Here is a 42,378-nt window from a genome sequence, read left to right on the forward strand (position 1 = left end):
CGGCGGGGGCGGGCGCGGGCGCCGGGGCCTGGCGGACTGCCGCGATCTTCAGCTCCTGGTAGCCGCGGAACCCGAGCCGCTGGCAGGCCCGGACCACGGAGGAGGAGGCGGTGCCGGCGAGCTCGGCGACGTCGCTCACGCTCAGGTGCACCAGATCGGCCCCCCGGTCGAGGACGACCTGGGCGACCCGGGCCTCGGTGCCGCGCAGCTCGCCGAGGTGGGCGCGGATGTGGGCGGCCAGGTGGGATTCCAGCGGAGAAAATTCGGAACGCTCTTCCATGGATCTAGGGTAGCGTGGAATCCGGTTCCACGGGTCGTCCTTGGAGGGGAGCTCCGCCATGCCCGCAATCGCGATGCCGGCCGGTCCGGTCATGTTGTCCGCTTCGGCCGGTCCGGCGGCGGCCGTGCCCGTCGTCGTGCTCGCCGCGGCGGTGCTGCACGCCGTGTGGAATGCGCTGGCGCACCGGATCCAGGACAAGCTGGTCGGCTTCACCCTGATCAACCTCGCGTACACGGCCTGCGCGGTCGTCCTCGTGGTGCTCAACCCGGTGCCGGCCGCCGGGGCCTGGCCGTACCTGATCGTCTCCGTGGTGACGGAGGTGACGTCCCAGGTCCTGCTGCTCCGGGCCTACCAGCTCGGGGACTTCGGGCAGATGTACCCGATCGCCCGCGGAGCGGCGCCGCTGCTGGTGGCGGTGCTGTCGGTCACGGTGCTCGGCCAGGGGCTCGGCGCCGGTGAGCTGCTGGGCGTGCTGGTGATCTCCTGCGGTCTGCTCGGGCTGGCCTTCGCGAAGGGGATACCCGGGCGGGCGCAGCTGCCCGCACTCGGGGCGGCCGCCGGCACCGGCGTGATGATCGCCGCGTACACCGTGCTGGACGGCAGCGGTGTGCGGCACGCCGGCACGGTGGGCGGCTACGTCGCCTGGCTCTTCCTGCTGCAGGGGCCGTGCCTGGTCCTGATCGTCTGGCTCCGGCGCGGGCGGGCCCTGTTCGCCGGGGTCGGCGGCTCGGTGGTGCCGCTCGGGATCGCCGGCGGGGTGCTCTCGCTGACCGCCTACGGGCTGGTCGTCTGGGCGCAGTCCCGGGGCAACCTGGCGACGATCGCCGCCCTGCGCGAGACCAGCATCGTCATCGCCGCGCTGATAGCGACGGTGGTCTTCCGCGAGCGCCTCGGCCGGCTGCGGATGACCGCCAGTGCCACGGTCCTGGCCGGGATCGCCGTCCTGGAGCTCGCCCGTCCGTGACGCAGGCGGCCCCGACGCCGGGCGCCCCGTCGGGGCGCCTCGTAGAGCGGCCCGTCCGGGGAGTTCGTCGGGAGGTTCAGGGGATGACGACCGACAGCGAGGAGTGCTCCAGCCGGAAGCCCAGCCCCTCGTACAGGCGGCGGGCCGGGTTGCCCTCGGTCACGGTCAGGACGACCCGGTCGAATCCGGCCTCGGCGAGTCCGCCCAGGGCACGGCGCAGCAGGTCGCGGCCGAGCCCGGGGTAGCCGCGGTCGGGGTGCCGGAAGACGTTCGCGACCCAGGGGACGTCCTCGAAGTGGTTCAGGACGACCCCGGCGACGACCCGGTCGTGCTCGTCCACCGCCAGGGTGGAGGCGGGCAGCACCGGCCCGAGGAGCCGGCCGGCGAGGAGGAGGTCCAGATGTCCGTCGCGGTCCGGCCGGTGGTCGGGGTGCCCGGGGGCGTAGGCGGCGCGGCAGGCCGGCAGCAGCTCCTCGGCGGGGCGGTCGCACGGCACCGCGCGGAGCCCGTGCCGCAGCGGGGTCCGCGCCCACGCGGCCCAGCCGCCGGGCGGAGCCTCGTCGGCAAGGCTCCGGTGCATGGTGTGGCCGTGCCGGAGCACGGACGCCCCGCGGCGCAGCAGCTGTTCACCGAAACCGACGGAGCCGGAGACCACCCAGCCGGACATGGCCGACAGCACGAACCCCACCGGATCGGCGGCGCTGACGACGCCCCCGTCCTCACCGGGGGCCGGTACCGACAGCCGGTCGGCCCAGGGGCGGCCCTCCCGCTCACGCCGTACGTACCGCACCACGGGAAGGCCGTCGCTGTCCTGGCCGAACTCCCAGTCCGCTTGCTCCCAGTCCGCTTCCGACTCCGCCACGCCGCCCGTCCGATCTCCGAGAGCAGGGTCCCGTCCGCCGGGGTCCCGTCCGCCATCCTCGGCGAGCGCCTGCCGCGGGATCAAGCGCTCTGCGCCCCGGGCCCCTGGCCGGCCGGGGCCGTAGTAGCCCGCCCCGGCGCCCCGCCCCCGGAACGGGAGCCGCCCGGGGGAGCGGCGGTGTCAGCCCACCACCGCGGCGCGGACGCAGAGCACGTCCGGCAGGTGGGAGATCAGCAGCGACCAGCTCTCGCCCTCGTCCGGGCTGCCGTAGACATCGCCGTTGCGGTTGCCGAAGTAGATGCCGGCCGGGTCGGCGTCGTCGGTGCGGAGGGCGTCGCGCAGCACGACGCCGTAGTGGTCCTCGCCGGGGAGGCCCTTGCTGAGCGGGGACCAGCTGTCGCCGCCGTTGTCGGTGCGGAAGACCCGGCAGCGGCGGTCCGGCGGGATCCGGTCGCCGGCGCCGCCGAGCGGGAAGAGGTAGGCGGTGTCCGCGCGGCGCGGGTGGGCGGCGACGGCGAAGCCGAAGTCGGCGGGCAGGCCGTCGGTGACGAACTGCCAGCCGAGGCCCGCGTCGTCGCTGCGGTAGACGCCGCCGTGGTTTTGCAGGTAGAGGCGGTCGGGGTTGACGGCGTCGCGGGCGATCTTGTGCACGCACTGGCCGAACTCGGGGTACTGGCTCTCCTCGGGGAGGAACTCCGCCCGCAGTCCGGTGTTGGACGGCTCCCAGCTGCGGCCGCCGTCCTTGCTGCGGTAGACGCCGCCGCTGGAGACGGCGACCAGCAGCCGTTCGGCGTCACGCGGGTCGGTGAGGATGGTGTGCAGGCCCTGGCCGCCGTAGCCGGCGCCCCACTCGGCGCGCTGCGGGTGGTCCCAGAGCGGCTCGACCAGGTCGAAGGTCTCGCCGCCGTCCTCGGAACGGAACAGCGCGGCGGGCTCGGTGCCCGCGTAGACGACGCCGGGCGCCTCGTCGCCGGCCGGCTGGAGCTGCCAGACCCGGGTGAGCGAGGCGCCCGTGTGCTCGGGGAAGCGGACGGCCGGCCTGGGCGGCTCGAACCAGCTCGCACCGAGGTCGTCCGAGCGCCAGACCGACGGGCCCCAGTGGCTGCTGTCGGCGCCGGCCAGCAGCCGGACCCGGCCGGCCCGGCGGTCGACCGAGACGGAGTAGATCGCGTTCATCGGGAAGTGCGGCCCGCTGAACTCCCAGTTCAGCCGGTCGCGACTGCGGCCGAGAAAGAGGCCCTTCTCGGTTCCGACGGCCAACAGCACCTCGGTCATGCCACACACCACCTGGTCGGTGAAACGGCCCCCGCCCGGACACCCCCTCCACGGGCCAGTGTCCCGCCGACCCCACGGAGCCACATCTCGCCGCGCCGGAGCGCACCGCTCCGCGCTGGTGAGCGCTGGTATGCGGAGACCGCCGGCCCGCCGGGGCGGCCGCCCCAGCCGTCAGCCCCGGCACCCCTCCAGCAGCCGCAGCCAGACCTCGCTCATCGTCGGATACGCCGGCACGGCGTGCCAGAGCCGGCCGATCGGCACCTCGCCGACCACCGCGACGGTGGCCGAGTGCAGCAGCTCGGCCACCCCGGGGCCGACGAAGCTGGCGCCGACCAGGACCTCCCGGTCCAGGTCGAACACCACCCGCGCCTTGCCCCGGTAGTCGTCGCCGTAGAGCGAGGCGCCGGCGACCGCCCCCAGGTCGTGGTCGACCGTCTTGACCCGCAGGCCGGCCCGCTCGGCGGCGTCCAGCGTGAGGCCGACGGCCGCCACCTCCGGCTCGGTGAAGACGACCTGCGGCGCGCCGGCGCTGTCGGCGGACGCGGCGTGCGCGCCCCAGCGCGCGGTGTCGAGCGGCCGCCCCTGGGCGCGCGCCACGATCGCCGCGCCGGCGATCCGCGCCTGGTACTTGCCCTGATGGGTGAGCAGCGCCCGGTGGTTGACGTCCCCGGCCGCGTACAGCCAGCCGCCGTCGACACCGAGCACCGTGCAGCTGTCGTCGACGTCCAGCCAGCTGCCGGGCTTCAGACCGACCTGCTCCAGCCCGACGTCCGCGGTGCGCGGCGCCCGGCCGGTGGCGTAGAGCACCTCGTCGACGGTCAGCCGCTCACCGTCCGCCAGCACCAGCGTGACCCCGGCGTCGTCCATCCGCTCCAGCGCCGTCACCGAGGCCCCGAACCGCAGGTCCACCCCCGCCGCCCGCAGACCCTCCGCGACCAGCTCGCCCGCGAACGGCTCCATCCGCGGCAGCAGCCCGTCACCGCGCACCAGGACCACCACCTCGGCGCCGAGCGCCCGCCAGGCGGTGGCCATCTCGACGCCGACCACCCCGCCGCCGATCACGGCGAGCCGGCCGGGCACGGCCGGCGAACTGGTCGCCTGGCGGCTGGTCCACGGCCGGGCCTCGGCCAGCCCGGGCACGTCCTGCGGCAGCACCGGGCGGCTGCCGGTGCAGACGGCGACGGCGTGCCGGGCGGTCAGCACCCGCTCGCTGCCGTCCTCCGCCTCGACGGTGACCGTCCGCTCGCCGGCCAGCCGGCCGTGGCCCCGGACCAGATCGATGCCGGTGTCGCGCAGCCACTGCACCTGGCCGGTGTCCTGCCAGTGCGAGGTGAACGAGTCGCGCCGGGCGAGCACGGCGGCCGCGTCCAGCGTCCCGCCGCCGACGGCCTCCCGGGAGCCGGCCACCGCCCGGGCGCCGGTCAGCGCGGCCACCGGGCGCAGCAGCGCCTTGCTCGGCATGCAGGCCCAGTACGAGCACTCGCCGCCGACCAGCTCGGCCTCCACGACCACGGTGCGCAGCCCGGCGGCCGCGGTCCGGTCGGCCACGTTCTCCCCGGTGGGGCCGGCGCCCACCACGATGACGTCGTACTCCTCGGGCGTGGTCGTCATGATGTGCGGTCCTCCGTCGTGTCGATGGCCACCCGGGCGCGCGGTGCGGGGGTGACGGGCGTGCCTGCGCGGCGGCCGGGCAGCCCCGGGCGCGCCGGTCACCGCCCAGCCGTGCCCATCCTGCGCCGCCGGACCCGCCCGGCGCAGCCGAACACGCGGGCGCCGCACCCCCGCTCGCGAGGTTAGGACGCCCGTCCCCCGGCCGTGTCCTCTCCGTGCACCGGCTGACGCCCCTCCGTGCACGGCCCGCCGGCCGCGCCTTGCCCCCGCCGCGCCCCCCGACGCCGCGGCCGCTTCGTCGGTGCTCAGGACTCCGGGAGCGCCGCCAGCTCTGCCAGGACCGCCGCCGTCTCGGTCGGGCGGGAGAACATCGGCCAGTGCCCGGTCGGCAGCTCCCGCAGCTCCCACTCCGGGCCGGCGAGCGCGGCGAAGAACGGGTGGCCGGCCGCGATCATCGCGCGGACCTGTTCCAGCGGGAACGAGCAGGAGATCAGCGCCTTGGCCAACTCCTCCCCGCCGCCGGTCAGGTGCAGCGGCTCGCGGACCGCCCGGGCCGGATGGTCGGTGGCCTGCTCGCGGAACCGGGCGAGCGCGGTCTCGTCCAGGCCGTCGAGGCTGGTGCCGGAGGCGCGGAGGTCCTCGAAGGAGGGCAGCGGCAGCCGTTGGCCGTCCACCACCGACTCCTCCAGCCGGGCGCGGTAGCCGGGCTCCCAGAGGTCGCTCAGCGCCACCCCGTCGGGGATCGGGCCGCTGTCGACGTAGACCACGCGCCGGATCCGCTCGGGCATCCGGTCGGCGGCGCCGGTGACCGGGACGGCGCCGCCGCTGTGGGCGACCAGGACCACGTCCCAGAGGTCCTCGCGGGTCACCAGGCCGGTGAGGTCCGCGATGTGGGTCTCCAGGCCGACCTCGGGCCCGGCCTCGCCGGACCGTTCGGCGAGCCCCGTGAGGGTCACCGCGTGGACGGTGTGCCCGGCCGCGCGCAGCGGCTCGGCGACCGCGTCCCACGCCCACGCGCCGAGCCAGAGGCCGGGGACGAGTACGAACGTGCTCATGGTGGATCGCTCCATCTCCGGGCCGGGCGGCCCGCACCCGGCCACCGTCGGTTGCGGTTCGGCTGTCGGCACCGACCCTAGGATCGAAACCGGACAGGAGTCGCCCGGTTTTTCCGGGGGAGCCGACGGACCACCCGGTCGGCCGCGTACTCGCCGGGCCGGAGCGGCGCCGGGCCACGCGCCCGGCCTGACGGCACCGAGCGGGCACGCCGCCGCCGTCGCCGTCCCCCGCCGGGCGCGGCCCGGACCCCGCGCGCCGTCCCCCGCCGGACACCCGCCGGACCCCCGCGCGGCGTCAGTGCACCGCGGGCGCCAACTCGTCCGCGTCGTCCGGCCGTTCGCCGGCGGCCTGCTGGGCCCGCATCAGCCGCTGCGGCCGGCGGGCCAGCAGGTAGCCGAGGCCGGCCAGGATGACCAGGCCGACGCCGAGGACGGCCGCCCACACCTGGTACCAGGGCGCGCCGGGCGGCGCGAGGATCGTGCGCGGCCAGCAGATGTTGACCACCTCGAAGCCGGTCCAGAGCACCGCGAGGGCGTTGACCACCGTGCCGGCGCGTCCGTACGCGACCGGGCCGGCCGGGCGCCAGGCGCCGCGCAGCCGGGCGAGCAGGGCGGCGAGGCTGAGCAGGAAGAACGGCAGGAAGGTCGCGGCGGTGCCGAAGGTGATCAGGCTGCCCATCGCGGTGGACTCCAGCCCGAGCGGGAGGGCGGCCGAGCTGACCAGGGTGGCCGCGACCAGTCCGCCGATCGGCGCTTTGTGCCGGTTGACCCGGCGGACCTTGGCGGCGAACGGGAAGACGCCGTCGCGGGCCAGCGAGTAGAGGCCGCGGGCGGCGCCGCCCTGCGAGGCCATCAGGCAGGCGGTGAACGAGACCAGGACGACGACCACGAACGGCTTGGCGGACCAGTCGCCGAATCCGGCGGTGACCGCGGTGGTGACCGGGTCGAGGTCCTCGCCGCGGACCACGGCGGCCGGGTCCGGGTGGGCCAGCTCGACGGCGACGGCGTTCAGGACGACGACCACGCCGACGCTGAGCAGGGCCCACCACATCGCGCGGGGCACCTGCCGCCCGGCGTCCTTGGTCTCCTCGGCGGTGGAGACGCAGGCGTCGAAGCCGATGAACGCCCAGCCGCCGACGGCGACCACCGCCAGCAGCGCGGACCAGGTGGAGACCCCGGCGGTGGCGGGCGCGTCCAGCAGGTCGGTCAGCAGGCCGAAGCCGTGCTGCCGGAAGAAGAGCAGCAGCGCGAAGCCCACCAGCACGGAGGCGACCGCCTCGGCGGCGATGCCCAGCGATACGAACCGGCGCAGCAGGTTGATGCCGTAGGCGTTGACCAGCGTGCAGGCCAGCATGAACACGGCCGAGACCAGTACCAGCAGGGCCGGTGTCGGGCTGAGCCCGAACAGCGCGAAGAACCAGGGCGAGGCCAGGTAGGCGACGGTGGTGTTGGCGAACATCACCGCGAACTGCCACATCCAGCCGGTCAGCCAGGCGAAGGTCGGCCCGGCGAGCCGCCGGCTCCACTGGTAGGCGCCGCCGGCCAGCGGCCACTGTGAGGCCAGCTCGGAGTACACCGCGACCACCAGCGCCTGGCCGAGCAGGCAGACCGGCAGCGCCCAGACCCAGGCGCCCCCGGCCACGCCGAGGCCGACCTGGCCGACCGCGTAGAGGCCGACGACGGGGGAGACGACGGCGAAGCCCATCGAGATGTTGCCGAGGACGCCGAGGCTGCGGCGCAGCTCCTGCCGGTATCCCAGGGCGGCGAGCCGGTCGGCGTCGGCGGCGTCGGCGGCGGGGCCGGTGGTGGTGCCGGTGGCACGGCCGGGGCCGGCGGCGGGGCTGGAGCTGGTGCCGGCAGCGGTGTCCGGCATCCGGCCGGCCTGAGGTCTTGGGGGGTTCTCGGTCATGGGGACTCCACCTTGCCCGTCGTCCGCGGCGAGCCCCCGGAGAGGCCCGTCGTGAAAAACTAACTTTGTTAGTCAGGGACGGTAGCCCGCCGCCCCGGGGCAGCGGAAGGGCCGAGACCGGCCTGTAATAACGTGAGGCGGACGCCGCGGCCGACGCGGCCGGCACCGAGGGGCGACGAGGGGCGGCGAACGTGGGACGACCGAGCAGGGCACTGCTGAGCAGGGAGATCATCGCCAGGGCGGCCCTCGACGTGGTCGACGAGCACGGCGCGGACGGCCTCACCATGCGCGCGGTGGCCGACCGGCTGGGCGTGAAGGCGGCCTCGCTCTACAACCACGTGACGGGCAAGGACGAGCTGATCGACGACCTCGCCGAACTGGTCAACGCGGAGATCGACCTGACCCCGCTGGAAGCACCGGCCGAGGACGCGCCCGTGCCCGGCGGGCATACCGCGCCCGGCGGCGCCGACTGGCGGGCCGGCCTGGCCGCCTACGCCCGCGGTTACCGCGCGGCCTTCCTGCGCCACCCCAACACCATCGCGCTGCTGGCCCGCCGCCAGGTCGGGGCCGAGCGGCAGCTGCTCGGCTACGACACCCTGCTCGCCGCCCTCGGCCGGGCCGGCCTCGCGCCCGCCGACGCCGCCGAGGCCGCCGCCGCGCTCGACTACCTGGTGCTCGGTTCGGCGCTGGAGACCTTCACCGCGGGTTTCACCCGGCCCGCGGCCGAGTACCGCCCGCGCTACCCGGCCCTGGCCGGCGCCCTGGAGGCCTCCGCCGAACGCGGCGGCGCAGCCGGCCCGGGCGCGCCGGGGCTGGACGAGCGCGGCTTCGACCTGGCCCTGCGCCTGCTCCTCGACGGCCTCGCGGCCCGGCTGCCGCGGACCTGAACGGCGCACCTGAACGGCGCAGCTGAACCCCGCGCCCGACCGGCCCAGGGCGGACACACCGACGGCCCCGGGGCGTCTCACCACCCCGGGCCCACCGCCGCAGCGCCGTCGGGCCGGTCGTCGGGCGGGCCGTCAGGAGGCCCACCCGGAGAACCGTCAGACCTCGCCGTCGCCGTTCTGCTCGGCCGCCACCTTGCGCTTCACCTCGGCCATGTCCAGCTTCCGGGCCTGGCCGATCAGGTCCTCGAAGACCGCCTCCGGCAGTGCACCCGCCTGCGAGAACACCAGCACGCCCTCACGGATGATCGCCAGTGTCGGAATGGACTGGATGCCGAAGGCGGCCGCCAGCTCCTGCTGCGCCTCGGTGTCCACCTTGGCGAAGACGAGGTCCGGGTGGCGCTCGGCCGCCTTCTCGTACACCGGGGCGAACTGCCGGCACGGGCCGCACCAACCCGCCCAGAAGTCGATGAAGACGAAGTCCTGGCCCTCCGGGCCGGGGACGATCTCGTCGAAGTTCTCCGTGGTCAGCTCGACCGTGCTGCTCATTTCGCGGTTCCTGCCCTTCCGGGGGTGGCGGTTCAGGCCATGTGCCCGCGACAACCGCGCCCGTCCGCGGGCTATTCCGAAGAATCTTGGCCGCCCGTTGAGCACGCGGCCGCTCCCGTCCGTACTGAAGGGTGTCCGCATCAGCGCGGTCCGCCGCAAGGGGCGGCCACGCGAGTCCACCGGGGGAGAGCACGCCATGCACAACACCAGCCGTACCGCCCGCACCAGCCGGATCGCCGTCATCGCCGCGTCGGGTGTCGCGGTGGCGGCCCTGGTCGCCGGTTGCGGGTCGTCCGGCGGCGGATACTCGGCGCCGTCCGGCTCGGGGGCGGCGGCCACCGCCCCCGCGGCGCCGAGCAGTCCGTCCGCTCCGTCCAGTCCGGGCACGGCGGCCGGCACCCCCACCCTGCAGACCGCCACCGACCCCAAGCTCGGCACCGTGGTCACCGACGGCGCCGGCTTCACCCTCTACCGCTTCGACAAGGACACGGCCATGCCGCCGACGTCCAACTGCAACGGCAGCTGCGCCTCGCTCTGGCCGCCCGTCCCGGCGGACGGCTCGGCCACCGTCAAGGGCATCGACAGCAAGCTGGTCGGCACCGTCACCCGTGCCGACGGCAGCAAGCAGATCACCCTGAACGGCTGGCCGGCCTACCGCTACGCGCCGGACAAGAAGCCCGGCGACACCACGGGTCAGGGCGTTGGCGGCACCTGGTTCGCGCTGACCCCCACCGGCGGCAAGGCGGGCGCTCCCGCGAGCTCCCCCTCCGGCGGGATGATGCCCAGCAGCCCGGGCAGCGGCTACGGCGGCTACTGAGCGGCCCAGGCCTTGACGATGGTCCGGACCGGACGTGGAACCCTCGACCCGGAGGTGCGGGTGCGCGAAGATGGCGTCGTGACCGAGGAGCACCCTGGCGGCGCGGCCGCACGCGGCGCCGGGGCGGCCGACGAGGACCTCATGCGCGCCCTGTACCAGGAGCACGCCGGGCCGCTCTTCGGCTTCGTCCTCCACCTGGTCGCGGGGGACCGCCAGCGGGCCGAGGACGTGGTGCAGGAGACGCTGGTGCGGGCCTGGCGCAACATCCACCGGCTCGATCCGGCGGCCGGCTCGCTGCGGCCCTGGCTGGTGACGGTGGCGCGTCGGATCGTCATCGACGGTCACCGCAGCAGCCGGGCCCGCCCGCACGAGGTGGACCCGGCACCGCTGGAGCTGCTGCCCGCCGAGGACGAACTCGACCGCGCGCTGCGGCTGATGACGATCTCCGAGGCGCTCGGCGACCTGTCCGAGGCCCACCGCAGGGTCATCGTGGAGACCTACCTGATGGGCCGCACGGTCAACGAGGCGGCCGCCGAACTGGGCATCCCGGCCGGTACCGTACGGTCGCGGGTGTTCTACGCGTTGCGCTCGCTCAAGCTCGCGCTGGAGGAACGGGGAGTGACATCGTGACACCGTCCGAACCCGGACCGGCCGGCCCCGGGCACAACGACCCCGTCGACCACGTGGACGTCGGCGCCTACGTCCTCGGCCTGCTCGAACCGGCCGAGCGCGCCGCCTTCGAGGCGCACCTCGCCGACTGCCCGCAGTGCGTCGAGCAGGTGGCCGAGCTCGGCTTCGTCGAGCCGCTGCTGGCCGAGTACGCGGCCTCCGCCGCGGAGGCCGGGCTGGACCCGGCCGACCCCGCACCCCGTCCGGACCCGCTGCTGCTGGACCGGCTGGTCGGCGAGGTCACGGCGGGCCGCCGACGAGGCAAGGTCCGCCGGCTGGTGCTGGTCGCCGCGGCGGCGGTCATGGTGGCGGCCGGGCCCGCGGTCACGGCCGTCGTGGTGAGCGGGGAGTCGTCGCCGGGCGTCGTCGCCGTCGCCACCCGGCAGTTCTCCGCGACCGACCCGGCCAGCGGTGCCCACGCCACCGTCGGCGTCGAGGGCAAGCCGTGGGGGAGCCGGATCAGCCTCGAACTCTCGCACGTGCAGGGGCCGTTGAGCTGCGACCTGGTCGCCGTCTCGCGGACCGGCGCACGGCAGACGGTCACCACCTGGAGCGTGCCCGTGGCCGGCTACGGCACCACCTCGTCCACCCTGGCCGCCCTGCACACCGACGGTGGGACGGGCTTCCAGCCCGGCGACATCGACCACTTCGAGGTCCGCACCCTGGACGGTGCCACCGTGCTGGTCAGCGTCCCGGCCCGCACGGTCTGAGCGGCCGCGCCGTCCGGGCCGCCCCGGTCATCCCGGACCCGTACCCGCCGCGGCCCACGGCCAGGACGGGTCCGGGGCGCCCGCGTCCGTCATGTGTTCCCGGCGCCACAGCGCGGGCCAGCTCACCCCGGCGACCGGGTCGAACCGGTGCCACCGCCCGCACGGGCACGGCCGCAGCACCCGTCCGCAGGCCCGGCACAGCTCGGCGAACCCGTGCCCGGTCGACCGCAGCGCCGCCGGCCGTTGTCCCCGCAGGCCGGGCAACCGGCGAGCACCGCACCGTCCAGCAGCGCGCCCTGCCGCCGGACGTACTCCGGCAGCCGCAGCGGCGGGTGGCAGGCCGGATCGTGCAGCCAGGCGCTGTTCGGCGCCTCCCACCAGCCCGCCTCCCACCAGGCCCGCGGCCCGCCGGGCGCCCGCCGCCCCGCGGCCTTCTCCGCCCGCCGCCGCGCCGCGTACCGCTCCAGCTGGGCCAGCTGGAGCACCCGCGCCTCGTGCAGCTCCTCGACCGCCCGCACCAGCGCCCCGGGGGCGGCGTCGAGCCGCCGCGGGATCCGGGCGCTCAGCGTCAGGTGGTGGTACGTCGCCCGCAGGCCGTACGGCGCGAACCGGGTGAGGCAGGTCCGGAGTGCGGCGTGCCGGCGGTGGACGGGCAGGCCGTCGTCGTGGACGAGCCGGCGGTGGGTGCGGAAGCCGGCCATCCGCGGATGATGCCGCATCCGGCGCACGCCCGTCGTCGGAGTTTCCTGTGCATCGGCCACGGGTGACGGTCGGGCAGGCGAAGGGGGCTCGGGCGGCGTTACGGCGCCGGCTGTTCCTCCGGGGCGAGGTCCAGGGCCCGCGCCAGGGCCGCGGCCAGGGGGTCGCCGTGGTCGGGCAGGTGCTCGGCGGCCCAGGTGCGGGCGAGCGCCAGGAACGCGGCGAGGTCGCGCTCGGCCCCGGCGACCAGGCGGCGCAGCTCGGCGACGGACAGCTCGATCACCTGGCGGTCCTTGCTGCTGACGTCGGTGGTGAGGCGTACCGCCCCGCCCTCGCGCCGGGCCTCCGGCATCGGGTCGTGGCCGAAACAGGCGTACCCGTCGCCGTCCAGGACCTCCAGCCAGTCCCGCCACTCCTCCAGGCCGTTGCAGCAGCCGGGGACCAGGGTGGCCCCGGTGGTGGTGTCGGTCACCCGGAAGCCGCCGGGGGCGGTGAGGTACTCCTTGGTGAACAGGCCGTGCAGGAGGGCGCCGAGCGGATCGGCGGGCCGCGCGGGGCGCTCCTCGTCCGGGCCGTCGTCCTCGCCGTCCTCGTCCTCGTCGTCGACGTCGTTGCCCGCGGCGAGGCTCAGCACCGCCGTACCGACGTCGGCCGGGCTCATCGATCCGCCGAGCGGCAGGAGGCCGTACGGCTCGTGCGCGCCGACCGGCCAGCGGGTGAACTCGTCGGGGGTCACGATCTCCAGAACGGGCTGCATTTCGATCACCCGGTGAGTCTGCCGGAGGAACGGTCCGCTCCGCGCGGGGATTTCGGCGCCCGGCCTACCCGGCCTGCCCGGCCCGCCAGGCCCGCGCAGCCCCCGTCACTCCGCGGCTGCGGCGATCCGGGTCAGGGCGCGGCCGCAGAGGTGGGCGAAGAACCGCTGGGCGAGCGGGAGCAGCGGGCCGGCCAGGTGGGCGTACCAGCTGCGCGGGCGGCTGAAGGCGTTGACGGTGAACCAGACCGCCTTGTCGGGGCCCATCTCGACCAGGAAGGTCTCCTCGCCGACGGCGAGGTGGCCGCGGCGGGTGCCGTAGGCGAAGCCGTAGCGGTCGGGGCCGTCGGTGGTCCAGATGACCCGGCAGGGGGCGGAGGCGCGCAGCGGGCCGATGCCGATCGCGCAGTGGACGGCGGCGCCGGGGGCGGCCCGGTCGGCGTGGGTGGTGATCCGGACGCCGGCGGCGCGGTGCATCCGCCAGCCGAGCACGGCGGATCCGGCGGCCTCCAGGGCGGCGCGGCCGTGGCCGATCAGGACGCGGTGGCGGAGGTGGTGGTAGCCGGCGGGGAGCGGACGGCCGGGGGTGGTGCTGGCGCCGGTCTCGGGGTAGTTGAGGTCGGCGGCCGGAGGGGTGGTCATCGTGCGGCTTCCTTCGGGAGGGTGAGCGGCTGAGGGACGGTGAGCGGCTGCGGGAGGGTGGGCGGCTTCGCGAGGCGGCGCCAGGCGAGCAGCGAGCAGAGGGCGAAGCCGAGCGCGTTGCCGACGCCGTGGGTGGCGGCCATCCAGGTCAGGGTCGGGTGGGGGAGCCCGGAGGCCTCGCCGAGCGCCCACCAGAGGGCGAGCAGCATGGTGGCGGCGAGGACGGCGGAGGCGGTGCCGAGCAGGGCGGCGGTCGTCCGGTCGGTGCGGGTGCGCAGGTCGCGCCAGGTGAGCAGGCCGGTCAGCCACATCCCGGTGGTGAGGACGACGGCGCCGGCGAGTTCGGCCCAGTCGTCGATGAAGTAGCCCGCGAGGACGAGCAGGGTGCCGAGCGGCACGCTGAGCGCGGCGAACCGGGCGGCGGCGCGCTCCGGCCGGGCCCGGCAGACCAGCCCGGCGACCAGGGCGGCGGTGAAGCCGGCGAAGTGGAAGTGCGGCACGGTGAGCGCCAGGATGTCGAGGTCGAAGCCGAACAGCTCGTGTCCGGAGCGCTCCGCGACCAGGGCGAGCCCGGCCACCGAGGGGGTGGCGAGCGCGGTCAGCACGGCGGTCTCGGCGGGTGCGAGCGAGCGGGTGCGGGCGAGCCGGACCGGTGCGTGCAGGGCGAGGGCGAGGGTGCCGAGCGCGTAGAGGGCGGCGCAGCCGGTGGCGAGGCCGCCGCGCGGCAGCCAGAGCGAGAGCGCGCCGGGGACGGCGGCCAGCGGCCAGAGCCGGCGGACGCGGGCGAGGCCGGGCTCGTCGATCAGGGCCAGGCCGAGCGGGATCACGGCACCCATGCCGAGCAGGACCAGGAGGTCCACCAGTTCCGTGGTGCCCTTGCCCATGGCGCCAGGCCCCTCTCTTGAACGCGTTCAAACCCTTGCGCCGACGACTGTACGCCGCGGTGTTGAACGCGTTCAAGTCGCCCCCGTCCGCTGCTGCGGCCGCCCCGTCTGGTGTTCGCGGTGGGTGCGGCGCACTCTGGAGGAGTAACCGATGGAGGTGATCCGCCATGCAGACTCTTGTCGGTTGGCACATCGAGATGGAGTTCCGCGAGGAGGGAGCGCGGACGGCAGCCGCCGCCATGCTACGGCTCGGCGACGGGACGGAACTGCGCGCGCACGGCTACACCAGCCGCCACCCGTCGGACCCGGAACAGCTGCGGGTCGGCGAGGAGATCGCGGCCGCCCGTGCGCTCAACGACCTCGCGTCGCAGCTGCTCACCAAGGCCCACGGCGAGATCCAGGAGGTCAGCCCGGTCCCGACCCACCCGCTGACGTGACGACGCCGGACCCGGCCGCCACCGGTCGCGCCGCGTCGCCGGCCTACACCGCCCAGCCGCGGAGTCCGCGCATCCCGCTGATCTGCCCGCGCTGCGGGCACGAGCAGCAGGTGGTGCCGGGCGGCCCCGAGCGGGCGGTGCGGGTCGTGCACGTCGGCACCGGCCGGGAGGCGTGCGAGCCGGAGGACCTCGCGAAGGCGCCGGACGACGGGAGCTGACGACGAGCGCTGACGACGGGCGCTGACGGACCGGGAGTGCGCGGCCCCGTTCGTCCGGCCCCGTTCGTCCGGCCCCGTCCGGCCCTGCCCGTCCGGCCGGCCCTGCCCGTCCGGCCGGCCCTGCCTGTCCGGCCCGGACCCCGAGGGCCCGCGCCTCGCCGAGGCACGTGCCGGGCCCGGCCGCGGGCAGGACCGCTCAGTTGGGGCAGTACGTCGGCGGCAGCGGCCACTCCGGCCCGACCAGGCGCTGCTCGAGTTCGTTCAGCGTGATCCGGATGCCGACCGTCCCGGCCAGACCGAGCCGGAACCGGCTGCGGGCCAGCGCGATCAGCGCCGTCATGCCGTACTTGTTGAGCAGCGAGGTGCGGTAGCGCGCGGTCGCGTCCTCGTCGCAGACCGCCGCGCGGGCCGGGAGCTGCCGGCCGGTGGGGCGCCCGTGGGCGTCGCAGGGGCCGACCAGCACCCGGGGGTGGCGGCGGATCCGCTCGGCCTCGCCGGAGTGCGTGGGCGTCCAGATCCCGAGCGCCGCCCCGTCGGCGACCACCCAGCTCTGCGACTCCACCCGGCTGCCGTCGTCGCCGAAGGTGGTGAGCAGGAGGTATCTGCTGTCGGCGAGCCGGTCGGTACGGTCGTGCACGATGGCCTCCCAGTCCGGGTCGGGCGGGGCCGGGCCGGGCGGTGGCGACCGCGCCGGCCGGGGCGGTTCCATTCTCGTCCACCGGGGGCCGCGGTTCGAGGGGCGTGGGCTGCCCGGGTGCCGGAACGGCGAGCGGCCCGCCCGGTGTTCGCACACCGGACGGGCCGCTCCGCACCCCGGGGTCGTCCCACGCGTGGCGTACCCCGCGAGGGTCAGTGCACCAGCACCGGCACCTCGTTGTTCTCCGCCGCGCCGTTGCCCGAGGCGACCGTGGTGCCGCCGGGGCGGCCGGCGTTGACCAGGACGAAGGCGATCGCCGCGGCCGTCAGCAGGATCCCGAAGGACCACCAGATCGCGGTCGAGAAGCCGTGCACCATGCCCTGGAACTGCACCGCCTTGGCGGCGGCCGGGCTGGTCGCGGCGCCCGCGTGGGCCGCCAGCCAGGTGGTGGTGGCACTGGCCGCGATGGTGTTCAGCAGCGCGGTGCCGATGGCGCCGCCGACCTGCTGCGAGGTGTTGACCATGGCGGACGCGACACCCGCGTCGCGCGGCTGGACGCCGTGCGTGGCCAGGCTCATCGCCGGCATGAACGCGGTGCCCATGCCGAGGCCCATCAGGATCAGGCCGGGCAGGATCAGCGCCGGGTAGGACGTGTCCAGGCCGATCTGAGTGAGCAGCAGCATGCCGATCGAGGCGACCAGGAAGCCGGGCGCCATCAGGAAGCGCGCCGGGACCCGGGTCATCAGCCGGGCGCCGATCTGGGTCGAGCCGGTGATCATGCCCGCCACCATCGGCAGGAAGGCGACGCCGGTGAGCACCGGGCTGTAGCCGAGCACGATCTGCAGGTAGTAGGTCAGGAACAGGAAGAGGCCGAACATGCCGATCACGGCCAGGCCCAGCGACAGGTAGACCCCGCCGCGGTTGCGGTCCAGGACGACCCGCAGCGGCAGCAGCGGCGCCTTGACCTTCCGCTCGACCAGGACGAACGCGCCCAGCAGGGCGGCGGCGGCGACGAACAGGCCGATCGTGATGCCGGAGGACCAGCCGTCGGACTCGGCGCGGGTGAAGCCGTAGACCAGCGAGACCAGACCGGTGGTGACCAGCAGCACGCCGGGGACGTCCAGACGGTTGCGGTTGCGGCCCTCGGCGGGCTCGCGGATCACCAGCACGGCACCGGCCGCGGCGACGATCGCGAACGGGATGTTGACGAAGAAGGTCCAGCGCCAGTTCATGTACTCGGTCAGCAGGCCGCCGAGGATCAGGCCGATCGCGCCGCCACCGCCGGCGATGGCGCCGTAGATGCCGAACGCCTTGGCGCGCTCCTTGGCCTCGGTGAACATCACGGCCAGCAGCGAGAGCGCGGCCGGCGCGAGCAGCGCGCCGAACACGCCCTGGAGGGCGCGGGCGCCGAGCAGCATGGCGGTGTTGGCGGCGGCGCCGCCGAGTGCGGAGGCCAGCGCGAAGCCGGTCAGGCCGACCACGAAGGTGCGCTTGCGCCCCCACAGGTCGGCCACCCGGCCGCCGAACAGCAGCAGACCGCCGAAGGCGAGCGCGTACGCGGTGATCACCCACTGGCGGTTGCCGTCGGTGATGCCGAGGTCCTTCTGGGCGGACGGCAGCGCGATGTTCACGATGGTGGCGTCGAGGACGACCATCAGCTGTGCGAGGCCGATGAATATCAGTGCCTTCCAGCGCCTCGGATCAGGCTGCGTGGCGGGCAGGGCGTCGGTTTTCGGCATGGGGGTACTCACTTCACGGTGCGTGGCGTGCGGATCTTCGGTGATCCGGGTGCGAAAGGGGTTCCGGTGGCCGCGGATCGGGGCGGCCGGCCGGGTCGGGTCGGTGGTCGTCGGTGCCGGCCGCCGGAGCGGCCGTCGGTCAGTGGTCGGTGTGGAAGTCCTCGAAGGTCGCGGCCCGGCCGGGCAGGGCCGAGCGGGCGGGCGCCCGCAGGCCGTCCAGGAACAGCTGCAGGTGCCGGTGCACGAACTCGTCCAGCAGCCGGCAGGAGGTGCCCGGCAGCGGACGGGTGAGCTGGCTCATCGCGATGAACAGGTCACCGTGGTCGACGTCCGTCCGCAGCTCGCCGGCCTGCCGGGCCTGCTCCATCAGGTCGCCGACGGCGGCCGTCAGGCGCTCCCGGATCTCCACCAGCTCCGGGTCGAACGGGTCGACCGCGCTGGTGAGGATCGGGCACAGGGCGCCGACCTTCTCCTCGACCGTCGCGTGGACGAAACGCTGGAGGGCGTCGAACGGGCCGTCGCTCTCCGCCGGTGCCGTCTCGGCGAGGGCCAGGATGCGGTTCTTGACGAGCAGCGCCACCTCGCGGATCAGTGCCGTGCGGTCCGGGAAGTTCCGGTACAGGGTCGCGTTGCCGACGCCGGCCCGCTTGGCGATCTCGTCCAGCGGCGCGTCCGCGCCGTGCTCGACGAAGACGTCCCGCGCCGCCAGCACGATCCGCTCCCGGTTGCGGCTCGCGTCCGCACGCAGCTTGGGCGTACGGGCGGGCTCCGCGGTGCGGGCCGGCGTGGTGACGGCGGTGGTGCTCACTTCGTGCTCCTTCATCATAGCGGGGAAGTTTTCCCCGCTTAGGCCTTCGAAGGTGCAAACGGGGATTCCGTCCCCGGAAATTTCGCTCTTCCGTGTGACCTGCGTCACATTTCCCGTGCGTCGGCTGCCATGTGTGCCGGAGCGGTCGCGCAGGGTGCGGGCCGCTGCTGTCGCCCGGGGGTTCGGACGGCCGCCGGGCGGCGCAGCGGGATCTCGAAGTGGACGGTGGCGACGCCCGGCCCGTGCTCGCCGGTGGGGCGGGCGTCGTAGACCTCCTCGGCCAGGCTGCGCCAGAACGCCTCGGCGCCCGGAACGGCCGTGTTGGTGTGCAGGTAGAGCCGCCGGTAGCCGCCCTCGGCGGCGGCGAACCCGCAGGCGCGGCGCACCAGCTCGCGGGCCAGTCCGCGCCGGCGGTGCTCGGCCCGGACGTACACCCGGACCAATTGGGCGGTGCTGCCCGAGGGGTAGCGCCCGGCCAGTTCGCGCGGGTGCGGCGGGTGCCGGGGGCCGGTGGAGTGCAGGGCGGTGGTGGCGACCACCTCGTCCTGGTGGGTGGCGACCAGCAGGGCGTGCCGGGGGTGGTCGAGGTAGTGGCCCTGGAGGTCGACCACGTCGGCGTGCCAGTCGGGGACGTAGCCGTAGCCGAACTCGCGGTAGAGGGTGTCCAGGATCAACCGGCGTGCGCCGGGGACGTCGGCCGGCCGGGCATGTCTGATCAGGTAGGGATTGTGACGCTCCATCAGATGACTCCCCTGGTCGTGGCGGAGGTGCCGCTCGGCAGCCTATATGAAAACGACTTTCATCTGACGTTGCGTCGGGTAAGCCGCCCCGGCGCGTTGAAAATGAAAACGAATGCCGTTACCTTCTCCCTCGGCGGGCCGGACCGGCCTGCCGGGGCCGCCGCCGGTTCCGTTGCCGTCGCCGGTGTCGGTGTCGTTGTCGCTGCCGTCGAGAGGGAGAGCCGTGGCGCATCTGCTGGTGATCGAGAGCTGGGTCGGCTCCATGAGCAGACTGCTGCCCAGGGCGCTGGAGGAGGGCGGCCACCGCTTCACCTTCCTCACCCGCGACCTGCAGCACTACCTGCGGTCCGGCCCCGCCGACGGCCCGCACCCGCTGCTTGCCGCCGGGAACGTCCTCACCGCCGACACCAACGACCCGGCCGCGCTGCTCCCGTACGCGGAGCGGATGCACGGGCTGCTCGGCTTCGACGGTGTGCTCTCCTCCTGCGACTACTACCTGCCACTGGTCGCCCGGGTCGCCCGCCGGCTCGGGCTGCCCGGCCCGGATCCGGAGGCCGTCACCGCCGCCTGCCGCAAGGACCTCACCCGCCGTGCGCTCGCCGGGGCCGGCCTCCCAGGGCCCGCGTACGCGCTCTGCACGGACCGCGGGCAGGCCCGGGCCGCCGCGCGGGAGATCGGCTTCCCGCTCGTGGTCAAGCCGGTCGACCTGTGCGCCGGCATGCTGGTCCGCGAAGTCGCCGACGAGCATGAACTCTCGGCGGCGATCCGGGCGTTGGAGGAGTTCCCGGTCAACGCGCGGGGTCAGCGGCGGGCCCCCGTCGTGCTGCTGGAGGAGCTGCTGACCGGGCCCGAGGTGAGCGTCGAGACCGTCTCCGCCGACGGCGTCGCGCACGTGGTCGGGGTCACCGACAAGAGCGTCGGCGGTGCGCCCGCCTTCGTCGAGACCGGTCACATGTTCCCCGCCGCGCTCGCCCCCGCCGATGCCGCGGCGGCGGCCGGCACCGCCGTCGCCGCCCTGGCCGCGCTCGGCCTGGACCAGGTCGTCGCGCACACCGAGATCAAGCTCACGCCCGCCGGGCCCCGGGTGGTGGAGGTCAACCCGCGGCCGGCCGGCAACCGGATCACCGAACTGGTCCGGCGGGTCACCGGGATCGACCTCGCCGCCGCCTGCGTGGACGTGGCGACCGGCCGCCGGCCCGACCTGGCCGTCCGCCCGACCGGTGTGGCCAGTGCCGCGATCGCCTTCCTCGTCCCGGGGGAGGGGCAGGCCGGCCTGCTGGAGGGCTTCGACGGCGAGGCGGCCGTCCGGCGCGACCCGGCCGTGGTCGAGCTCACCCTTGCCGGTCCGGGGCGCGACGTGCGGCCCGCCACCAGCAACAACGAGTACCTCGGGCACGTGATGACCGCCGACGCCACCGGTGCCGGAGCCCGCCGGGCGGCCGAGCGGCTGCTGGCCGGACTGGCCCCGCGGTACGCCGCGGCGGCGGTGGTCCCCGCATGACCGCCGCGCTGCACGAGGACTCCCCGGCCGCGACCGCTCCTCCCGCCACGGCGCTGGAACTGATCGCCGGGCGGGCCCGGGCCGGCGCGTACGGTCCCGACCCGGCCGGGCGGCGGATCGCCCTCGCCTTCACCACCGCCCAGGCCGTCCGGCACGCCGGCCGGGCCCGGGGCTACCGCAACGAGGTGCTCAGCCTGCGGCTCGGCGCCGCCGTCGGCTCCTGCGCGGTCGAACCCGGTGCGCTGCCCGCCGACGCGCTCACCGACTGCGTCGGCGCCACCGTCGCCGAGCTGCTCGACCACCCGCTCACCCCCGTCCGGGTCGCCGCCCTCGACGCCTACCTGATGCACTGCCGCCCGCACGCCGGCGCGCCCGGTGTCCGCCCGGTCGTCGTCCCGGGCGGCTGCTCGCTGGAGAAGTCCCGGGCCCGGGCCCGCGCCGTCACCGGCCTGCTGCCGCCCGGGAGGGCCCGCCGGGTGCTCGTCGTCGGCGTGGTCAACTCCCTGCTGGAACAGCTGCGTTCGCGCGGCGTCGGCTACCTCCCGTGCGACCTCAAGGGCGGCACCACCGAGTGGGGCGAAGCGGTGACGGCCGACGCCCTCGCCGGGCTCGACGACTGCGACGCGATCCTCGCCTCCGGCATGACCCTCGGCAACGGCACCCTCGACCCGCTGCTCGACCACGCCCGCGCCACCGGCAAGCCGCTGGTGCTGTTCGCCCAGACCGGCAGCGCCGTCCTGCCCCGGCTGCTCGGCCACGGCGTGAGCGCCGTCAGCGCCGAGCCCTACCCCTTCTTCTGGCTCGACGGCGGCCCCAGCACACTCCACCTCTACGGCGGCGCCCCGGCCGGCGGTGACGCCCGGTGACCGCCCTGCTCGCCCCGGCCGCCCTCGGCAACCCCGACCTGCTGCCGCTGCTCGGCCGCACCCCGCTCGCCCGGATCAGCACCCCGCTGCCGCACCCGCACCCCGGATTCTGGGCCAAGCTCGAAGGCCTGGCCGCCGGCGGCATGAAGGCCCGCTCCGCCGTCGCCATGCTGCGCGGCGCCCACGCCCGCGGCGAACTCCGGCCCGGCGCCGCGGTGGTGGAGTCCACCTCGGGCACCCTGGGCATCGGCCTGGCCTTCGCCGGACAGGCCCTCGGCCACCCGGTCGTCCTGATCGGCGACGCCGAACTCGAACCGTCCATGCGGCAGTTGCTGCACTCCTACGGCGCCCGGCTGGAGCTGGTAGACCGGCCGGCGCGGCACGGCGGCTGGCAGGCCGCCCGGCTGGCCCGGCTGCGCGCCGTCCTGGCCGGACTCCCCGACGCCTACTGGCCCGACCAGTACAACAACCCCGACAACGCGGCCGGCTACCGGGCGATGGCGCACGAGCTGATCGCCGAACTCGACCACCTGGACGTGCTGGTGTGCAGCGTCGGCACCGGCGGCCACAGCGCCGGGCTCGCCGAACCGCTGCGGCGCCACTGGCCGGCCCTGCGGATCATCGGCGTCGACTCGGTCGGCTCGGCGATCTTCGGCCAGCCCGCCCGGCCGCGGCTGATGCGCGGCCTCGGCAGCTCCATCCACCCGCGCAACGTCGCCCACCAGGCCTTCGACGAGATCCACTGGGTCGGCCCGGCCGAGGCGGTCGACGCCTGCCGCCGGCTGGCCCGCGGCGCCTTCGTCAGCGGCGGCTGGAGCACCGGCGCGGTCGCCCTGGTCTCCGCCTGGGCGGCCCGCGTCCACCCGGGCGCCACCGTCGCCACCGTCTTCCCCGACGGCCCGCACCGCTACCTCGGCACCGTCTACGACGACGCGTTCTGCCACCGGCACGGCCTCGACCCGGACCGCGCCGCGCCCGGGCCGGTCGAGATCCCGCACCCGGCCGCCGCCGAGGTCACCGGCTGGGCCCGCTGCCGCACCGACCGTGCCGGCCTCGCCGACCGGACGGCCCACACCGGCCGCACCGGCCGCACCGGCCGGACCCGGAGGACCGGGCGGGCCGGCCGCCCCGAGGAGGACCGATGAGGCTCGACGTCCGCACCGTCCGGCTCCGGCTCACCGAGCCGCTGCGGATCTCCCGCTCGGTCACCGCCGGGCGCGACGCCGTCCAGCTCGCCGTCCGCCACGACGGCCTGACCGGCCACGGCGAGGCCGTCAGCAGCAGCTACCTGCGGCTGCCCGCCGACCTGATCCGACGCGAACTCGGCGCGCTGCGGCCGGACCTCGAACGCTACCCGGACCCGGAGACCGCCCTGGCCGAACTCCGCCGCGGCGCCGCCCCGTTCAAGGACCTGCCGGCCGGAGTGCTGGCCGCCGTCGAGGCCGCCCTGCTCGACCTGGCCGGCCGGCGGGCCGGCGTGCCCGTCCACCGGCTCCTCGGCCGGACCGCCCCGGTGGCCGCCGCGACCGCCCGCACCATCGGGATCGAGCCGCCCGCCCGCGCCGCCGCCCGGGCCGCCCGGCTCGCCGCCGACGGCTTCGCCGTGCTCAAGGTCAAGGCCGGCGCGGCCGACCCCGCCGAGGACCTCGACCGGGTCCGGGCCGTCCGGGAGAGCGCCCCCGGCGCCCGCCTGCTGCTCGACCCCAACGGCGCCTGGACGCCGGACCAGGCCCTCCGGCTGCTCCCCGCCTTCGCCGCGGCCGGCGTCGAGGCCGTCGAGCAGCCGGTCGCACCCGGCCGCCCCGCCGAACTCGCCGCCGTCGCCGAACGCTCCCCGCTGCCGGTGATCGCCGACGAGGACGCCGTCGGCTACGAGGACGCCTGCCGGCTCGCCGGGCGGGTGCAGGGGGTCAACCTCAAGCTCGCCAAGTGCGGCGGCGTCCACCAGGTGCTGCGGATCCAGGCGGCCCTCCGGGGCAGCGGGACCGAGCTGATGCTCGGCTGCCTGGCCGCCAGCTCGCTCGGCATCGCCCCGGCCGTCCACCTCGCCGACCGGGCCCGCTGGGTCGACCTGGACGGGCACCTGCTGCTCGCGCACGACCCCTGGCACGGCATCGGCGGCGCCGACGGCACCGTCCGCACGCCCGACCGGGCCGGGCTCGGCGTGGTCCCGGCCACCCCCGCCACCACCGGCGGCCCGGCGGCCGGCCGGTGAGGACCCTGCGCCTGGTACGGACCTTCCCGCTGCCCGTGCGGCTGCTGCTGGTCAACCAGCTCGGCGTCAACACCGGCTTCTACCTGCTCATCCCGTACTTGGCCGGCCACCTCCGGCGCGACCTCGGCCTCTCCGCCCTCGCCGTCGGCGCCGTGCTCGGACTGCGCAACCTCAGCCAGCAGGGCCTGTTCATCCTCGGCGGCTCGGCCGCCGACCGGCTCGGCGCCCGCCGCGTCATCATCGCCGGCTGCGCGCTGCGGACCGCCGGCTTCGGCCTGTTCGCGTTCGGCGGCTCACTCAACCTGCTGCTGGCCGCCTCGGTGCTCAGCGGGCTGGCCGGCGCGCTGTTCAACCCGGCCGTGCGCAGCTACGTCGCGCACGAGGCGGCCGGCCGCAAGGCCGAGGCGTTCGCCCTGTTCAACGTGTTCGCCACCACCGGCGCGCTGGCCGGTCCGCTGCTCGGCACCGTCCTGCTGCTGGCCGACTTCCGGGCCGCCGCACTCACCGCCGCCGGCATCTTCGCCGTGCTCACCGCCGCCCAGGCGGCCGCCCTCCCCGAGCGGGCCGTCCCGGCGCCGCCGCGCGGCGTGCTCGCCGACTGGCGCGAGGTGGCCGGCGACCGGCGGTTCCTCGCCTTCGCGTTCGCCGCGGCCGGCCTGTTCGCCATGGAGAACCAGCTCTACCTGCTGCTGCCCGACGCCGCCCGCCGCGCCACCGGCTGGGAGGGCGCCGTCGGCCTGGTGTTCCTCACCGGCACCCTCGCCAACCTCACCCTCCAACTCCGCCTCACCACCCGGCTCCAGCGGCACGGCCCGCCCGCCCGGTGGCTCCCGGCCGGCCCGGCCGTCGCCGCCGGCGGCTTCCTGCTCCCGCTCGCCGTGCCCGGGCTGCCGGGCGTCCTCGGCGGCGTCCTGCTGCTCCAACTCGGCCTGATGACCGCCCAGCCCTTTGTCCTCGCCCTGATCCCCGCCTTCGGCAGGCCCGCCCTCACCGGCACGTACTACGGCCTGTACTACGTGGTGGCCGGCTGCGCCGCCGCGCTCGCCAACACCGCCGTCGGGCGCGCGATGGACGGCGCCGCCGCCGCGCCCTGGCTGCTCTGCGCCGGCCTCGGCCTGGGCTCCTCCGCCGCCCTGGCCCGGCTGTACCGCACCGGACGCCTGCCCGTCCCCGCCCCGGCCCCCACCCGCCCACTCCCCAGCGAGGCCCGATGACCGGTCAACCGCCCCCCGCCGGCGCCGACGGCAACCTGCTCACCGACACCCCCGAACTGTACGAACTGCGCTTCCCCGACCCCGGGTTCGCCGCCGCCCGATGGGCCGAGTCGGTGCTCCGCGACCACCGCGCCGGGCCCGAGCTGCTCGACCTCGGCTGCGGCACCGGCCGGGACGCGGCCTGGCTGCACCGCGCGGCCGGACGCACGGTCACCGGGCTGGACAGCTCGGCGGCGATGATCGAGCACGCCCGGGCCCGCCACCCCGGGCCCGTCTACCACCTCTGCGACATGCGCGACTTCCGGCTCCCCGGCCGCTTCGACGCGGCGCTCTGCCTGGACAGCGCGCTGCTCCACTGCCACACCAACGACGACCTCGACGCCCTGTTCGGCCGGCTCCGCCGCCACCTGCGCCCGGGCGGCCTGCTGGTCGCCGAGATGCGCAACGGCGCCTTCTTCCTCGGCCGCCGAACTCCTCGACGCCCCGCGCACCGACACCGTCACCCGGGGCGGCACCACCTTCACCTCGCACACCACGCTCCGGATCGACCACGCGGCCCAACTCCTGCGCCGCACCCGGGCCTGGACCAGCGACGACGGCGCCCCGGCCGTCACCGAGCACTCCGCCTGGCGGCTGCTCTTCCCGCAGGAGCTGCGCTACCTGCTGGCCGCCAACGGCTTCACCGTCCTCGCCCTCTACGACCGGCCCGGCCCGCGCACCGAACCGCCCTGGACGGAGGGCGACCGCCCCGCGGACACCGCCGAGGACGATCGGATCCACCTCGTCGCCCGGCTCGGCGGCCCGGTCCGGAACACCCCTGACCGCAGGCGGCGTTGACGTCCTGACCGGCTCGGGGCCGGCCGCCCGCTGCGACGGGTTCACCCGGGCCGGTGACGGGCTGTCGGAGGCGTGCTCTAGGGTCGCCGTCATGAACACCGTGACCGGCCTGCCCGCCCCGGACGACCTCGCCGCGCTGGTCGACGTCCTGCTCGCCGCCGACACCGCCGACACCGCCGACACCGCCGGCACCGGCCGTGCCGCGGTGTCCGACACGGCCCGCGCGGCGTTCGCCGCCGAGCGGCCCGGGCCGTTGCCCGACCACTGGTGGCTGGCCGTCCCGGGGGAGACGTACGAGGCGGCCTTCGAGGTGCTCGGCCTGCACGACCGGATACCCGTCACCGTGCGGTACGGGCTGGCCGCGCAGGTGCACGACGACAAGTACACCCCGGAGGAGGTGCACCGCGTCTTCGTCACCCCCGAGTACGCCGGCTGGCGCCTGATCTACGCCGAGAGCCCGCTGCGGGAGGCCACCTGGTGGCCGCACGACGTGATCGAGCGGCTCAGCGCGGCCTGCGGCCGGGCCCAGGTCTACTTCCAGGACCCGCTCGCGGACGCGATGATCTGGGCCGCCGCCGAGGACGGCACCGTGGTGCGCGGCTACTGGCGCAACAGCGAGCCCGAGTGGACGGGCGAGCCGCTGCCCTGGGAGGAGCGGCTCACGGTCGAGGACTTCGAGGACGAGGAGGAGTTCGAGGACGCCTACCCGGAACCCAACGCCTCGGAGGAGCAGAGCTTCGGCACCGCCGCCGCCCGCCTCTCCCTCCACCCGGCCATGATCACCGCGGAGACCCCGGTCCGCGGCCACGGCTGGCTCGCCCTCACCGTGGCCGGCGCGGGCCACGGCGGCTTCGGGGGGACGCCGCAGCTCTAGCTCCAGGGGCTCCGCCGCGCGGCGCGCGCCCGACGCCCCGCGAGCCTCCCGCCTGCGCGCCCTCCGCGCCGCGGTCGCGTCCGCGGCCTAGGCTGAACTCCGCCCGGGGCGGCCGGTCGGCCGTGGGAGTCGGGAGGGGCCCGGCGGCCGGGGGCGAGGAGGTGCGCGATGGGCAGCGGTGAGACCGCCAGGGTCCGCTGCGTGGCGGCCGTTCCGTGCTGGGTGAGCCTGATGGCTCGCGATCTCGACGCGGCGAAGGCGTTCTACGGGCCTTTGCTGGGCTGGGAGTTCGAGCCCGGACCGGACCGCTTCGGCCCGTACGTGCACGCCGTGACCGGCGGTGAGGCGGTGGCGGGGCTGGGCGTCGCGAGCGGCGGCCTGGCGATCCCGGTGTCGTGGACCGCCTACTTCGGCACCGAGAGCGCGGACGCGGCCGCCGACGCGGTGCGTGAGCGCGGCGCCACGCTCGCCGTCGGCCCGTTGGCCTTCGACGCGGGCCGGATGGCGTTCGCCGCGGACCCGGCGGGGGCGGTGTTCGGCATCTGGGAGGGCCCGCTGGGCCGGGCCCGGCGGTTGGACCTGCCCGGCGCGCCGGTGTGGATCGAGCTCCGCACGCCGGACCCGTTCGCGGCGGCGCTGTTCTACGGTTCGGTGTTCCGCTGGGACGGCCGCGACCCGGAGCGCTTCGAGGTCCGCTGGGAGCACGACCGGGTGGTGCTGCGGGCGGAGGGGCACAGCGTGGCCGCCCTCGCCAAGGAGCAGGCCGGCGGCCCGGCGGGCATGCCGCCGCACTGGGAGGTGTCGTTCTCGGTGCCGGACACCGACGCGGCGCTGGCCCGGGCGGAGGAGCTCGGCGGCACGGCGCTCGGCCCGGCCTTCGACTCGCCGTACGGGCGGGTGGCCCGGCTCCAGGACCCGGAGGGCGGCCGTTTCGCGCTGATCAACCCGAAGGGCTGAGCCGGCCGGAGAACCCCGAGTACCCGGAGCCCGCACCACGCGGCACGCAGGACCGGCCCGCGGGAACCGTCGGACGAGGCCTACGGCCCGGCCTCCGCGACCGCCTCGCGATCGGCCCGCACCCGCTCCCCGAGTACGGCGCGGGCGCCGGCCGGCAGGGCCTTCCGGGCGGCGGGGAACACCTGCTCCTCCTCCGTCGCCAGGTGCCGCCGGACGAGCTCGGCCAGCCCCTGGTACAGCGTGTCGAACGCGGCGTCGCCGGGGCCGAGGCCTTGCAGGTCGGAGAGGTACTGGCCGATCGAGAGGTGCTCGTGGATGCTCGCGAACACCAGTGACCCGCCGTCCGGCACATCGTGCTGGACGACCGGGAAGAGGTGTTCCTCCTCGGCGGCGCAGTGGCTGAACAGCAGGTCGGTGAGCTGGGCCAGCAGCTCCCCGCGCTCGGGCGCGCCGTCCGGGGCGGCGTCGATCCGGGCGAGCAGCTCCGTCACCGCCCGGTGGTCGGCGGTGAACTCGCCGAGGATGTCCGGCCTGCGGCTCATGGCACGCCCGCCTCTCGTCCGGTGCTCCCCCCGACACCTCCAGTATCCGGCGTCGCGGGTGCGTTCCGCGGGCGGGAACGGTATCGCTGCAGGTCGGAGGTGCTTTCCGGGGGCTGGTCCAGCCCCTTGGCCGTCCCGGCTCGGCCGCACCCGGGAACCGCCCCGGGGCAGCCGTACCCGGGCACTCCCCGGGCGCCGGTGCGGCGCCGGGCTCAGGGCCGGTCGCGGCGGCCGGTGAGGGCGAGCATCCGGGTCTGCGGGCCGGCGTCGTCCGGCACCGCCACCGGCGGGTCGAACAGGCCGCTGCCCGAGAGGTCCCCGTAGCCCTCGTACTCGCCGAGCGCGAACTCGACCAGCCCGGTCGGCAGTCGGGTGCGGCGGCGGATTCCCTCGGCGAGGTCCCAGGTGTGCACGATGGCGTCCGCGGTCAGCTGGTCCAGGTAGTACTGCCCGGAGACGTCGCCGAACGACAGGTGGACGGTGAGCGCCGTCGCGCCGGGGGCCTCGAAGGCCGTACGGGCGGCCTCGGCGGCGGCCGTCCAGGTGGCGGCCGGGTCGGTGCCGAGCACGTCGCCGTCGAACCGGCTGCCGACGTCGGCGACGGTCGAGCCCATCAGCAGCTCGGGCACCCAGAGCTGCTCGGCGGTGAGGTGGTTGACCAGGTCGCGGACCGACCAGTCGGCGCACGGTGTCGGCGCGTCCCACTGCGCGGGCGTGACCAGCCGCACCCGCTCGCCGAAGGCGTCCAGCGCCTCCGCGAACGGCGTGCCGGGCTGCGCGTCCCGCCGGTGTTCCCTGCGATGAGCCATACCTCCACCCTGCCCCCGGCCCCATCCGGCCGCGACTCGCCGCCGTCACCGTCGTCGCCCCCGACGTTGCCCCGACGCGGCCCTGACCGGCCGCCGTGCCGCGCCGTGCCCGCCCGTCCGCCCCGGAAGTTGTTCAAATTCGAACCTCCGGGTACGGTCGAAGAGTGACGGTTCGAATTTGAACAACAGCGGGCCGTCCCGTTCCCAGCACTCCGACCGACCCCGATCCCTGATGGAGACGCGCATGCCGAGCACCAGCCCGAGCACGACCGCCCCCACCACCACCGTCCTCCCGGGCCGGGGGGCCGCCGCACCCGCGACGACCTCCCCGCACGCCTACGACGCCGGCCTGCTCCTGCTGCGCCTCGCGCTCGGTCTCACGATGGCCGCGCACGGAAGCCAGAAGCTGTTCGGCTGGTTCGGCGGCGGTGGCATCGACGGCACCGGTCAGTTCTTCACCATGAGCGGCTACCCGGCCGGCCACGCCATGGCCGTGGTGGCCGGCCTCACCGAGACCCTCGGTGGACTGGGCCTGGCGGTCGGCCTGCTGACGCCGCTGGCCGGCGCCGCGATCGTGGGCACCATGGTCAACGCGCTCGCCGTCACCTGGGGTGGCGGCTTCTTCGCCCCCAAGGGCAGCGAGTACGAGCTGCTGCTCACCGCCGGTGCCGCCGCGCTGGCCCTGACCGGGCCGGGCCGATACGCCGTGGACCGGTTCCTGCCGGTACTGCGTGCCCACCGCCTCGCGTACGGCGCGGCCGCCGTCGTGGTCGGCCTGGTGACGGCGGGCGTCATCCTGCTGCTGCGCAAGTGAGCCGCCCGGGCTCCCGGTTCTGAGGAGGGGCCGCCGGTCGTCCGACCGGTGGCCCCTTCGCGTGTGCGCAGGGGCCCATCGCTGCCGCTGCCAGGGGAGTTGGCCGGCCCCCGGTCGAATTCAACGGCCCCGGGCGGCTGTTCGCCGGTCGGCCCGCCGAAGTCGGTCCGTCCGTAGGGCTTCCGCCGTCATGTGATGTATGCCATGGTACATGTCACACTCCCCACCGTGTACTCGGCGGAGCCGCCTGTGCGGCGCCGTCGCAACCGGTCCTCGCCCCCACACGGCCGCACCCCCACGCGGCCGCCGAAGGCCCGGAGGCCCCCCACGTGAGAACCGCACGCCCCCTGCCGCACACGGCACGACTTCCGCAGCTGGCCAGGTTGTTGACGATCGCCCTGGTGCTGCTCCTGGCGGCCGGCCTGTTCGCCCCGCGCAGCCAGGCCGCCCCCGTCCCCGCCCCGCCGCAACCCGGCGGGTCGGCCCCCACCGCACCCACCGACCCCGGTCCGCAGCCCGCCCTCGGCGCCACCCGGGAGGAGCACGGCGGGAACCGGCCCGTCCCGGCCCGCGAACGCGCCCCGCTCTCGGCCACCGCGCCGGCCGACGGCGCCGGCGCGTCCGCGAAGGCGGCCCGGGCCGTCGGGCAGCCGGCCCCGGCGGCAACCGCCGCCACCTGCAACGTCGGTGACTTCACCGGCCGCACCGGCAGCGCGCTCGTCCAGCAGATCACGTCGGTGGACCTGGGCTGCATCAACGGGCTCTTCACGCTCACCGGCACCGACGCCGCGGGCGCGTTCCGCGAGTCCCAGATGGTCACGGTGGCCGACGCCCTGCGCGGCTCCGCCGCGACCTACCCGGGCAACAACACCGCCGCCATCGGCCAGTTGGTGCTCTACCTGCGGGCCGGCTACTTCGTCCAGTGGTACCACCAGGCCGACGTGGGCAGCTACGGCACCGCCCTGCAGACCTCGATCCGCGGTGCGCTGGACGCCTTCTTCGCCAACCCGCACTCCCGTGACGTCACGCCGGACAACGCCGGCACGCTCGGCGAGGCCGTCATCCTGATCGACAGCGCACAGGAGAATGCCCGCTACCTGTACGTGGTCAAGCGCATGCTGGCCGACTACGACAGCGCCACCCACAACCCGGCCGGGATGGGCAACGCGCTGAACGGCGTCTTCACCGTCCTCTGGCGCGGCCACCAGCTCCCGGCGTTCGTCGCCGCGGTGCAGGCCGACCCGAGCGTGCTGGACTCGCTGTACGCCTTCGCCGCCGCCAACAGCGCCCAACTCGGCGGCGACTACACCTTCCTGGTCTACAACGCCACCCGCGAGCTGGGCCGCTTCCTGCAGTACGCCCCGCTGCAGGCCAAGGCCCGGCCGCTGGCCAAGGGCCTGGCCGACCAGTCCTCGCCGGCCGGCCGCACCGCCTACCAGTGGTCCGCCGTCGCGGAGATGGTCGACTCCTACGACAGCGGTAACTGCTCCTACTACGGGACCTGTGACGCCGCCAACCGGCTCAAGGCGGCCAACCTGACGGTGGCCTACACCTGCAGCCCGAGCATCCGGATCCTCGCCCAGGCCCTGGATCAGACCCAGCTGGCCGCCGCCTGCTCCAGCCTGACCGGCCAGGACGCGTACTTCCACGCCGTGGTCAAGGACAACGGCCCGGTCGCGAACGACCGGAACACCACCATCGAGGTCGTGGTCTTCCACTCCCGGTTCGACTACGGGGTGTTCGCCGCGATGATCTACGGCATCAACACCGACAACGGCGGCATGTACCTGGAGGGCAACCCGGCCGCCGCCGGCAACCAGCCGCGCTTCCTCGCCTACGAGGCCGAGTGGGTGCGCCCGGACTTCCAGGTCTGGAACCTCAACCACGAGTACACCCACTACCTCGACGGCCGGTTCGACATGTACGGCGACTTCAACGCCGGCATGGTGACGCCGACCGTCTGGTGGGTCGAGGGCTTCGCCGAGTACGTGTCCTACTCCTACCGCAAGGTGACGTACGACGCCGCGATGACCGCCGCCGGCCGCCACACCTACCGGCTGAGCACGCTCTTCGACACCACGTACGACAACGCGGACACCGAGCGGGTCTACCGCTGGGGCTACCTGGCCGTCCGCTTCATGCTGGAGCAGCACCGTGCGGACATGGACGCGGTGCTCGCCAAGTACCGCGCCGGCGACTGGAACGGCGCCCGTACGTACCTGACCTCCACCGTCGGCACCCGCTACGACGCGGCCTTCGACGCCTGGCTCACCGCCTGCGCCGCCGGCTCCTGCCCCACCGGCACCAACCCGCCCGGCAACCAGCCGCCCACGGCCGCCTTCACCACCGCCGTCGGCGAGCTGGCCGTCACCTTCGTCGACCGCTCGACCGACCCGGACGGCAGGATCACGGCCCGCGCCTGGGACTTCGGTGACGGCACCACCTCGGCCAGTGCCAACCCGACCAAGTGGTACACCGCGGCCGGCACCTACACCGTCACCCTGACCGTGACCGACGACAAGGGCGCCACCGCGAGCACCCGGCAGAACGTCACCGTCGCACGGCTGCCGGAGTGCTCCGGCGCCGACACCCGGCAGCTCGACCGGAGCTGCCGGCGCAGCAACGTCGCCGCGACCACCGGCAACTACGCGCACTTCTACCTGTACGTCCCGGCCGGGACCAAGCAGCTGAAGGTGAGCAGCACCGGCGGAACCGGCAACGCGGACCTCTACTACAACGGGAGCGGCTGGGCGTACACCAACGCCTACACCAGCCGCTCCGCCAACCAGAGCAGCAACACCGAGACCCTGACCGTCACCAACCCGCCCGCCGGCTACGTCTACTTCAGCCTCTACGCCCAGCAGGGCTTCAACGGGGCGGACATCAAGGCCGAGTACTAGCCGTCGGCCGAGTACCGGCCGGCACCGGAAGGGCCGGGCCGGGCACCCCGGCGGAGCGCACCGCGCGCCCCGCCGGGGTGCCCCGCGTGCGGGGCTCACGCGCCGATCCGCACCAGCGCCAGCGTGATGTTGTCCGGCCCGCCCGCCTCGATCGCGGCCTTCCACAGTTCGAACGCGGCCCGCCCGTCGGCCCGGTCCACGTCCTCGTGGACGCCCGCCAGGACCGCGGACAGCTCCTCCTCCGGGACGGGGTCGGTCAGCCCGTCGCTGCACACCAGGTACCGGTCGCCGACCGCCAGCGGGGCGGTCCGGACGTGCGGCTCGACGAAGGTCAGGCCGAGCGAGCCGCCCAGCGTCTGGGTGACGAGCGAGGTGGTGCGCCGCCCGGGGGCCGGGGGCGGGCTGTCGTCCACGCTGATCCGGCTCAGCCCCTCCCCGGTGATCCGGTAGACCCGGCTGTCGCCCACGTTGAACACCACGGCGTGCTCGGGCAGCAGCACCAGGCCCGCGACCGTGGTGCCCATCGCGGCGAGCCCGGGATCGCCGGCCGCGTAGGCGTACACGGACCGGTTGCAGAGCTGGAGGGCCTCCCGGACGGCCTCCTCGCCCTCCAGGGCGGGCCCGGCGGCGGCCAGCTCGCGGGCGACCAGCGCGCTCGCGACCTCGCCGCCCGGGTGCCCGCCGAGGCCGTCCGCCACCGCGACCACGCAGGGCAGGCCGAGCGGGAACAGCAGGGTCTGCGGGTTGGTGGTCACGGTCGCGCAGAGGGTCCACGGCCCGATCGTCAGGCTGTCCTCGTTGTGCTCCCGCACCAGGCCCTCGTGGCTCAGTGCGCTCACCGAGATGTAGGCCGCCATCGGCTCGCCGCCCTTCCGGAGCTCCCTTCCATTGTCGGCGGGAATAGCCGGGCGCAACCGGGTGCTAAGGTGGTTGAAAGTTTGACGATCTGGCCCGGAGCCCCGGGCCCGCCAGGAGTGTGGTGAGCAGCATGCAGTTCGGAATCTTCACCGTCGGCGACGTCACCCCCGACCCCACGACCGGCCGCACCCCGACCGAGCACGAGCGGATCAAGGCCATGGTGGCCATCGCCCGCAAGGCCGAGGAGGTCGGCCTGGACGTCTTCGCGACCGGCGAGCACCACAACCCGCCGTTCGTGCCGTCCTCGCCGACGACCATGCTCGGCTACATCGCCGCGCAGACCGACCGCATCATCCTCTCCACCTCGACCACGCTGATCACCACCAACGACCCGGTGAAGATCGCCGAGGACTTCGCGATGCTCCAGCACCTCGCCGAGGGGCGGGTGGACCTCATGATGGGCCGCGGCAACACCGGCCCGGTGTACCCGTGGTTCGGCCAGGACATCCGCCAGGGCATCCCGCTCGCGATCGAGAACTACGCGCTGCTGCACCAGCTGTGGCGCGAGGACGTGGTGGACTGGCAGGGCCGCTTCCGCACCCCGCTGCAGTCCTTCACCGCCACCCCGCGTCCGCTGGACGGCGTCCCGCCGTTCGTCTGGCACGGCTCGATCCGCAGCCCGGAGATAGCCGAGCAGGCCGCCTACTACGGTGACGGCTTCTTCGCGAACAACATCTTCTGGCCCAAGGAGCACTTCCAGAAGCTGATCGAGCTCTACCGCGCCCGCTACGCCCACTACGGGCACGGCACGCCGGAGCAGGCGTACGTCGGCCTCGGCGGGCAGGTGTTCATGCGGAAGAACTCGCAGGACGCGGTGCGCGAGTTCCGGCCGTACTTCGACAACGCGCCGGTCTACGGGCACGGGCCCTCGCTGGAGGAGTTCACCGAGCAGACCCCGCTGACCGTGGGCAGCCCGCAGGAGGTCATCGAGAAGACGCTGGCCTTCCGCGAGTCCTTCGGCGACTACCAGCGCCAGCTGTTCCTGATGGACCACGCCGGCCTGCCGCTGAAGACCGTGCTGGAGCAGCTGGACCTGCTCGGCGAGGAGGTCGTGCCGGTGCTGCGCGAGGAGTTCGCCAAGGGCCGGCCGGCCGAGGTCCCGGACGGGCCGACGCACGCGGCCCGGGTCGCCGCGGCCGCGGCCGGGAAGACGAGTGAGAAGACGAGCGAGAAGACCGACGAGAAGGTGGAGGTGGCCAAGTGACCGCGTTCAAGCTGGTGGTGGTGAGCGCCGGGCTGAGCAAGCCGTCCTCGACGCGCCTGCTCGCCGACCGGCTCGCCGAGTCGACCGTCCGTCAACTCGGCGCTACCGGCCGAACGGTGGAGGTGGCCGTGGTCGAACTGCGCGACCTGGCCACGGAGATGGCCAACAACTTCGTCACCGGCTTCCCCGGCGCCGCACTGCGCGAGGCGGTCCGGGCGGTGACGGAGGCGGACGCCCTGATCGCGGTGACGCCGATCTTCACCGCCTCGTACAGCGGCCTGTTCAAGTCCTTCTTCGACGCGATCGACCACGACGCCCTCACCGGCAAGCCGGTGCTGATCGCCGCCACCGGCGGCACCCCGCGGCACTCGCTCGCCCTGGAGCACGCCGTGCGGCCGCTGTTCGCCTACCTGCGCGCGGTGGTCGTGCCGACCGCGGTCTACGCGGCCACCGACGACTGGGGTGCGGCGGGGGACCGGCACACCGACGGCCTCCCGCACCGGATCGACCGGGCGGCCGGCGAGCTGGCCGGGCTGCTGGCCGGTCGCGGCCCGGAGGCGCCCGGCCTGCCGGAGCAGGTGGTGCCGTTCGCCGAGCAGCTGGCGGCCCTGCGGGTCTGAGCCCGGGCGCGCCGGAGGCGGCCGGCGGCGCCGGTGGGCACGGAAGGGGCGGGTCCGGTGCGGGCCTGCCCCTCCGACGTCCCCGCGGACCTCGGGCCTCCCATGCGTCGTGCACGCTCGGCCGGGGTCGTCCGGTGCGTGTTGGCCGTGCCCAGGTGTCCGCTCTGCGGTGTAATCGTGCGCATGATCGGACTTCTGCTGATTCGTCCTGCCCCGCCGCCCCTGGAGTCCTGAGGTGGAGCCCGCGCCCGCCGCCTCCGAGAGCGCTCCGCCGCAGCCGCAGGACGTGCTCACCCCGCTCACCGGCGCCGCCGTCTTCCTGGTGCTCACCATCGACCCCGGCGGCGAGCAGGCCGTCCGCGATCTGCTGCCCGACCTGGCCGGCCTGCGGCGCTCGGTCGGCTTCCGCGCGCCGGACGGCGGGCTCGCCTGTGTCGCCGGCATCGGCTCGGACGCCTGGGACCGGCTCTTCGCCGGCCCCAGGCCCGCCGGACTGCACCCCTTCCGGGAGGTGGCCGGCGACCGCCACCGGGCCCCGGCCACCCCCGGCGACCTGCTGTTCCACCTCCGGGCCGGCCGGATGGACCTCTGCTTCGAACTGGCCGGCCTGATCACCCGGCGGCTGGCCGGTGCCGCCACCGTGGTCGACTCGGCGGAGGGTTTCCGCTACTTCGACAACCGCGACCTGCTCGGCTTCGTCGACGGCACCGAGAACCCCGAGGGCCGGGCGGCGGCCGCCGCCGTGCTCGTCGGGGCGGAGGACCGGGAGTTCGCCGGCGGCAGCTACGTCATCGTGCAGAAGTACCTGCACGACCTGGACGCCTGGAACGCCCTCCCGGTGGAGCAGCAGGAGCGGGCCGTCGGCCGCACCAAGCTCGGCGACGTCGAGCTGGACGACACGGTGCAGCCGCCCGACTCGCACGTCGCGCTCACCGGTGTCACCGGCCCGGACGGCGAGGAGCGGCAGATCATGCGCTTCAACATGCCGTTCGGCTCCTTCGCGGGGGACGGCGAGTTCGGGACGTACTTCATCGGCTACGCCGCCACCCCCGAGGTGACCGAGGAGATGCTGCGGAACATGTTCGTTGGGCGGCCGCCCGGCCGGTACGACCGGCTGCTCGACTTCTCCACCGCCGTCACCGGGTCGCTCTTCCACGTGCCGGCCGCCGACTTCCTGGACGCCCCGCCACCGGCGCCGTCCGCCGCCCCGGCCGTGCCGGAGGACGCCGCCCCCACCCCCGTGTCCGACGGCTCGCTCGCCATCGGCAGTCTGAGGAGGACCCCCGCACGATGAGCAACCTGCACCGCGACCTGGCCCCCGTCTCCGCCGCCGCCTGGGCGGAGATCGAGGAGGAGGCCCGGCAGGCCTTCAAGCTCCACATCGCCGGACGCCGCGTGGTCGACCTGAACGGTCCCGGGGGCGCCGCGCTCGCCGCCGTCGGCACCGGCCACCTCACCCCGGTCGACCCGCCCGCCGAGGGCGTCCTCGCCCACGCCCGCGAGGTCCGGCCGCTGGTCGAGCTGCGCGTCCCCTTCGCCGTCAGCCGGGCCGCCGTGGACGACGTCGAACGCGGCTCCCGGGACTCCGACTGGCAGCCCGTCAAGGACGCGGCCCGCACCCTCGCCCTCGCCGAGGACCGCGCGATCTTCGAGGGCTACCAGGCCGCCGCCATCGAGGGCATCCGGGCCGGCGCCGCCAATCCGCCGATCCCGCTGCCCGCCGACGTCCGGGACTACCCGACCACGGTCAGCCAGGCCCTCACCGCCCTGCGGCTGGCCGGCGTCGGCGGGCCGTACGCGCTGCTGCTCGGCGCCGACCCGTTCACCGCGGTCAGCGAGACCAGCGACCACGGCTACCCGGTCGCGGCGCACATCGCCCGGCTGCTGGACGGCGAGATCATCTGGGCCCCCGCGATCCGGGGCGCCTGCCTGCTCTCCGCCCGGGGCGGCGACTTCGAGCTCTTCCTGGGCGAGGACGTCTCGGTGGGCTACCTCTCCCACGACGCCGGGTCCGTCTCGCTCTACCTGCAGGAGTCGATGACCTTCCGCCTCCACACCGGCGAGGCGGCCGTCGTGCTGGGCGGCTGAGGGCCTCCCGGCGGCCGAAGGGTACTGAGTTCCTTTACCAGGGGTACTGAGTGCCGTACTCTCTCCGGAGAGCCTCTGACGCCAGTCGAAGAGAGCCGACACGGCATGCCGGTCCAGGTGGCGCTTGCTGCTCGCAGGGCGCGGCCGGCCCGGCTTGGCACTCAGTACCCTGGGCATGACCCGAGGCCATGGACCAGTACACCCGTACAGGAGAACCGCTCATGAGCTTGAGGATCGTCGTCTGTGTGAAGTACGTGCCGGACGCGACGGGTGACCGTCGTTTCGCGGACGACCACACCACCGACCGGGAGGGCGTGGACGGCCTCCTGTCGGAGCTGGACGAGTACGGCGTGGAGCAGGCGCTGCGGATCGCGGAGGCGAACGCGGGGTCCGAGGTCACGGTGCTGACGGTGGGGCCGGACGACGCGAAGGACGCGCTGCGCAAGGCGCTGTCGATGGGTGCGGACAAGGCCGTGCACGTGAACGACGACGACATCCACGGCACGGACGTGATCGGGACGTCGGCGGTCCTGGCGAAGGCGCTGGAGAAGACCGGGTTCGACCTGGTGATCGGTGGCATGGCGTCGACGGACGGCACGATGGGTGTGCTGCCGGCGCTGCTGGCGGAGCGGCTGGGTGTGCCGCAGGTGACGCTGCTGTCCGAGGTGTCGGTCGAGGGCGGTGTGGTGAAGGGCCGCCGCGACGGTGACGCGGCGACCGAGCTGGTCGAGGCGGAGCTGCCGGCCGTGGTCTCGGTGACGGACCAGTCGGGCGAGGCCCGTTACCCGTCGTTCAAGGGGATCATGGCGGCGAAGAAGAAGCCGGTCGAGTCGCTGGACCTGGACGACCTGGGCATCGAGGCCGACGAGGTCGGTCTGGCGGGGTCGTGGACGGCGGTCGAGTCGGTGGCGGCGCGTCCGGCGCGCACCGCGGGCACGGTCGTGAAGGACGAGGGCGAGGGCGGCAAGCAGCTCGCCGCCTTCCTCGCGTCAGCGAAGTTCATCTAAAGAGGGCAGCCTCGCCGACCAGAAGTCCATCTGAGCCGGCCCACCCCCCTGACCCTGATCCAGCGAAACACGGAGACATTGAGCAATGGCTGAGATTCTCGTCCTCGTGGACCACGCCGACGGTGTGGTCCGCAAGCCGGCCCTGGAACTGCTGACCCTGGCCCGCCGGATCGGCGAGCCGTCGGCCGTCGTCCTGGGTGCCGGTGCGGCCGCCGCCGACATCGCCGCCAAGGCCGGCGAGTTCGGTGCGGCGAAGGTCTACGTCGCCGACGGCGCCGAGTTCGCCGACCAGCTGGTCGTCCCCAAGGTGGACGCCCTGGCCCAGATCGCCAAGGCCACCGAGGCCGCGGCCGTGCTGGTCACCTCCTCCGGCGAGGGCAAGGAGGTCGCCGCCCGCGTGGCCCTGCGCCTCGGCTCCGGCATCATCACCGACGCGGTGGACGTCCGCGCCGGCGAGCAGGGCCCGGTCGCCACCCAGTCGGTGTTCGCCGCCTCGTACACCGTCGACTCGCGGGTCAGCAACGGCGTGCCGGTCATCACCGTCAAGCCGAACGCCGTCGCCCCGGAGGCCGCCCCGGCCGCCGGCGCCGTCGAGAACGTCACCGTCGCGTTCACCGGCAAGGCCGCCAAGGTCGTCTCGCGCACCGCGCGCGTCTCCACCGGCCGCCCCGAGCTGACCGAGGCCGCCATCGTGGTCTCCGGCGGCCGCGGCGTCGGCGAGGCGGCCGGCTTCGGTGTGGTCGAGGAGCTGGCCGACGCGCTCGGCGCGGCCGTCGGTGCCTCGCGCGCCGCCGTCGACGCCGGCTGGTACCCGCACACCAACCAGGTCGGCCAGACCGGCAAGCAGGTCTCCCCGCAGCTGTACATCGCGGCGGGCATCTCCGGCGCGATCCAGCACCGGGCCGGCATGCAGACCTCGAAGACCATCGTGGCCGTCAACAAGGACCCGGAGGCCCCGATCTTCGAGCTGGCCGACTACGGCGTGGTCGGCGACCTGTTCGCCGTGCTGCCGCAGCTCACCGCCGAGGTGAACGCCCGCAAGGGCTGATCCACCGCGATCGGCAGACGCCAGGGCGCGTCCGGGACCTCCCGGGCGCGCCCTGGCGCCATTTCCCCCCGCCCCGGAACCGGGCCGGCGGAAGGCCCCGGGGCGGCCGGACGCGCCCCGTAGAGTCGGCCCCAGCACCGGTGACGACACGACGGCACGACGGCACAGCGACACGACGGCCGACCGCGAGCAAGGGCGAGGGACAGCGGAATGACACTCCTGACGGCACTTCAGGGCCACCACGGCGACTCCGGCGACGCGCTGCGGATCGACGGCCGCGCGCTCTCCCGCGAGGGGCTGCTCGGCGCGGCGACCGCGGTCGCCGACCGGGTGGCCGGCGCCCCCGCGCTGGCGGTGCTCGCCCGGCCCACCGCCGAGACCGTCGCCGCCGTGGTCGGCGGGCTGCTGGCCGGCGTGCCCGTGGTGCCGCTGCCGCCCGACTCCGGCCCCAAGGAGCGCTCGCACATCCTGCGCGACTCGGGCGCCGCCCTGCTGGCCCACGCCGCCGGGGACGCGCTGCCGGAGGACACCGGGGTCGCGGGCCTGCCGGTCGACCTGACGGAGCGTTCCGCCACCACGTACGCCGAGCCCGCCCCGGACGCCGCCGCGTTCGTGCTCTACACCTCCGGCACGACCGGCGCGCCCAAGGGGGCGGTGATCCACCGCTCGGCCGTCGCCGCCGACCTGGACGCGCTGGCCGACGCCTGGGCCTGGACCGCCGACGACACCCTGGTGCACGGCCTGCCGCTGTTCCACGTGCACGGCCTGGTGCTCGGCGTGCTGGGTGCACTGCGCACCGGCAGCCGGCTGGTGCACACCGGGCGCCCCACCCCGGCCGGCTACGCGGCCGCCGGCGGCAGCCTGTACTTCGGCGTGCCGACCGTGTGGTCCCGGCTGGCCGCCGAGCCGGAGGCCGCCGGGCGGCTGGCCCGGGCCCGGCTGCTGGTCTCCGGCAGCGCCCCGCTGCCGGTGCCGGTCTTCGCGAAGCTGGCCGCGCTGACCGGCCACGCCCCGGTCGAGCGCTACGGCATGACCGAGTCGCTGATCACCGTCTCCACCCGGGCGGACGGCGAGCGCCGCCCCGGCAGCGTCGGCCTGCCGGTGGCCGGCGTGCGGACCAGGCTGGTCGGCGAGGACGGCGGGCCGGTCCCGTCCGACGGCGAGAGCGTCGGCGAGCTGCAGGTCGCCGGGCCGACCCTGTTCGCGGGCTACCTCAACCGGCCGGACGCCGACGCCGAGTCCTGGACGGCGGACGGGTGGTTCCGCACCGGGGACGTCGCGGTGATCGGCGAGGACGGCTTCCACCGGATCGTCGGCCGCGCCTCGGTCGACCTGATCAAGAGCGGCGGGTACCGGATCGGCGCCGGCGAGGTGGAGGCCGCGCTGCGGGACCACCCGGCGGTCGCGGACGCCGCCGTGGTGGGCGCGCCCGACGAGGACCTCGGCCAGGCGGTGGTCGCCTTCGTCATCCCGGACGGCGCGGTGACGGGGGACCAGCTGGCGGCCTTCGTGGCGGAGCGGCTCTCGGCGCACAAGCGCCCCCGGAAGGTGGTGCTGGTGCCCGAACTGCCCAGGAACGCCATGGGAAAGGTGCTCAAGAAGCAGCTGCTGGCGGACTCGGCACTCGGGTGACGCGAGGTCATCCGAGCGGTCGTCCGGTGACGGCCACTCAGCTGACCGCCCGTCGGTCTGCTCACCATCCGTGAACCCTTCCTTTGGCGCACTCCACTGCGCGCCGTGAGCGGACGCGTGCCTACCGTGACGAGCAGGCAGAACCGCATATCCGGGGAACCGGAGCGGCTCTGCCGTCCCGCTCAGCACAGCAGTAGAGCCAGCAAAGGAACAGCAGGATGACGACCGTCAACACCGGCGCACCGGGCGCCGCCGACGACCCGACCGGGCAGCACGCCACCACCACCGACGCGCGGCCGCGTGCCGCCCGTCCGTCCCGGGCGGCTCGGGTCCGCCGCGGGATAGCGGCGGTGGCCGTGATCGCGGCCGGAGCCGGCGTGATCGGCCTCGGCACCGGTGTGAGCAGCGCAGCCGCCGAGCCCGCGCCGGCCCACGCCGGATGGGACGGCTCGCGGTACTGGTTCAAGAACAGCCAGGGCCAGTGGCGCTGGACCACGCACTACGACATCTACAAGGCCCGGACCGGGGGTGGATCCTCGACCTCGTCGGCCAAGCCCTCGTCCTCGTCCGGCGGGATCAAGCAGGGGTGGGACGGCTCCCGCTACTGGTTCAGGAACAGCAAGGGCGAGTGGCGCTGGACCACGCACTACGACGTCTACCTGGACCGGACCGGCGGCGGCTCCTCCTCGGGATCCTCGTCCGGCTCCTCCTCGGCCCTGACGGACTCCGCCGCGCCCGCGGCCGACGGGGACGTCGAGACGGCGGTGCAGTTCGCGCTCGCCCAGCTCGGCAAGCCGTTCCGCACGGCCGGCAACGGGCCGGACGGCTACGACTGCTCGGGCCTGGTCCAGCAGGCCTTCCGGCGCGGCGGGATCGACCTGCCGCGCGTGGCCAACGACCAGTACGCGGCGACCACGCCGGTCAGGGCGAGCCAGCTCCGGCGCGGCGACCTGCTGTTCTGGTCGCCCGACGGCACCGCCCGGGGCATCGAGCACGTGGCGATCTACCTGGGCAACAACCAGTACGTGGAGGCCGCCCGGCCCGGCACCAACATCCGCATCTCGGCCATCAGCAGCGGCTACTACCCCGACTTCATGGGCCGCCCCTGAGATCCGACCCGGGATCCGCCGTGCACGGCACGGTCGGTACGCCGCGACCGGCACGGCGCCCGGGCCGGCCGGGAGGCACC

41 protein-coding genes and 2 pseudogenes are annotated in these 42,378 nt (G+C 75.0%); 25 read left to right on the forward strand and 18 right to left on the reverse strand.

Annotation, left to right across the window (positions count from 1 at the left end):
* Positions 1 to 280: pseudogene (locus tag ABZ885_RS07515) on the reverse strand (MurR/RpiR family transcriptional regulator); the annotation flags it as partial.
* Positions 281 to 371: 91 nt separating this feature from the next.
* Between ABZ885_RS07515 and ABZ885_RS07520 the strand changes: the two are divergent.
* On the forward strand, positions 372 to 1,244 hold the full coding sequence (locus ABZ885_RS07520) for a DMT family transporter (RefSeq protein ID WP_360184609.1): 873 nt from the start codon (positions 372 to 374) through the stop codon (positions 1,242 to 1,244).
* 76 nt (positions 1,245 to 1,320) lie between these two features.
* Here the strand turns inward: ABZ885_RS07520 and ABZ885_RS07525 are convergent, their stop codons facing one another.
* The 5 genes from ABZ885_RS07525 to ABZ885_RS07545 form a co-directional block, all read right to left on the reverse strand.
* The gene (locus ABZ885_RS07525) at positions 1,321 to 2,106 is read right to left on the reverse strand and encodes a GNAT family N-acetyltransferase (protein ID WP_360184504.1); all 786 of its coding nucleotides are present in this window, start codon (positions 2,104 to 2,106) and stop codon (positions 1,321 to 1,323) included.
* Between the two features lie 180 nt (positions 2,107 to 2,286).
* Entirely contained in the window at positions 2,287 to 3,381 is a 1,095-nt protein-coding gene (locus ABZ885_RS07530) for an exo-alpha-sialidase (RefSeq protein WP_360184507.1), read from the reverse strand.
* 171 nt (positions 3,382 to 3,552) lie between these two features.
* Positions 3,553 to 4,992, reverse strand: coding sequence for an NAD(P)/FAD-dependent oxidoreductase (locus tag ABZ885_RS07535; protein WP_360184510.1), 1,440 nt, complete (start codon positions 4,990 to 4,992; stop codon positions 3,553 to 3,555).
* 305 nt (positions 4,993 to 5,297) lie between these two features.
* On the reverse strand, positions 5,298 to 6,047 hold the full coding sequence (locus tag ABZ885_RS07540) for an alpha/beta hydrolase (protein WP_360184512.1): 750 nt from the start codon (positions 6,045 to 6,047) through the stop codon (positions 5,298 to 5,300).
* 295 nt (positions 6,048 to 6,342) lie between these two features.
* Entirely contained in the window at positions 6,343 to 7,956 is a 1,614-nt protein-coding gene (locus ABZ885_RS07545; protein ID WP_360184514.1) for an APC family permease, read from the reverse strand.
* Between the two features lie 191 nt (positions 7,957 to 8,147).
* Here ABZ885_RS07545 and ABZ885_RS07550 point away from each other — a divergent pair, with 191 nt between their 5' ends.
* Positions 8,148 to 8,843, forward strand: a complete 696-nt coding sequence (locus ABZ885_RS07550) for a TetR/AcrR family transcriptional regulator C-terminal domain-containing protein (protein WP_360184517.1) — start codon at positions 8,148 to 8,150, stop codon at positions 8,841 to 8,843.
* Between the two features lie 156 nt (positions 8,844 to 8,999).
* On the opposite strand, the gene ABZ885_RS07555 is transcribed toward ABZ885_RS07550, so the two are convergent.
* Positions 9,000 to 9,389: a thioredoxin domain-containing protein gene (locus tag ABZ885_RS07555; RefSeq protein WP_360184519.1), complete on the reverse strand. Its 390-nt coding sequence runs from the start codon at positions 9,387 to 9,389 to the stop codon at positions 9,000 to 9,002.
* Positions 9,390 to 9,585: 196 nt separating this feature from the next.
* On the opposite strand from ABZ885_RS07555, the gene ABZ885_RS07560 reads away from it, so the two are divergent.
* From ABZ885_RS07560 to ABZ885_RS07570, 3 genes are read left to right on the forward strand one after another with little or no spacing between them, the layout of a single operon-like run.
* Complete coding sequence (locus ABZ885_RS07560) at positions 9,586 to 10,206, forward strand: hypothetical protein (RefSeq protein ID WP_360184521.1); 621 nt, start codon at positions 9,586 to 9,588, stop codon at positions 10,204 to 10,206.
* Between the two features lie 18 nt (positions 10,207 to 10,224).
* Entirely contained in the window at positions 10,225 to 10,836 is a 612-nt protein-coding gene (locus tag ABZ885_RS07565; RefSeq protein ID WP_360184523.1) for a sigma-70 family RNA polymerase sigma factor, read from the forward strand.
* A complete protein-coding gene (locus tag ABZ885_RS07570) occupies positions 10,833 to 11,585 on the forward strand; it encodes a zf-HC2 domain-containing protein (protein ID WP_360184526.1) in 753 nt (250 codons plus the stop codon). The genes ABZ885_RS07565 and ABZ885_RS07570 overlap by 4 nt, the downstream gene beginning before the upstream one ends.
* A 122-nt stretch (positions 11,586 to 11,707) precedes the next feature.
* On the opposite strand, the gene ABZ885_RS07575 is transcribed toward ABZ885_RS07570, so the two are convergent.
* The 4 genes from ABZ885_RS07575 to ABZ885_RS07590 form a co-directional block, all read right to left on the reverse strand.
* The gene (locus ABZ885_RS07575) at positions 11,708 to 12,286 is read right to left on the reverse strand and encodes a hypothetical protein (RefSeq protein WP_360184528.1); all 579 of its coding nucleotides are present in this window, start codon (positions 12,284 to 12,286) and stop codon (positions 11,708 to 11,710) included.
* Between the two features lie 98 nt (positions 12,287 to 12,384).
* Positions 12,385 to 13,041, reverse strand: a complete 657-nt coding sequence (locus tag ABZ885_RS07580; RefSeq protein WP_360184611.1) for a hypothetical protein — start codon at positions 13,039 to 13,041, stop codon at positions 12,385 to 12,387.
* Between the two features lie 105 nt (positions 13,042 to 13,146).
* Positions 13,147 to 13,680 carry a DUF1990 domain-containing protein gene (locus tag ABZ885_RS07585; protein WP_360184530.1) on the reverse strand — a complete coding sequence of 178 codons (534 nt, stop codon included), beginning with the start codon at positions 13,678 to 13,680 and terminating at the stop codon, positions 13,147 to 13,149.
* Complete coding sequence (locus ABZ885_RS07590) at positions 13,677 to 14,564, reverse strand: YndJ family protein (RefSeq protein WP_360184532.1); 888 nt, start codon at positions 14,562 to 14,564, stop codon at positions 13,677 to 13,679. Before ABZ885_RS07590 ends, ABZ885_RS07585 begins: the two co-directional genes overlap by 4 nt.
* A 167-nt stretch (positions 14,565 to 14,731) precedes the next feature.
* Between ABZ885_RS07590 and ABZ885_RS07595 the strand changes: the two genes are divergently transcribed.
* Both ABZ885_RS07595 and ABZ885_RS07600 read left to right on the forward strand, forming a co-directional pair.
* Positions 14,732 to 15,001, forward strand: coding sequence for a DUF1876 domain-containing protein (locus tag ABZ885_RS07595; protein WP_360184535.1), 270 nt, complete (start codon positions 14,732 to 14,734; stop codon positions 14,999 to 15,001).
* The gene (locus ABZ885_RS07600) at positions 14,998 to 15,219 is read left to right on the forward strand and encodes a hypothetical protein (RefSeq protein WP_360184538.1); all 222 of its coding nucleotides are present in this window, start codon (positions 14,998 to 15,000) and stop codon (positions 15,217 to 15,219) included. The genes ABZ885_RS07595 and ABZ885_RS07600 overlap by 4 nt, the downstream gene beginning before the upstream one ends.
* Before the next feature lie 196 nt (positions 15,220 to 15,415).
* Here the strand turns inward: ABZ885_RS07600 and ABZ885_RS07605 are convergent, their stop codons facing one another.
* From ABZ885_RS07605 to ABZ885_RS07620, 4 genes are all read right to left on the reverse strand, one after another.
* A complete protein-coding gene (locus ABZ885_RS07605; protein ID WP_360184541.1) occupies positions 15,416 to 15,856 on the reverse strand; it encodes a PPOX class F420-dependent oxidoreductase in 441 nt (146 codons plus the stop codon).
* Positions 15,857 to 16,068: 212 nt separating this feature from the next.
* Positions 16,069 to 17,595, reverse strand: coding sequence for an MFS transporter (locus ABZ885_RS07610; protein ID WP_360184543.1), 1,527 nt, complete (start codon positions 17,593 to 17,595; stop codon positions 16,069 to 16,071).
* Positions 17,596 to 17,734: 139 nt separating this feature from the next.
* The gene (locus ABZ885_RS07615) at positions 17,735 to 18,403 is read right to left on the reverse strand and encodes a TetR/AcrR family transcriptional regulator (protein WP_360184546.1); all 669 of its coding nucleotides are present in this window, start codon (positions 18,401 to 18,403) and stop codon (positions 17,735 to 17,737) included.
* 104 nt (positions 18,404 to 18,507) lie between these two features.
* Positions 18,508 to 19,143 (reverse strand): GNAT family N-acetyltransferase, encoded by a 636-nt coding sequence (locus tag ABZ885_RS07620; RefSeq protein WP_360184549.1) that lies wholly within the window; start codon positions 19,141 to 19,143, stop codon positions 18,508 to 18,510.
* A 223-nt stretch (positions 19,144 to 19,366) separates the two neighbouring features.
* Between ABZ885_RS07620 and ABZ885_RS07625 the strand changes: the two genes are divergently transcribed.
* The 8 genes and pseudogenes from ABZ885_RS07625 (at position 19,367) to ABZ885_RS07660 (ending at position 27,607) form a co-directional block, all read left to right on the forward strand.
* Positions 19,367 to 20,644: an ATP-grasp domain-containing protein gene (locus tag ABZ885_RS07625; RefSeq protein ID WP_360184552.1), complete on the forward strand. Its 1,278-nt coding sequence runs from the start codon at positions 19,367 to 19,369 to the stop codon at positions 20,642 to 20,644.
* Positions 20,641 to 21,510 (forward strand): DUF364 domain-containing protein, encoded by an 870-nt coding sequence (locus ABZ885_RS07630; protein WP_360184555.1) that lies wholly within the window; start codon positions 20,641 to 20,643, stop codon positions 21,508 to 21,510. Before ABZ885_RS07625 ends, ABZ885_RS07630 begins: the two co-directional genes overlap by 4 nt.
* Positions 21,507 to 22,655: a pyridoxal-phosphate dependent enzyme gene (locus ABZ885_RS07635; RefSeq protein ID WP_360184558.1), complete on the forward strand. Its 1,149-nt coding sequence runs from the start codon at positions 21,507 to 21,509 to the stop codon at positions 22,653 to 22,655. Before ABZ885_RS07630 ends, ABZ885_RS07635 begins: the two co-directional genes overlap by 4 nt.
* A complete protein-coding gene (locus tag ABZ885_RS07640; RefSeq protein WP_360184561.1) occupies positions 22,652 to 23,725 on the forward strand; it encodes a dipeptide epimerase in 1,074 nt (357 codons plus the stop codon). The genes ABZ885_RS07635 and ABZ885_RS07640 overlap by 4 nt, the downstream gene beginning before the upstream one ends.
* Entirely contained in the window at positions 23,722 to 24,939 is a 1,218-nt protein-coding gene (locus tag ABZ885_RS07645) for an MFS transporter (protein ID WP_360184563.1), read from the forward strand. Before ABZ885_RS07640 ends, ABZ885_RS07645 begins: the two co-directional genes overlap by 4 nt.
* A pseudogene (locus ABZ885_RS07650) lies at positions 24,936 to 25,776 on the forward strand (class I SAM-dependent methyltransferase). Before ABZ885_RS07645 ends, ABZ885_RS07650 begins: the two are co-directional and overlap by 4 nt.
* A 91-nt stretch (positions 25,777 to 25,867) precedes the next feature.
* Positions 25,868 to 26,650, forward strand: a complete 783-nt coding sequence (locus ABZ885_RS07655) for a hypothetical protein (RefSeq protein WP_360184566.1) — start codon at positions 25,868 to 25,870, stop codon at positions 26,648 to 26,650.
* A gap of 168 nt (positions 26,651 to 26,818) precedes the next feature.
* On the forward strand, positions 26,819 to 27,607 hold the full coding sequence (locus ABZ885_RS07660; RefSeq protein WP_360184569.1) for a VOC family protein: 789 nt from the start codon (positions 26,819 to 26,821) through the stop codon (positions 27,605 to 27,607).
* A gap of 80 nt (positions 27,608 to 27,687) precedes the next feature.
* Here the strand turns inward: ABZ885_RS07660 and ABZ885_RS07665 are convergent, their stop codons facing one another.
* On the reverse strand, positions 27,688 to 28,149 hold the full coding sequence (locus ABZ885_RS07665; RefSeq protein ID WP_360184572.1) for a hemerythrin domain-containing protein: 462 nt from the start codon (positions 28,147 to 28,149) through the stop codon (positions 27,688 to 27,690).
* Positions 28,150 to 28,361: 212 nt separating this feature from the next.
* Positions 28,362 to 28,958 (reverse strand): TIGR03086 family metal-binding protein, encoded by a 597-nt coding sequence (locus ABZ885_RS07670; RefSeq protein ID WP_360184575.1) that lies wholly within the window; start codon positions 28,956 to 28,958, stop codon positions 28,362 to 28,364.
* A gap of 244 nt (positions 28,959 to 29,202) precedes the next feature.
* Here ABZ885_RS07670 and ABZ885_RS07675 point away from each other — a divergent pair, with 244 nt between their 5' ends.
* Positions 29,203 to 29,772 (forward strand): DoxX family membrane protein, encoded by a 570-nt coding sequence (locus ABZ885_RS07675; protein WP_360184578.1) that lies wholly within the window; start codon positions 29,203 to 29,205, stop codon positions 29,770 to 29,772.
* Positions 29,773 to 30,101: 329 nt separating this feature from the next.
* Positions 30,102 to 32,672 (forward strand): collagenase, encoded by a 2,571-nt coding sequence (locus ABZ885_RS07680; protein WP_360184581.1) that lies wholly within the window; start codon positions 30,102 to 30,104, stop codon positions 32,670 to 32,672.
* A gap of 95 nt (positions 32,673 to 32,767) precedes the next feature.
* Here the strand turns inward: ABZ885_RS07680 and ABZ885_RS07685 are convergent, their stop codons facing one another.
* Positions 32,768 to 33,529, reverse strand: coding sequence for a protein phosphatase 2C domain-containing protein (locus tag ABZ885_RS07685; RefSeq protein ID WP_360184584.1), 762 nt, complete (start codon positions 33,527 to 33,529; stop codon positions 32,768 to 32,770).
* Between the two features lie 131 nt (positions 33,530 to 33,660).
* On the opposite strand from ABZ885_RS07685, the gene ABZ885_RS07690 reads away from it, so the two are divergent.
* The 8 genes from ABZ885_RS07690 to ABZ885_RS07725 all read left to right on the forward strand — a co-directional run bounded on the left by ABZ885_RS07690 (position 33,661) and on the right by ABZ885_RS07725 (position 42,298).
* Entirely contained in the window at positions 33,661 to 34,794 is a 1,134-nt protein-coding gene (locus ABZ885_RS07690; protein ID WP_360184587.1) for an LLM class flavin-dependent oxidoreductase, read from the forward strand.
* Positions 34,791 to 35,414, forward strand: coding sequence for an FMN reductase (locus ABZ885_RS07695; protein ID WP_360184590.1), 624 nt, complete (start codon positions 34,791 to 34,793; stop codon positions 35,412 to 35,414). Before ABZ885_RS07690 ends, ABZ885_RS07695 begins: the two co-directional genes overlap by 4 nt.
* Before the next feature lie 235 nt (positions 35,415 to 35,649).
* Positions 35,650 to 36,708, forward strand: coding sequence for a Dyp-type peroxidase (locus ABZ885_RS07700; protein ID WP_360184593.1), 1,059 nt, complete (start codon positions 35,650 to 35,652; stop codon positions 36,706 to 36,708).
* Positions 36,705 to 37,502, forward strand: a complete 798-nt coding sequence (locus ABZ885_RS07705; protein WP_360184596.1) for a family 1 encapsulin nanocompartment shell protein — start codon at positions 36,705 to 36,707, stop codon at positions 37,500 to 37,502. Before ABZ885_RS07700 ends, ABZ885_RS07705 begins: the two co-directional genes overlap by 4 nt.
* Positions 37,503 to 37,723: 221 nt before the next feature.
* Positions 37,724 to 38,509 carry an electron transfer flavoprotein subunit beta/FixA family protein gene (locus ABZ885_RS07710; RefSeq protein ID WP_360184599.1) on the forward strand — a complete coding sequence of 262 codons (786 nt, stop codon included), beginning with the start codon at positions 37,724 to 37,726 and terminating at the stop codon, positions 38,507 to 38,509.
* An 85-nt stretch (positions 38,510 to 38,594) separates the two neighbouring features.
* The gene (locus tag ABZ885_RS07715) at positions 38,595 to 39,557 is read left to right on the forward strand and encodes an electron transfer flavoprotein subunit alpha/FixB family protein (RefSeq protein WP_360184601.1); all 963 of its coding nucleotides are present in this window, start codon (positions 38,595 to 38,597) and stop codon (positions 39,555 to 39,557) included.
* Positions 39,558 to 39,767: 210 nt separating this feature from the next.
* Positions 39,768 to 41,189, forward strand: coding sequence for an acyl-CoA synthetase (locus ABZ885_RS07720; protein ID WP_360184604.1), 1,422 nt, complete (start codon positions 39,768 to 39,770; stop codon positions 41,187 to 41,189).
* A gap of 218 nt (positions 41,190 to 41,407) precedes the next feature.
* A complete protein-coding gene (locus ABZ885_RS07725; protein WP_360184606.1) occupies positions 41,408 to 42,298 on the forward strand; it encodes a C40 family peptidase in 891 nt (296 codons plus the stop codon).
* The last annotated feature ends 80 nt before the right edge of the window (positions 42,299 to 42,378 follow it).

This window comes from Kitasatospora sp. NPDC047058, assembly GCF_040643935.1.
In the GTDB taxonomy this organism is placed as follows: Bacteria; Actinomycetota; Actinomycetes; order Streptomycetales; family Streptomycetaceae; genus Kitasatospora.

Bases quoted from the DNA above. Each gene is read 5' to 3' on its own strand.
- ABZ885_RS07520 (WP_360184609.1), top strand. From the start codon at position 372: ATGTTGTCCGCTTCGGCCGGTCCGGCGGCGGCCGTGCCCGTCGTCGTG.
- ABZ885_RS07530 (WP_360184507.1), bottom strand. From the start codon at position 3,381: ATGACCGAGGTGCTGTTGGCCGTCGGAACCGAGAAGGGCCTCTTTCTC.
- ABZ885_RS07535 (WP_360184510.1), bottom strand. From the start codon at position 4,992: ATGACGACCACGCCCGAGGAGTACGACGTCATCGTGGTGGGCGCCGGC.
- ABZ885_RS07540 (WP_360184512.1), bottom strand. From the start codon at position 6,047: ATGAGCACGTTCGTACTCGTCCCCGGCCTCTGGCTCGGCGCGTGGGCG.
- ABZ885_RS07545 (WP_360184514.1), bottom strand. From the start codon at position 7,956: ATGACCGAGAACCCCCCAAGACCTCAGGCCGGCCGGATGCCGGACACC.
- ABZ885_RS07555 (WP_360184519.1), bottom strand. From the start codon at position 9,389: ATGAGCAGCACGGTCGAGCTGACCACGGAGAACTTCGACGAGATCGTC.
- ABZ885_RS07560 (WP_360184521.1), top strand. From the start codon at position 9,586: ATGCACAACACCAGCCGTACCGCCCGCACCAGCCGGATCGCCGTCATC.
- ABZ885_RS07565 (WP_360184523.1), top strand. From the start codon at position 10,225: ATGGTCCGGACCGGACGTGGAACCCTCGACCCGGAGGTGCGGGTGCGC.
- ABZ885_RS07575 (WP_360184528.1), bottom strand. From the start codon at position 12,286: ATGGCCGGCTTCCGCACCCACCGCCGGCTCGTCCACGACGACGGCCTG.
- ABZ885_RS07580 (WP_360184611.1), bottom strand. From the start codon at position 13,041: ATGCAGCCCGTTCTGGAGATCGTGACCCCCGACGAGTTCACCCGCTGG.
- ABZ885_RS07585 (WP_360184530.1), bottom strand. From the start codon at position 13,680: ATGACCACCCCTCCGGCCGCCGACCTCAACTACCCCGAGACCGGCGCC.
- ABZ885_RS07590 (WP_360184532.1), bottom strand. From the start codon at position 14,564: ATGGGCAAGGGCACCACGGAACTGGTGGACCTCCTGGTCCTGCTCGGC.
- ABZ885_RS07595 (WP_360184535.1), top strand. From the start codon at position 14,732: ATGCAGACTCTTGTCGGTTGGCACATCGAGATGGAGTTCCGCGAGGAG.
- ABZ885_RS07610 (WP_360184543.1), bottom strand. From the start codon at position 17,595: ATGCCGAAAACCGACGCCCTGCCCGCCACGCAGCCTGATCCGAGGCGC.
- ABZ885_RS07620 (WP_360184549.1), bottom strand. From the start codon at position 19,143: ATGGAGCGTCACAATCCCTACCTGATCAGACATGCCCGGCCGGCCGAC.
- ABZ885_RS07630 (WP_360184555.1), top strand. From the start codon at position 20,641: ATGACCGCCGCGCTGCACGAGGACTCCCCGGCCGCGACCGCTCCTCCC.
- ABZ885_RS07640 (WP_360184561.1), top strand. From the start codon at position 22,652: ATGAGGCTCGACGTCCGCACCGTCCGGCTCCGGCTCACCGAGCCGCTG.
- ABZ885_RS07655 (WP_360184566.1), top strand. From the start codon at position 25,868: ATGAACACCGTGACCGGCCTGCCCGCCCCGGACGACCTCGCCGCGCTG.
- ABZ885_RS07660 (WP_360184569.1), top strand. From the start codon at position 26,819: ATGGGCAGCGGTGAGACCGCCAGGGTCCGCTGCGTGGCGGCCGTTCCG.
- ABZ885_RS07665 (WP_360184572.1), bottom strand. From the start codon at position 28,149: ATGAGCCGCAGGCCGGACATCCTCGGCGAGTTCACCGCCGACCACCGG.
- ABZ885_RS07670 (WP_360184575.1), bottom strand. From the start codon at position 28,958: ATGGCTCATCGCAGGGAACACCGGCGGGACGCGCAGCCCGGCACGCCG.
- ABZ885_RS07675 (WP_360184578.1), top strand. From the start codon at position 29,203: ATGCCGAGCACCAGCCCGAGCACGACCGCCCCCACCACCACCGTCCTC.
- ABZ885_RS07685 (WP_360184584.1), bottom strand. From the start codon at position 33,529: ATGGCGGCCTACATCTCGGTGAGCGCACTGAGCCACGAGGGCCTGGTG.
- ABZ885_RS07690 (WP_360184587.1), top strand. From the start codon at position 33,661: ATGCAGTTCGGAATCTTCACCGTCGGCGACGTCACCCCCGACCCCACG.
- ABZ885_RS07705 (WP_360184596.1), top strand. From the start codon at position 36,705: ATGAGCAACCTGCACCGCGACCTGGCCCCCGTCTCCGCCGCCGCCTGG.
- ABZ885_RS07710 (WP_360184599.1), top strand. From the start codon at position 37,724: ATGAGCTTGAGGATCGTCGTCTGTGTGAAGTACGTGCCGGACGCGACG.
- ABZ885_RS07715 (WP_360184601.1), top strand. From the start codon at position 38,595: ATGGCTGAGATTCTCGTCCTCGTGGACCACGCCGACGGTGTGGTCCGC.
- ABZ885_RS07720 (WP_360184604.1), top strand. From the start codon at position 39,768: ATGACACTCCTGACGGCACTTCAGGGCCACCACGGCGACTCCGGCGAC.
- ABZ885_RS07725 (WP_360184606.1), top strand. From the start codon at position 41,408: ATGACGACCGTCAACACCGGCGCACCGGGCGCCGCCGACGACCCGACC.